The organism is Mesorhizobium sp. M6A.T.Ce.TU.016.01.1.1 (assembly GCF_003997065.1).
GTDB classification, from domain to species: Bacteria; Pseudomonadota; Alphaproteobacteria; order Rhizobiales; family Rhizobiaceae; genus Mesorhizobium; species Mesorhizobium mediterraneum.
On sequence record NZ_RZTJ01000017.1, the window covers coordinates 55400 to 111883 of the forward strand.

Sequence of the window (56484 nt, forward strand, 5' to 3'; positions counted from 1 at the left end):
CCCGAAAAGCGTCCGTCGGTGATGAGAGCCACCTTGCCGCCCATGCCCTGGCCATAGAGAGCCGCCGTCGTCGATAGCATTTCCCGCATGCCCGGACCGCCGCGCGGCCCCTCGTAGCGGATGACGAGAACCTCGCCCTCGCTGTAGCTGCGATCCGTAACCGCCTGGAAACATTCCTCTTCCGAATCGAAGCAGCGCGCCGGACCAGAGAATTTCAGCTCCGACATGCCCGCGACCTTCACGATCGCGCCTTCGGGGGCAAGGTTTCCCTTCAAGCCCACGACACCACCCGTTTGGGTGATTGGTCGGTTGGCGGGACGGACCACATCCTGGCTATCATTCCAGGCTACATGCTCCATATTTTCGGCTAAAGTGCGGCCGGTCACCGTCAGGCAGTCGCCATGCAGATAGCCGTGGTCGAGCAACGTCTTCATCAAGAGCGGAATACCGCCGGCCTCGAACATGTCCTTGGCTACATATTTGCCACCCGGCTTCAGGTCGGCGATGTAGGGCGTCTTCTCGAAGATCCTGGCCACGTCGAAGAGGTCGAACTTAATCCCCGCCTCATGCGCGATCGCCGGCAAATGCAGCGCTGCGTTGGTCGAGCCGCCGGTGGCCGAAACCACAGTTGCCGCATTCTCCAGCGCCTTCAGCGTGACGATGTCGCGCGGACGGATATTCTTTGCGATCAGCTCCATGATCTTTTCGCCGGAGGCGAAATTGAAGCGGTCGCGCATCTCGTAGGGCGCCGGCGCCCCGCAGGAATAGGGCAGCGCCAGGCCGATGGCCTCGGCGACGGTGGCCATGGTGTTGGCGGTGAACTGGGCACCGCAAGAGCCGGCCGACGGACAAGCGGCCTGTTCGATTTCGAGGAGTTCGGCATCACCGATCGTGCCGACCGAGTGCTGGCCGACGGCCTCGAACACGTCCTGGATAGTGATTTGCCGGCCCTTGTAGGAACCGGGCAGGATCGAGCCGCCATAGATGAAGATCGACGGCACGTTGAGCCGCACCATGGCCATCATCATGCCGGGCAGCGATTTGTCACAACCGGCAAGGCCGACCAGCGCATCGTAGCAATGGCCGCGCATAGTGAGTTCGACGGAATCGGCGATGACCTCGCGCGATACCAGCGACGATTTCATGCCCTGATGGCCCATGGCGATGCCATCGGTGACGGTGATGGTGCAGAATTCGCGCGGCGTGCCGTTAGCCGCGGCGACGCCCTTCTTGACCACTTGCGCCTGGCGCATCAGCGAGATGTTGCAGGGTGCCGCCTCATTCCAGCAGCTCGCGACGCCGACCAGCGGCTGCGCGATCTCGGCCGCCGACAATCCCATCGCATAGAGATAGGAGCGGTGCGGCGCACGCGCCGGACCGACGGTCACATGGCGGCTGGGCAGCTTGGCCTTGGAGATGACTCTGTCGTCCATACTCGTCCTTGCCGCGGGCGATGCGGCCCTGCCCCATTGCCGAGCCTGTTGGCACGTGTCCCGAGACAAATCCGAGGTGCGCCGGGTTTATGGCGGGAAATGGGCAATGTCCCCGGGCGCCCTTGCGGCGCGAGGGTTGCCCAGAAACTGTTGCCAAAACGTCACAATAGCAGGAGGCATAGGGACGCGGCGTATTTGCGACGCCGCTTCGATGTCGGGAAGGCCACTCAAACAAAAAAGCCGGGCATTTGCCCGGCTCTTTTGCTATTGAAAACTTATACTTAGAACTTGATCTTAACCGAAGCTGAGCCTGCAAGGAGCAGATCGTCCCCGTAGGTGTAGGTAATGGCATTTGCCGTGTCGCCAACACCGGTGAAAGTCGACGACCCACCGGTAAGAACACCGATCGAGCCACCAAGTCTGACCTCGATCTTGTCGTTCGGCGAGTAAGAAATGCCGCTGGCCACGGACCAGGTGTCCGACTGATAGCCGGAAGTCGTCGAGGTTCCACGATCCCAGGTCAGCGAAACCGCGCCAGACAATTGGTCGGTGAACTTGTGAGCTATGCCGCCCGTGACCGTCCAACCGTCGCGATACAGCAGGTCGAAGGAAACATCGGAGTCTGGCGAGCCAGGTATGCCGCCGGTTACAGGGCTGCGAACACCTTTGATCGGAATGATGCCAAGCCTGCTCCATTCTTGCCAGCGGATAGAGCCAAAGGCCAGCCAGCCAGGAGCTATGCCGCTCTGCAGCTTGAGTTCCACAGCTTGGGGTATCTCGGCCGAGGCGGAGACAGGAAAGACCCCGGTAGAGCCCGGAATCAGATCGGCTGGAAAGGCGCCCCTAAAACCGGTTGAGTCGACGGTGCCCGACAGTCCATCATATTTGTAGCTCGAAGAGTATATCAGGCTTGCGCGCAAGGCGATTTCGGGAATTTCATAGGCGGTGCCCACGCGCCAACCCCATGCCTCATCGGAAAGCTTGAATTTTCCGAGGCCGGTATTGCCGAAGGCCAGCAGTGTCTGGCGGGACAGAAACGCATCGACCTCCTGGTAGGAGACGCCGCCGATGAACCGGATGGCGCCCTTGCCGAGATTTACCTTGTAGGAGCAGGTAAGGCCGAAATCATTTGTTTTGACGTAGTATTTGACCGCCGTTGGCGAATAGGCGTTGTTCATTCCGAAGTCTGCCTCCGCACCGTACGGTTCCGTATACGTCGCAAGACAATCCACTGGTTCGAAGATGTTGGCCTTGAAGCCGACGCGCGGCACCGCGTAGTCGCCACCAACGTCTATTTCCGACGTCGACATTCCCGAGCCATCCAGGCGCTGCACATTCTTCAGTGTGCGCTGCGGCGAAACATAGGTGATGCCGGCATCGAACGAATACGGTGCGGCATCAAATAACTGGTCGATATTGACACCGCCGCGGTCGAAGCCGCCGGCATTCGCAACGCCCGAAATCAATAGCGAAAAGCACCCCGCCCCCAGCAGCGCTTTCAGACGCAAATTGTTCATGAAAACTCCTCCCCGAACATTAGTGGGGTCAAGCTAGAACCAATTCAGGTTAACGGCGCAACAACGAATTCTCGATGCGTACACGTACGCCTGCGACGACCGCATTTTAGACAAAGTGACAGCTTCACCGCAGAGCCGGAAAACGGCCTATTGGGTTGCAAATCGACGAAAAAATTGAGAAAAATCGCATGAAACGACGCAAAAACAGCCCGTTTTGCAAAAATAAGCCCCATTGTTACATTACGGCAACAATAGGGCCAAAACATTCCGTTTACGTCAGGATTTACGCTGCGGAATGCCTATTTTCGTGGCAGGAAGCCCATCCGAAAAGCGGGTTCGGAGACTCGGGAATCCAGAGCATCGGACCCAAAAACGGAACGCCGGTTTTGGAACGATTCGATGCCCGACAGTCCGATGCTCAAACACCAAAGATAGGTTAACCGGCCTCGCGCACCCGCGTCAGCGCCACCGAAAGCTTTTCTTGCGCCTCGCGATACTCGGCGAGTTTTTCGCGCTCGGCTTCCACGACATCTTCCGGCGCGTTGGCGACGAATTTCTCGTTGGACAGCTTCTTGTGCAGGCGGGCGATCTCCTCGGTCACCTTGACCAGTTCCTTCTGCAGCCGCGCCGCCTCGGCGGTAAGGTCGATCAGGCTGCCGAGCGGCAGGCAGATGGTCGCCTCGTTGAGCACGATCTGGGCGGAGCCCCTGGGCGCCGTATCGACCAGCGAGATGTCGCCGACCCGCGCCAGCCGCTTGATGGCCGATGCCTGGCGCTCAAGCCTTTCGCGGGTCGTGGCATTGGCGCCGATCACCATCAGCGGCGCGATCGCGGCCGGCGGCACGTTCATCTCCGAGCGCACGGAGCGGATACCTGAGACGAGATCGACCAGCCAGTTGATGTCGGCGGCCGCTGCCTCATCCTCGAAGTCGGGCGACGGCCACGCCGCGTGGCAAAGCAGAGACGGCCGTTCCTTGCCTTCGCCTGCCGTCTCAGCCCAAAGTTCTTCGGTCATGAACGGCATCATCGGATGCAGCAGCTTGTAGATCTCGTCGAGCACGAAGGCCACGCACGCCCGGCTCTCGGCCTTGGCAGCCTCGTCAGTGCCCATGAACACCGGCTTCAGCAGTTCCAGATACCAGTCGCAGAACAGGTTCCAGACGAAGCGATAGGCCGCACCCGCCGCCTCGTTGAAGCGGTATGAGGTGATGCCATCGGTGATTTCGCGCGCGGCGCGCGTCAGTTCGGTCAGGATCCAGCGGTTGACCGCCAGCTTGGCGTCGTTCAGCCAGAAATCGTCGTTCCTTGCGACGTCATTCATCTCGGCAAAACGCGTCGCGTTCCACAGCTTGGTGCCGAAGTTGCGGTAGCCGGCGATGCGAGCCGGATCGAGCTTCACGTCGCGTCCTTGCGCCGCCATCACCGTCAGCGTGAAGCGCAGGGCGTCAGCGCCGTATTCGTCGATGAGATCGAGCGGGTCGATGACGTTGCCTTTCGACTTCGACATCTTCTGCCCGTTCTTGTCGCGCACTAGCGCGTGCATATAGACGGTATGGAACGGCTCCTCGTCCATGAAATGCAGGCCCATCATCATCATGCGAGCGACCCAGAAGAAGATCAGGTCGAAACCGGTCACCAGCACGTCGGTCTGATAGTAGGTCTTCAGTTCCGGCGTCTTTTCCGGCCAGCCAAGCGTCGAGAACGGCCACAGCGCCGAAGAGAACCATGTGTCGAGCACGTCCTCGTCGCGGGTCAGTATCTCGCCCGGCTTGAAGTTCTCGAGCTTGTCCTCGACCCAGGCCTTCCATGGCCCTTCCAGCGCCAGATAATATTCGACGGCGGCTGCGAGCGCCTCCTCTTCGGTCTTCTCGACGAAGACACGCCCGTCCGGCCCGTACCAGGCCGGGATCTGGTGCCCCCACCAGAGTTGGCGCGAGATGCACCAGGGTTCAATGTTTTCCATCCACTGGAAGTAAGTCTTCTCCCAACTGCCGGGTATGATCTTGGTGCGGCCTTCGCGCACGGACGCGATCGCCGGCTTGGCGAGTTCGGCCGCATTGACGTACCACTGGTCGGTCAGGAACGGTTCGATCGGCACGCCGCCGCGATCGCCATGCGGCACGGCATGGCGGTGCGGCTCGACCTTTTCGAGGAAACCGCCCGCCTCCATCAACTCGACGACCCTTTTGCGCGCGGCGAAACGATCGAGGCCGTTGAGCTCATCCCAGACGGACTCGCGCTCGGGGGTAACTTCAAGCCCGGCGAGAAAATCTTCATTGTCCGTGAGGGTCACCGCCGCCTCGACGGTGAGGATGTTGATCGCCGGCAGCCTGTGGCGCTTGCCGACCTCGAAGTCGTTGAAATCATGCGCCGGCGTGATCTTGACCGCGCCGCTGCCCTTTTCCGGATCGGAATATTCGTCCGCCACCACCGGGATCTTGCGGCCGACGATCGGCAGGACGAGGTTTTTGCCAACCAGGTGCCGAAAACGCTCGTCGTCCGGATGCACCGCGACCGCCGTATCGCCCAGCATCGTCTCGGGGCGCGTCGTCGCCACGGTGATGAAGGTTTTTGGATTTTCCGGATCGAAGATCTCGCCTTCGACCGGATAGCGGAAGTGCCAGAGGTTGCCGTTGACCTCCTGCTGCTCGACCTCCAGGTCGGAAATGGCCGTGAGCAGCTTCGGGTCCCAGTTCACAAGCCGCTTGTCCTTGTAGATCAGCCCTTCCTTGTAGAGCGTGACGAACACTTCGAGCACCGCCTTGGATAGGCCCTCGTCCATGGTGAAGCGCTCTCTGCTCCAGTCGGCCGACGCCCCCAGCCGCTTCAGCTGGTTGAGGATCGCGCCGCCGGATTCGGCCTTCCACTCCCATACTTTCTCGATGAACTCATCGCGCGTCAGGTCGCGGCGGTGGATCTGCTTTTCCATAAGCCGGCGCTCGACCACCATCTGCGTGGCGATGCCGGCATGGTCCATGCCGGGCTGCCACAGCACGTTCTTGCCGCGCATGCGCTCGAAGCGCACCAGAATGTCCTGCAGCGTGTTGTTGAGCGCGTGGCCCATATGCAGCGAGCCGGTGACGTTCGGCGGCGGGATGACGATGGTGAAGGCTTCGGCCCCCTCCTCGGCGCCTGCGCCGGCACGAAACGCGTCGGCCTCTTCCCAGATTTTAGCGATCTTCGGCTCGACGGTTTTGGCGTCGTAGGTTTTTTCGAGCATGGAAAGGCGTCCGAGCTGTCGGGATTGTTGGGTTTGGTGTAAATCGGAAGGCAGTTGGCAAGTCAACCGGCCGCAGATGGCATGGCCAATAGATAGGGGCCTCATAGTTCGAGGCAATTCGCATAAGCGATCCTCCATGCAGCCAAGCCTCTTGACCGGCGATCGCGAACCGCAATACCTTGCCAACGCTGCTGTAGGGCGCATCGGCTACCCGCCGGAGGGGCATTGCCCGCCTACGACACCTTAACCCTCACCGCGCCCAAGCCGAATTTCGAACATGTCGAATTTCGAAAACTTCAGGAAACAGGCCAAGCTCCACCTGCGCTGGCATCGCGAGCGGTACTATCCCGTCGCGGCTGCGATCGGGTCGATACTGCCGCGTTTCCGCCATCTGACCGATCGCCAGATCCTGGATCACAGCTTCAAGCTTGCTGACGCCCAGGAACTGGTTGCCAAGAAGGCTGGTTTCGAAAGCTGGCAGGCGCTGAAGAAAGGCCTTCAAACCATGACCGACAGCACGACATCCGATGCCGAAAAACCCTTCCTTGCCTTGGCCGAGCCGCAGCTTTTTGTCTGCGACATCGCTGCCGCCCGTGCGTTCTATGAACAGAAGCTCGGCTTCACGACGCGCTTCACCTATGGCGAACCGCCCTTCTATGCCCACGTCTTTCGCGACGGCGCGCGGTTGAATCTGCGCCATGTCGACAAGCCTCTGTTCGACAACGGCTTAAGAGCAAGAGACGACTTGCTGTCGGCAACCATCGCGGTCGACGCCATCAAGCCGCTGTTCCTGGAGTACCAGGCGGCCGGGGTCAGCTTTCATCAGACGTTGCGGACCGAACCGTGGGGCGCCCGCACCTTCATCGTGGCAGATCCCGACGGAAACCTGATCGCCTTTGCCACATCGGTTGAGAGCGGTTGAGTTCCCAGGCCAACGAGACCGCCGCCGCGGTGGTGGTCTCATCCGCTGTCGGAACTGTTACTGCGCGCCGCGCGCCACGCGTTCGATTTCCTCGCGCACCAGCCGCTCGACCAGCGTCGGCAGATTGTTGTCCAGCCAGTCTTGCAGCATGGGCCTGAGCATCTCTTCGGCCATCTCGTCGAAGGTTTTCTTGCTGCGGCTGGCGAACGCATCGGAAAGCTCGCCGAAGGCGGCGGCGACCTGCCGGCCCGTATGTTCGGAAAGGATCGCCGGACGAGCCGACGATGCCTCGTTTGTCGCCGGGCGCGCCAATCCGCTTTGCGGCGGAGCCGGCTCGAAAGCAGGTTCGGCCGCGTCCTCGAAAACCTCGGCCTTCGGTTCGGCATCCGGCGCCAGTCGCACTTCAGCCCTGTCCGGCTTGGCCGCGGTCATCGCTTCGCCGACTGCGGCGATCTCACGCCGCCAGTCGGCAACGATGCTGTCGGTCGTTTCCGCAACCGTTGCCGTCGCATCCGGCTTGGCGGTCGGGGCCGGCTCGCCAGCGACCCCGGCAAGCGTCACGGGAGCTTTGAGCGGAGCCGGATCGGAACGCACCGGCGGCTCCATGCGCGCGACGACGGGCTCGGCGGCCGATGGAGGCCTCTGCACCTCAGCCAGCGTGGCCGGCCTTCTGGCGTCAAATCCCGGACGCAATTCGGCGCGAAACGCATCCACCTCCGGCGGCGTCCCGCCTGCCCCCGACGGCGCCCTGCCTGCCTCCGGCGGCGCCCCGGCCACCGGTGCTGGCACAGTCACCGACGCCAAATCCTGCAGCAGGTCGTCCGCTTCGTCCGGCTGCTTGCGACCGGTATCATTGTCCTCGATGATCCTCCTGATGGAAGCCAGTATCTCTTCCATGGAAGGTTCGCGTTGCACGCTGCTTGCCGTCGCCATCGTCACATCCGCCGCCCTTGTGACTCGTTGCAGATTTCCAGTCCGGCCACGCCGGATCGAATCATGGCAACAGCGTAACCGACGGATCGCCTTACGAGAATCCCCAATCTGAGGGTGTGTTGGATTTCAACAGATTAGAGCCCGCGCATTCCTTGGGAACGCGCGGGCTCTAATGCCGGAAATTGGGCGGAATTTGGAACTGGTGGAGCGATTAGCGGCCGTCTGGCGTGCGCAGGCCGATCCACTTGTCCTTGACCGCATTGTAATGTTCTTCAGGTCTGTATTTCGTCACCTGAAGGGCGAGGCGATCGACCGAAAGGCGACCGACCGCCGACAGGATGGCATAGCTCGCCACCACCAAATCGCGTTCGGAACTGGCCTGGTTGATCTTGGCGGTGATGAGAGTGGCCTGCGCGTTGAGAACGTCGAGCGTGGTGCGCTGGCCGACATTGCGCTCCTCGATGACGCCGCTCAAGGCAAGCTGCGCGGCGGCGATCACCTGCCTGTTGGCTACGACGGTTTGCTGAGCGGCGGTATATTGCGTCCACGCCGAGGTCACGGCTTGCCGCACGGTGTCGCGGCTTACATCGACCTCGATCCGCGCCTGGCTGAGTGATTCCTTATTCTGGCGCACCGTCGCCGAGTTCCGTCCACCGGAATAGATCGGCACGGTCAGCGTGGCGCCGATGCTGGCCGAATTGGTTGTGCCATCCCGTCCCTGCCCGGGATCGAAGCGCGGCACGGTGTTTTGATAGGCGCTGGAAACGCCGGCGGAGGCCGAGAGCTGCGGCAGCAGCGCGCCTTCGGCCGATTTCACCGAAAATGCCGCCGCGTCAACCAGATGCTGGGTGGCGAGGATGGCGGGGTGCTCAATGGATGCAATCGCGATTGCCGCGTCGAGGTTCGACGGCAACAGCTTCGACAGCGGCGAAGCGGCCCTGAGCCTGCCTGGCTCATCGCCGACGATCTGGCGATAGGTCGCAGCGCTTGCCAGCGCCTGGGCGCGGGCGGCGGCCAGTTCCGCCACGGCGGACGAGCGCTCGGCATCGGCCTGCGCGACGTCGGTGCGGGTGCCTTCGCCGACTTCGAAGCGCGAGCGCGCCGCGCGCGCCTGCTCGGTCAGGAATTGCAGGTTCTGCTCCGTCAGCACCGCCACTTGCCGATCGCGAATCACGTCCATGTAGGCGCTTGCCGCGTTGAACAAGATATTCTCTTCGGTGTTGCGCAGGCTCTCGACCGAGGCGCGGACTCGCGATTCAGCGGCGGCGACATTGTTCTTGGTCTGAAAGCCGTCGAACAGGGTCTGGTCGATCTGGACGCCAAAGTTACCCGTGGTCAAACGCGTGCTTTGGTTCACGCCGGGTACATTGCCGCGGGCATTGAAATGGCTGCTGGAGTAGTCGATGCTCGCGGAGCCGGTGATGGTCGGGCGCCACCCCGACTTGGCGATGGCGACGCCCTCGTCGGTGACGCGGACGCCGGCACGAGCCGAATTGAGCGAGGAATTGTTCTGGTAGGCCTTTGAAAGTGCACCAAGGATGGTTTCCGCCGAGGCGGCCACCGGAGAAAGCGCGGTCGCGGAAACAAGGACGGCGGCAAAAAGACTCTTGCGTAAAGACGGCACGTTATTCCCTCATTCGTTTTGCATGGGAACCGCACCGCGCCGGCTTCTCTCATTCGAGCAGCCGGCGCGGTGTGTTTCAGGTTCCCTGCTGTCAGCCCCCAAGAGTACCCCAGTCATGCGGATCAGCAACGATTGTTCAAGCGCAAGCGAACATGACAACGCCTCTGCTGCAAGCCAAAATCATTCAGAACTCAAACGCACGGATACGTTCAAACCCAGGTAGTGGCTTAATTGCCGCATTAAATGCCCCTCTTCCGGTTACAACCCCCCCTGTTTTAAGAAACAAACGGGCCACACCCGAATTCCCCTGCCCTTCGACGGCGACGAGACGGCCGCCCTCAGCAAGCTGGTCGAGCAGAGACGCCGGCACTTTCTCCACGCTGCCGCCGATGAAAATAACATCGTAGGGCGCCTCCGCGGCATGGCCTTCCGGCAGCGATCCCTTGACCACGCTGACGTTGTCGCAGCCCAGCGCCGAAAGCGTCGACATGGCGGTCTCGGCCAATGCCGGATCGCTTTCCAGCGCGACGACCGACTTTGCCAGCCGCGACAGGATCGCCGCCGCATAGCCGGTGCCGCAGCCGACATCGAGAGCCGAATCGCCAGGGTCGATTTCGGCCAATTGCATCAGCTTGGCCAGCGGCGAAGGCTCCATGAGATAGCGTGGGCCATCCGCTCCATTGGCAATGCGGATGTCCTCGTCGATATAGGCTAGATCGCGCTGAACGGGGGCGACAAAGGCCTCGCGCGGCACGACCAGCATTGCGTCGAGCAGCGGCGCGCTGGTCACGTCGGTGGTGCGGATCTGGCCATCGACCATTTTCACCCGGCGTTCGGCAAAATCAGCGCTCATGTTCCAACCAATCTGCCCAAACCAATCCGCTTGCCGCGCCGGGACCGCGGCTCATTTCGACCGGAACTCGAGCCCCCTGGCGCTGGTGCGCGGGAGCTTGGGCAATTGGAGGCCTCGCCCGGAATCGAACCGGGGTGCAAGGATTTGCAGTCCTCTGCGTAACCACTCCGCCACGAGGCCTCATTGCTCCCGGCGTTCCACCCGGTTCCAATAGGTTGCGGCGAAAATGCCGTCAAGCGGCCATGGTGCATTCCGGACGGTTTCCTCTGGGCCATGATGCCACGTGTCGAATCGTCGATACGCATGCTGCAATTAATACATTAGTTAACCGTTAAGTACGGAATATGGCAAAGAGAAGCCTGGGGCCTGGACCCTACGTCGGGTAAGCAGAAGGCTCCGCCATTCTGAAGGAGAATTGCGAGGGCCGGGAAAGCGCTCCGGGCATTAGCCGGGGCTGAGTCGGGCTGGAAAGACGCCCCCCTCACAGAGGCTTGCCACGTCGTCAGTTCGGCCGCCGCCGCCGCTCCCACCACACGACGAGCCGGCGCCGATGGCGGCGCACCAAGGCAAACTCGTAGGAGAGCACCAGCAATCCGATCGGAATCATCCAGAAGCCCAGGATCGGCAGGAAGCCGAGAATGCCGCCGAAGATCAGCACGACGCCGATCGCAATCCTGAGGCCGCGCGAGCGCGGCATGGTGAATTGACGGCCGAAGACCGATATTTTCCGTGCCGGTGGATGGTTGTGGCTTGCTGCGCTCATGTCTGGTTGGTGGTCCGTTCGGGCAAAGTAAAAGCACCAGCTGACGAATGCCGCAACCACCTTTTCGGTTCCGCGCAGCCCGTCAGACGGCTCATATGAGGACGCGCGCACATGATTGCGAGAAGTCGTCGCGCGAAAAAGCGCCGAAAAATACGAAATGCTTCTTTGCAAAGCCGAAACGGGTTTGCTATAGGCTGCGCCACTCACATGAGAGCGTCTGTTCCCCGGTAGCTCAGTGGTAGAGCAACCGGCTGTTAACCGGTTGGTCGCTGGTTCGAATCCGGCCCGGGGAGCCAATTTCCACGCATACCCATTGAAGCTATCAGGAAATGGCAGCCTCCCCGCCGAAGCGGGGTGCGGTGATGCGGTCAGTCGGCATAAAAAGCCCGCGCCGTCGCCGGCACGGGCTCTGTCAACATCTCAGCTCGCCGAATCAGTAGGGCGAATTGCACTGCTGTCGAGGTCCGTAGTTGGGCTGGAACGTATTGTCGGACGCGCGGTAACTGCGGTACCGGTCGTAACACCACTCGACATGGGCGTCGCCACGATTAACACGGTTCTGGTTGTTGTTGATGATCGCACTGCCGATCACCGCGCCGGTGGCGAATGCAGCCAGCGGGAACCAGTAGTCGCCATGACGGCGATGGCCGCGACGGTACTCACGATAACCGCGATGGCCGTTCCAGTGGGAGCCATCGTGGCGCGAAAATTTGCGGTTTTTGCGGTTGTGGCGCTTCCCCCACGGATTATGGTCAACCGTCTGCACATCAGTCGAAACGGACGGCGCTTGCGGCAGGAATACCTGAGCTGCGTCAGCAGGCACTGCTATGGTGGTCGCGAACGATACCGATAACGCGGCCGCCAGCAAACCCGACATGATCTTGTTCATGATCTCTCCTTAAACGAAAGTTGAGGCTCAGTTCCCTAAAGCGAATATTACAGGCCACCTTACTATTTCGCCGCCGTTTATCAAAGACAAAACCGTGAAACCGGGCTAGTCTTGATAAAGTGGCGAAGTATGGTCAACCGCGATTTAATCCAGTTTAATATAGCCGTCGTAAAACACGAGTCTCGTCCGGCATTACAGCCGAGTGGCCAGATCGTTAGCAGCCGGTATGTCTGAGACCGGCCACGACTCACCGGACAGTCACCGCAAATATGGCGGCGTAGCCTGCCACGAGCGAGCGGATCCTATAGCTTTGGAAAGAAAAATCTCATGACCAAAGTCATGATCGCATATTGGAGCAGCACGGGCGTTCTGCGCCTGTTGTACGCAGCCGGACCCTGATGTATCTCGCCCAGCTCGGGACAGGATCGGAAGCATCGAGGTGCGCCTGCTATGGCTAGACCCGGCGAACTTCCGCGATCACGCCATAATCAATCCGGCGAATTTTGCTACTCTTTCTTCGTGGCGAACCCCAACGCCGCTTGGCCGGCGCCAACCTAGGCAACGCCACCTTCCCCCGCCCCCTGCGGCGCCGGCCATCTTTCACTAGGTTCTTCGTCGTCACGCCGTCACGACGGTTCAAGCGCATAGACACGTCCTCGAGGAGCGCGCTGGCAAGCTCGGGCGCCGTAACGGCCCTGGCAACAGCAGAAAGCCCGCGCCCTCCGGGAGAGGACGCGGGCTGATCGGGGCCACCGATCTCGCAGCATTTGTATGAGGGGACAATACGATGCTGCTGGCGTTTAAACTTTCGTCGCAGGACAGTGTTCCATCCTCAAAGGAAAAAACCGCAGGCTCATGTTCGGAGGTTGGCGCTATGGAAATTCCTCCCGACGAAGGAACGCGTACACCGCTTCCGCCCGGTCAATTCGCCTGGAACAAAATTTCTTGGAGGTGGTTTCCCCCCTGAAGGGACAGACTTTTCGATGGAGATTATCTCATGAAAAAAGTTCTGATCACCAGTATGCTGGCCATCGGCGTTGGCTGTGGAGCAGCACTCGCTCAGGAACAGCAGCCGGCCGAAAGCCAATCGGGCGCCGGCACCAGTTGCGCACCCGGCTCGGCCGATTGCCCTAGTGGTTCGACGACGGGTAAACAGACCCAGGACGAGACCGGTACCGCCACCGAGGAGCAGGCTCAAGGCAAGGCGAAGATCCAGAGCGATGAGCAGGCTCAGGGCAAGGCCGGCGCAACCACCGACCAGCAGGCGCAAGACAAGATGAAGGTCAAGCCTGAGGATCAGGCTGAAGGCAAGGCCGGCACGACCACCGAGCAACAGGCGCAGGACAAGGCCAAGGTCCAGACCGAGCAGCAGTCCCAGGGCGAGACCGGTACCACCACCGAGCAGCAAACCCAAGGCAAGGCCTCCACTCAGCAGGATGAGACTTCGACCGGCTCGATCGAGAATGTGACCGTTGAACAGAAAACGGAGATTACCCAGGTCCTGAAGGAGGAGAAGGTCGAACCGGTTTCCGACGTCGATTTTGACATCTCCGTGGGCATCGAGGTCCCGCGGCAGAAGGTCAGACTGCATCGTCTGCCACCGCGAATTGTCAAGATCGTCCCGGCTTACGAATCCTACGAGTATTTCGTGTTGGCTGATGGCCGAATCGTCATCGTCGACCCGGATACGCTCAAGATCGTCCTTATTCTGACCTAACGCCTTTGTCGGGCGTGAAGGGGCTCGCCGCACCCGCGGCGGACCCCTCACCATTCATCGTTTGAAGGTGGAGGGCCACTCATCGGACGGCGACAGCCATTTACGTCGCCAATACACCCCGCTGTTCAAGCTGGCGGGCATTTTGCGTGTCGAGGACCCTTCCGGCCGAACCCTCATCGATCATCCCTCGACGGTGCCTTCATCAACCCCGGGCAGGACTTCAGTCTACCGGCTGGCAGACCATGGGCTGGCACAGGCAGTGCTTTGGTCCGGGGCTGCTATCGCAAAAGCCCCCAATAGGGGAGTTTCAGGAACCGGGCTCCGGCAGGCGTCGTTGCGATGCCGACCCCCCTGACAGGAGGCTGCAATGGACCACAGCATTCAGCAGGCACGTTGGCTGCTTTTCCCGGTATTTGGCTTGGTGTTCGGGGTTGCGGCCGTTGGGCTTATTATCGGCTGATGGGACCCGATCGATGAAGGCAACACGCTTGCGCAGCAATGAGTCCCTTCCTGCGCTAGCGAGACCCACCGGTTTCTCCCCTGAGACCGGTGGGCCTTGACATCGCCTTGTGATGGCGGAAGCGTGACAAGTCGGTGCAGCGCACAGAGGATTGGCTCGGAAACAATAGGCATAATGCAGCGCAGACCGTAACGGTTAGAGGATATTTCTAACGTGACATTGGCAAATTTATTGATGACGCCTGTCGTGCGGCGACGAAGGCTTCGCGTCGCCATCTGCCTCACTGCATCGACCTTGGTTCTCGTCATGAGCCCCTACCGTGTGGGACAAGACCGCCTATCCCTGACGCTCAGCCCGCAGGTCGCCTGGGCACAGAATGGTGGCAACGGGAATTCCGGAAACGCTGGAAATTCTGGAAACGCCGGAAACTCCGGGAATGCTGGAAATTCTGGGAACGCTGGAAATTCTGGGAACGCTGGAAATTCTGGAACCCCCGGGAATTCAAACTCCAACGGCGCGGGCAAGGGCAAATCAAAATCACCGAAAGACAATCCCCCCGAAGATGCGGTCACCGCGGTAAACCCCGGCAACAAGCCAAAACTATATATCAATGCGGCCACTGGAGACCGGATCGAAGTGCACGGGCCAAGTGTGGGTGTGGTGCATTCCAACGGGCTCAGCGAGCGCATCGACGGTCGCCATTATGAAATGCGGGATGCCATGGGCCGCACCATCATTCGGCGGCAGGCAACGAACTCCGATCGGGCAAGACTGCTCGCCATGATCGAGTGATGACCAGTTCACGGGCCGCAAGGCCCCATTTGCTTCAGGCAGAATGGGGAACAGGCGAATGCTGACGCTCGGTGGCGTCGCGCAACGTCATCGCAGCTTCGGTCCGGTTGCTCACGTTGAGCTTGGAAAGAATGCGCGTCATGTGGTGCTTTATGGTTTTCTCGTGCAGGTTCAGCTGAAGACCGATCCGTTTGTTGCTCAATCCCGCGGCAACGAGCGTCAGGATCTCTCTTTCGCGACTGGTGAGTTCGGCCAGCACGTCGGCTTTCGCCGTCGTGGTTGATCGGGTAGACAAGTCGACCAGCACACGCGCCGACAATTGCGGGCAAACATATCTTTCGCCTAGCGCCACCGTGCGCAGTATGGCGGCCAGGGTTCTCGACCCGACACCCTTCAGGACATAGCCTCGTGCCCCGCTCTGCAAGGCGGTCACGACGTCCTGGTTCTCCTCCGAAACCGTCAGCATCACAATTTTCAGATCCGGGTGTCGCTGCAGAGCCGGCTCGATCGCACTCAGGCCCCCTCCAGGCACCGAGATGTCCATCAGGAGAATATCGAGCTGCTGGTCTTCCGATATCCGCAGGGCGTCATCTCTGCTGCTGCCTTGCGCAATAATCTCGAAGCCGCCGATCTGCTCGAGAGTGCGCACGACGCCTTCCCTGAACAGCGGGTGGTCATCGATGACGGCGAGTTTTATGGCTGCTGGCATCACGCCTGTCCCATTTCAACTGTGTTGAGAACCATTTTCACCATCGTGCCATTTTGTGAAGATGTTACGGCAAACTGGCCACCGAGGCTTTCTACCCGCTCACGCAACCCGACGAGCCCCAGCCCTTCAGGGTGGACGATCTTCGGGTCAAAACCGGGGCCGGTATCGGAAACCTCGATAAAAACGCGCTCCCCGTCGAAATGTTTCGCGACCGATTGACCGGCACCCCCGGCGTGGCGGAAGCCGTTGTTCAGCGCCTCCTGGATGAAGCGAAAGATGCAGATCTTGGCCGATGGCGACAAGGGTGTGTGCCCTCCGGTCATGGACAGCATCACTTTGACGCCGGTTCGCTCTTCGTGCGCTCGCACGGCAAGCTCGAGGATTTCCGTCAACTCGGCATTCTCGACATGCGGCAGCACAAGGCCCTTGCTGACATTCCTGATCTCTCGCATCGCGTCGTCCAAATTGGCTTTGACGGCCCGCAATTCCCGTGCACGCGTCGCAGCCGGCGTGGCAGGATCGGCAAGCACCGGACTGTCGATCCCCAGCGCAGCGAGGGCAACCAGTTGCGCCGGCCCATCGTGCAGGTCCGCGCCGATCCGCCTGAGATAACGTTCGTTAAGCGCCGTGGCGCGCTGCGAAGCACGCTGCACCCGCAATCTCAACATCCGGTTTTGAGCAAGCAGATCGGAAAGTTCGGCAATGCGCTGCTTCAATGACCGGCTCTGGGAACGAATCGTGCGGCTGCCGCGAAAGACGATCGCCGAAAGCCCGAGGAAAAAAATTGCGGTGACGGCAGCGACATCGAGCCAGGTTCGGACGAGTGCCTGCCGGAGGTTCGTTTCAAAATCGGTGGCGATCTCATAAAATTCCAAAACAGCCACGACTTCGCCCGACCACGGCTGAAGTACCGGATTATAGATTTCAAGAAGATGCAAGCCGCTGTCCCGCTCAGCCTGGCTATCCAGGTCATCGAGTTTGTCGAATTCAGCGACCATGTCGCCTGCGAATGCGGCCCGGAGATTGTCGCTGGGTGGAAAGCGCTTCCCGACCAAATCTTTGTTGGTCGAATAGAGGATGGTTCCGTCGCGGCGCCAGAGCTTGAAGGATTGGAGCCTTTTGCCGAGCGCGCCTTGCCCCAGCGTTTCATCCAGCGCATGAGCAACGCTCTCCTCCAGCACTTCGCTCCTGCGCATGTCGGGGAGCAGCGGCGCGATAACGCTGTCGACGTAGAGAGCTGTCGCAGAAGCCGAGTTCCGGGTGACCGCGGCTTCTATCTGGCTTGTCACGGAAATTCCCACCACGATCATCGCCGACAGCGAGAATAGTCCGCCCGCGAGCAGAAACTGAGTGGCAAGCGACAGTGCGTTCCATCGATCGATCAGTCTTGTCGCTCTGTGTGGCGCCATATCCCCAACGGCCCAGTCGGCGGCGCGTCGCGCCAGCGGCACGATTCGAGAGAACCGGCCAATCTGTTGTCGAACGACGCTAAGCGACGCCATCTTTGATCTGCAACTGATCAATCCCTAGGGAACTTAGGGCTTTACAGACTGGACGGAAACCACACCCGGCGGTTTTTTCGCATAAGCTCCACTGCCCTCGTTGAGCGAGGCAGCAAAGCCATGAAGCGCCAGTTCCGATGCTTTCGATCTCCCCGGCACAGATGGTGCAACGCCTGATCGCCAATCGCGGCGGAAGGTGCGGCGTATTTTTCACTTCTGGTCGCGCAATGCTCTCACCGCTTGAGTGAGCGTCATCCGATCGTTACCGTTCTTTTTGATCAGCCTACTGACTTGGCTCGGCGAAACGCCATTTTCTCGCGCGAAATGTTCCACCTCGTAGTACTCGTCGACCGACAGGCGCCTGCGGTCGAGGAAGTCTTGGTTGCTTTTCTCGTCGGCCATTTCCTTTCTCCTGGCGAGTTTGACACGGGTGAGAAATGTCGGTCGGAAGCGGGCTGCCGAATGAGGGTGGCGGCCACCCCTCTCCATGAACTCGTCCCGTAAATTTGCGCCGAACGAGTCCGGGCAATCGCGGTTCCGGACCGCTCGACATCCGGCCCCATTGCGCGCAGCAGATCAGACTTAAGTCCAACGGCAGGGCCTCACGGATCGGACCGAAGCCCAGCCAAGGAACGTTTGCAGCGGTCTCATGTTTGAGCGAGTCTAGCGCGAAGAATGATGCCAAGAGAGCTCACATAAGGAGGCAACCATGAAAATGCGTCTTTCCACTGCAGCCGCCGGATTTCTGCTATTGGCAGGTGTCGGCACCGCTGCCGCTCAGGACGTGATCATCGCGCCTGAGCAGGAGACCGTCATTAGGGAATATGTGGAAAAGCAGCCGCTCGCATCGGTGGAGCTCCCCGGGGTGGAACTCAATATCGGCTCAACGCTACCCGATACGGTCGAGCTTCATGAAGTTCCCGACGTCGAATACCGGTACGTTGTCGTGGACAATCGGACCGTTGTCGTTGATCCAGGCACACGCAAGATCGTCAAAATCATTCAGTGACCTGAACGAGAGGGAGGAGACGCCCGCCGCTTCTAAACGAGCGGCGGGCGACTATGTTATGGGCAGCGTCAAATGAGAACAATCAGCAGACTCTTCGATTCCCGCGACCAGGCAGCGCGTGCCGTTGCCGCGCTTCAGGCGGCAGGAGTTTCTCACGAACAGATCAGCGTCATCGGACCCTACGACGACGAAATCGGCGCTGTCCTGCGCGGTCCGGGCGGTGCCGCCCTAGGCGCGGCAGCTGGTCTGTTAATCGGCCTGTGGACTTTTGGAACCACCGGCATTGATCCTGTCGGAGCGGCGGCTGGCCTGACTCTCGTCGGAGGAGCCTGCGGCGGCTTTGCTGGTGGGCTTCTCCAGACACTCGCCAAAAAACCGGGTGAGCCCAACCTTGTTCAAGGAGTTATTCTGGTGATGGCGCATGTCGACGAAAACCAGGCCGATACGGCGCAGGCGGCGCTCGGAAGTCCCGTTCCCCTAGAGCAACTCGAGGCCACGGCCGGGTGAAATGCGCCGGGTTGGCGCGCTGACGACGAAGCGCGTTCAGATCGGCAGTTCTCGCTGGACCATCAATTCCCCTCTGACGGTTCACGAGACGGCAAGCGTTTGCTCAACCAGATTGACGTAATAGCGCATCACAGTCGGCACGATTTCGTCGTTGAAGACATAGCGATCGCCGTGCAGGCCCTCGCCGGGGCCGACATCGCCGGCGCCGATCCACACGTAGCAGCCGCCGGCCTCGCGGATCATGAAGGCGAAATCCTCGCAGCCCAGGCTCGGGCTGAACTCGGTCGAGACGTTATCCCTCCCGACGGTTGCGGCGGCCGCCTTGACAGCGCGAGCTGTCGCGTGGGCGGTGTTGATGAGCGGCGGATAGCCCTTCCTGTAATCGAGCGTGGTCTTGAGCGAATGGGCTGCGGCAATGCCCCGGGCGATCTCGCCGATCAGCTTCTCGCAGTGATCGGAATGGCCCGGCTCGAAAAACCGACAAGTGCCTTGCAGCCAGACCTTGCCCGGCACGATGTTGCCGACATTGCCGCCGTGGATCTGGGTGAGACTGACGACAAGCGCGGTTTGCGGATCGACCGAGCGGCTGACGATGCGTTGAACGGCCTGGACAAACGCACCCGCCGCCAGGATCGGATCGTCGCCGAGCTGTGGCATGGCGGCATGCGCGCCAAGACCCTCGAAGGTCAGCTCGAAATTGTCGACCGCCGCCATCTGCGGTCCGACGCGAGCGGCGATCGTGCCGAGCCTGACCCCCGGCCAGTTGTGGACGGCATACATCGCCTCGACCGGGAAGCGCTTGAACACGCCGTCTTCGATCATGCGCATGCTGCCGCCTTCGTTTTCCTCGGCTGGCTGAAAGATGAAATAGACGGTGCCATCGAAGGCACGGGATTGGCTGAGCAGTCTGGCGGCGCCGAGCAGCATGGCGGTGTGGCCGTCATGGCCGCAGGCGTGCATCACGCCCTCATTCCTGGAGGCATAGGGCAAGCCGGTCCTCTCCACGACCGGAAGCGCGTCCAGCTCGGCGCGAAGACCGATGGCGCGTGTGCCCGTGCCGCTGCGCAGGATGCCGACAACACCGGTGCCGCCGATCCCCTCATGAACCTCGTCGAAGCCGAAGGAGCGCAGTTTCTCGGTGACGAAGCGTGCGGTTTCGTGCTCGTTGAATCCGAGTTCGGGATTGGAATGGATGTGGTGGCGCCAGGCTACGACCTCTGGCGTCAGGGCGGCGATGGGGTCATTATGGAGCACGATGCTCTCCTTCTACGCCGGCAACGGGGGCGGTTTGATCGGAATCACGATTAGAAGGTCGCACAAGAGGCGTCTTGAACCAGATTGACCGCAGTAGGGACGAAAGACGTGCACGCGAACGAAACCAGTAAATACTGGCGTCATCCCTGCTTCCCTGGCCTTGGCCTGTTCAAGGCGCGCTTCACGCAGCATCGTTACGAGTTGCACACGCACCCCACCTATGTGATCGCGCTGATTACTTCTGGCTGCGAACGCATTCGCATCGGACGCCACAGCGTTGTCGCTCCGGCAGGCACTATTGCCGTCGTCAATCCCGAGGAGTGGCATGACGGGGAACAAGGTGCTGATGAAGGCTGGGCCTACCGGACCTTTTATCCCTCGGTGCCGCTGATGACGGCGGTCGCGCGCGAGCTGGGAGGCGACGGCGCTCCGGTTTTCTCGCACGCGATCATCGAGGACGGCGGTCTCGCAACAGCGTTGGCGGCGGCGCATGAAGGCTCGACGTCCCAGGACGCGACGCAGGCCGAAGCGTCGCTGCTCGTCGCCTTGAGGCATCTCATCGTTCGGCATGGCGATTGGGGCGGGCTGGCAGAGGAGGTCGAAAGCTCGGGATCGTGGCAGAGGTTCTCGCTCTACGAGAATCTTGTCGAAAGCGAACTTGGCTCGCAACTCAACCTGCAGCGGCTTGCCGACGCCGCGCGCGTGACCCGGTTCCAGGTCATCCGGGATTTCAAGAAGGCGATTGGCCTGACGCCCGCAGCCTATATCCGCGACCGGAGACGGCGTCGCGCCAGTTCCTTGATCGAACAGGGGCTCGGCCTCGCCGATGCCGCCATTGCGGCAGGTTTCGCCGACCAGAGCCATCTTTCCCGCACGTTCCGGGCTGCGCATGGCATGACGCCTGGCATGTTCAGGAGAGGCGCCTAAGCCTCGCGAAAGGAGACGCTTGCGCGCGGATATTTGCTGCGCGATGGTGAAGCTGGGCTTGGGAGGAATCATGCGAAAAATCCTGGTATCGACGACGCTGCTGCTCGCGGCCTCGCTATTTGCGAATGCCGCTCAAGCGCTGGACAGCAGCGGGACGCCGGTTGTCGTGTCTCCACTTGCCTCACGCACGGAAACCGCCTCCGGCCAGCCGATAGTGCTGCCGCAGAAAAACGTGCAGGTCCTGGTTTCGTCCTTTGAGATCGCGCCGGGCGCGACCTTGCCGGTCCACAAGCACCCGTTTCCCCGCTATGCCTATGTCCAGGGTGGAACGCTTCAGGTCACCAATGTCGAGACCGGCAAGAGCAACACATACAAGTCAGGCGATTTCATCATCGAAATGATCGGGCAGTGGCATCAGGCCACCAATGTCGGCGCCGATCCGGTGAAGCTGCTGGTCATAGATCAGGTCGAAGAAGGCACCAAGAACACGGTGTTGCGCCAGTAGCTGGCATTTCTGAACACAGCGTCCGTGGCGGACCCTTACAGCCCGCCACAGAGGTCAGAACGTGAACCCTTCCGGTAAATTGTGAGTCCAATATCCTTCCTCGACGAGTTCGCTGATGCGCCAACCCTCGGTCGTGCGCACGACGCGGTCGCGATACCAGAGCCCTTGGAAGAAGACCTGCCTTTTGCCTTCGCCGAGGTCGACGACCATTGGGCATGAACAATGCACGCGCGCGCTGGCCTCGTCCCCTCGGACTTCAAGAAGAATTGTCGAAATGGCATGCTGCGAGATCAATATCTTCGACAGGGCGCCTTTCATGAAAGCAATATGCTCTTCCACACCGCTCCTGATTCCGCCCGTCACAGTGTCGTCAAGCACGGCATCGGGTGTGAATACGTTCCGATAGGCTTCCCAGTCGCGATCGTCCACGGCGTAGCAATAACGAATAAGCAGCTGTTCGATCTCAAGCCGATCCGAAATCTCCTGCAGTGAAAGGGTCATGTCTTGCCTCCGCAGTTCGCGGCACTGATACCGCATGCGCCAAGCCTACCCCGACATGTCGATCAATATTCCCATTGATGACGCTCCGAGCAACCTCGAATCGGCTGCTCAATTCTCCTCCGCGTTCACCCGATCCGCGGCGGCGGCCAGAACGGCGCGGTTCCCCTCTTCGTACAAGCGGCGGATGGAGATGGCGCTGACGCGCCAGCCTTCTGGTGTCCGCACCAGTCGGTGGAGATAGCTGGCGCCGACCGTCCAGAACCGGGTGTCGATCCAGTGGGTCGCGCGAACATGGCTGCGCGCAACGGCATCGTTGCCCGCGCCTTCGACAACGATGTTGGTGATGAGGTGCTGGGTAGCGTCGAAGCCCGGCAGCAGGTCTTGCCACTGGGCAATCAGCGCGTCGCGGTCGCTGGTCGCGACCTCGCCACCGAAAAGGCTCGTATAGTCGGTCGTGACGCGGGCCGCGAAATACGATTTGACCTGGTTCCATTCGCGCAAATCGGCATAGAGCCCGATCCCCGCCACTGCCTCGGCGATGGCGGTCCTGTCTTCGAGCGTCAGCGCAGCCGTGGACTGCGAGGTGTTCAAGGCCGACGCAGAGGTGGCAGCAAGGATCGCGGCGAAAACTGTCGAGGCCAGGACGACGTGCCGGCGGGTGACGGCGCTCATTGCCCCGCCTCCCCTGCACTACCCAGCGTGGCGCGGAAATGCGCGGCGACGGCGTCACTCGCCGCTTTCACCGGCCCGGCACGGTCGTAGAAGTCGAACTGGGTGACGTTGTCGAGCCACAGCTCCTGCTTCGGCCCGGTCAGCCGCGCGTAAAATTTGTGCGCGCCCTGCGGGATGGCAGCCGCCTCGCTATGCATCATCACAAAGGGCTGATGCAGGCGCGGAGCAGCCTGGATCGCATCGAATTTCAGCCAGCCGCGCCAGAAGGCCGGATCGGCCTCGTTGCGCCAGGCCGGGATCATGCCGCGATCGGGCTCGGTGTAGTAAGGCACCTTGAACATGATCGCGCGATCGTCGGTCAGGCTGGCGGCGGGCAGGAAGGCCTGTTTGCCGGTGCGGTGATACGCCGCCTCGGCTTCATCGCCCGCGGCTTCAAGCTTGGCGACGCCGTCCTTGCCGCCATAGGTCTGTTCGACCACATCGGCGTCGTGCAGCCAGGGTGCGACGAGAGCGACCGACTTGATCGCCGTATTTTTAGCGGCGGCAGTGACCATGTAGCCGGAGCTGGCGCAAATGCCGAGCCCGCCGATGCGGTCCTTGTCGGTCTCGGGCCGGGTCGCGAGATAGGCGACCGCCGCCTCGATATCGGCGATCTTGGCGCTGGGATCCTCGTATTGGCGACGTGCGCCGCCGCTTTCGCCCCAACCGCGAAAATCGAAGGTCAAGGCGACGAAGCCGCGGTCGGCCATCTCGCGGGCGTAGCGGGCCGACATCTGTTCCTTCACCGTCATCCAGGCGCCGGTCACGACCAGCGCGGGCCGAGCTTCCATCGCGTCCAGATCCTCGGGCAGATAGAGGTCGCCGACGATCTGCTCGCCATGCGAGGCGAAAGTGACGCGCTCGACGCGCTGTGCGGCGAAGGCAGTGGAGGCGAGCGCGACGGCGGTTGCCGCGGCTAGTGTCAGGGTTTTCAGCATCGCAAGTCTCCTTTGGTTTGGAGCGAGAAGCGCGGCAAGTTGAGGAAAGCCACCGTCTCAGCGATCATCCGTCAGTCGGCCAGGCAGTGGCTTCAGCGGGTAGTGCGCCCAGTAGAAGGCGTCCGACTGGTACATGTCGGTCAAAAAATTCTGTGCTTCAGTGATCTTGCCATCCTTGATCCGGAACATCAGGGCGTAGAGCTGGTCGATCTCGGGACCTGAGCCGACGTTCGACCAGCCGCGATGAATGTCGACGACGAGGTCGCCCTGTGCCTGGAAGAAGATCGGCTCAGCCCTAAAATTGCCGTCGGCCAGGCCACGGAAGAAGGCGACCACTTCCTCCGGTCCGCGCTTGTCGCCGGCGAGCGGATGATGGCCGGGAATGCGCCACACGATGTCGGGCGCGAGGAAGGGCCGGACCGCCTCCGAATTCCCGGTCGCGTAAGCAGCGTAATAGTCCTTGATGAGCTGGATGTTGCGGTCTTCCTGCGGACCGCCGTTCGCGGGGGCGGCAGACACCGCCAGGAGAGCGCCGGCGGCAAGCGAAGCAAGCCTGGTCATCGGTCCTGTCTCCTTGCTGTTTCGTCGGACCCAACATGACGCTTTTTGTTCACCGGAAAAATCCGTATAGTTCGACAAGGCTATTTGGAATTTCCTCACAATGCGCCTCGACCAGTTCAGCGGGATTGTCGCCTTCGTGAAGGTCGCGGAGGCCAAGAGCTTCACCCGCGCCGCCGCCGAGCTCGGCGTCGCTCCGGCCTCGTTGAGCGAGGCCGTCAAGGGGCTCGAGGAGCGTCTGGGGGTGCGGCTCCTCAACCGCACGACCCGCAGCGTCGGTTTGACCGAAGCCGGCGCCCACTACCTCGACCACGTGCGCCCAGCGGCCGAGGAGATCTGGGCAGCTGGCGCGGCGCTGCGCGAGACCCGCGATCGCCCCGCCGGCACGCTGCGCCTGAGCCTGCCGTGGATCGCCGCGCCGCTGCTGATCGAGCCGCTGATGGGGCCATTCATGGACGCTTACCCGGAAGTGAGGCTTAGCGTGATCTTCGACGACAATTTCGTCGATATCGCCGCTCAGGGCTTCGATGCCGGTCTGCGGATCGGCGAGCTTCTCGAGAAGGATATGATCGGCGCGCGTCTGGGCGGGCCGCTGCAGACGGTCGTTTTGGGGAGCCCGGACTATCTGGCGAGGAACGGCACGCCGACGCGGCTGGCCGACCTCGCCGCCCACCGCTGCATCGCCTTCGCCTTCACCCGCACCCGCGCCATCTCGCCCTGGGAGTTCGTCGTAGATGGACGTCAGGTCGAGTTCACGCCCGACGCACGTCTGATCGTGAACACACTTCCGCTCTGCATTACCGCCGCCGCGCAAGGGCTTGGCCTTGCTTTCGCCGTCGAAGGCCTGGCTGCGCCGCTTCTCGCCTCAGGCGCGCTGGTCAAGGTGCTGGAGCCTTTCTGTCCCACCTACGAACCGCTCCACCTCTATTATCCCAGCCGCCGCCTCGTCCCGCCCAAGCTGCGGGCCTTTATCGACTTCGTGCGCGCGAACGCTCACAATTTGCGGATCTGATGCACCGCCGCGAAAACCGACATGTGTCACGGCGAGCCGCTCCGGCTCATCCCCAGGCGCCGACCATCTGCCTGGTGGCGGCGTTGAGTCGGTTGAAGGCGTTGATCAAGGCAATCTGGACGACCAGGGCGGCGAGTGCCTTTTCGTCATAGTGCCGGGCGGCCTCGTCCCAGATCGCGTCCGGCACCGGATCCGGCCGGTCGCAGAGCCGGGTTGTTGCCTCGGCAAGCGCAAGAGCCGCGCGTTCAGCGTCTGTGAAGTACGGCGTCTCCCGCCAGGCGGACACGGTGAAGACGCGCTCATCCTTTTCGCCGGCCTTCTTCAATTCGCGCGCATGCATGTCGATACAGACGCTGCATCCATTGATCTGACTGGCACGCAAATGGACGAGCTTGCGCGTCACGTATGGCAGGTCAGCCGTCTCCGTCGACTTGTCCAGCGCGAGCAGCGCCTGCAGCGCGCCGGGAATGAGAAGCACAGGGTTTTTCAGTCTTGCTTGCACGGTGGCCTCCTTCAGACGTGTTTTGTGCGAGTGCGTTCTGCCGAGCCGGATGTCGCGCCGTCCATGCAAAACAATAACTGATTGGTTATGAATTGACGCATAACTCACGGGTTATGAATGTGTCAAGTGAGGAACTGGCGGCAATGCAAACGGCAACGACCTGTCGCGCGTTGAGCCAATAGTTCCGGCTTTCACGGCAAGGAGCCCGATGCTAGGGCTGCACGTCTTGAATCAGCAACGGATGCCCCCGTGACCGACACCGAACGCCCTCGCCTGCCGCTGATCGAAATCTGCGTCGAAGGCATAGATGGCCTGCTCGCCGCCCAGGCCGCCGGCGCCGACCGGGTCGAGCTGTGCGCCAGCCTCGTCGAAGGCGGCATCACGCCGAGTTTTGGCACCGTGCGCGCCGCGCTTGAGCTGGCGACGATCCCATTCCACGTCATCGTGCGGCCGCGCGGCGGCGATTTTCTCTACAGCGAGGCCGAATACAATTCGATGCTCGCCGATGTGCTCGCGCTGCGCGAGCTTGGCGTGGCCGGTGTCGTCGTCGGCTGCCTGAGCGCCGACGGCACCATCGACGAAAAGCGCATGAGCGAATTGGCACAGGCGGCAGGGTCCTTGAACGTGACCTGCCACCGTGCCTTCGACATGACGCGCGATCCGGCAGAAGCGCTGGAAGCGCTGATCCGCAGCAAGGTCGGCCGCGTGCTGACCAGCGGCCAGCGCGACACCGCATTGGAAGGCATAGCCCTGCTGGCGGACCTCGTCCGGCAGGCGGGGAAGCGCATCATCATTCTCGGCTGCGGCGGGCTCGACCCGGGGAATATCGCCGAGGTGCGGGAAAAAACCGGACTGACGGAAATGCACTTCGCCGCACTCAAGGACGTGCCGAGCGCCATGCGCTACCGCAATCCCCAGGTTGGCATGGGCGGCACCGACCTCGACCGCGAGTACCGCAACACGGTGACCGACGCGGCGCTGGTGGCGACGACGATTGCGGCGGCGAGAGCATGATCCCGGAAGGAAGAAAACACGTGACGCACGCACGCTTGCCGATCGAAAGAGTCTCGCCGCAGGACGAGCCCGCCGTCCTCGCCCTCAACAACGAGCACGCGGCCGAGTTGTCGTGGCTTGAGCCAGAGCGCCTGTCCTTCCTGCTCGGCGAGGCGTTTTATGCGCGTCGCATCGGTGCGCTCGAAGCCTTCATCATGACCTTCGACCAGCAGGCCCGCTACGACAGCCCGAACTTCCTGTGGTTTCGCGAGCGCTATCCGCGCTTCGTCTATGTCGACCGTGTCGTCGTCGCGGGAGAAGCGCGTGGCCGCGGCCATGCCCGCAGGCTCTATGAGGATCTATTCGACCATGTTTCGCGTGCCGGCCAGACCGTCGTCACTTGCGAGGTGAATGCCGAGCCGCCCAATCCGGCTTCGGATGCCTTTCACGCAGCGCTCGGCTTCGTCGAGGTCGGCGACGCGGTGATCCATGGCGGCAAGAAGGCGGTGCGCTACTATACCAGGCAGATCACCGGCTGAGGCGACAGTTCTACCAGTTGCGGTTCAGCCAAGCGCGAGCCGGCTTTTCGACGATGTAATAGCTGCACAAAGCGCACGCGAACGCCCCGGCCAGCATCAGCAGCGGCTCACTGCCCTGCGAATAGACGAACTTGTAGAACGGCTGCTGCCACAGATAGAGCGAATACGACCACAGCCCCAGCGTCGCCATCGGCCAGCAGGACAAAAATCCGGTCAGGTAACGAGCGCTGAAGTCGACCGAATTGACGGCGAGCGCCAACAGCGGCACCGCGACCAGATAGTGGATCGGCGTCGGCACCGCATCCATGAACAGAAGGACCGCCCCGACGGACGCCGCAACCGCGACATGCGGCCCCTTGAACAAGGCCGGCAGTCTGTCGTCGGCCTTGAGCAGGCATATCACCGCCGACAGCAGGATCGAGGCGATGTGCACGTCGGTCCGCCAATAGGTGGTCTCGTAGTCCATTCCGAAGACCCAGTATGAAATCGCGCCATTCGCCATGGCCAGCACCGACAGCGCACTGAGCAGCACGACGACGCGGGCACGCCCCGAAACAACAAAGCTGATCAGCGCCAGGATGACATAGGCATGTTCCTCGACGCACAGCGACCAGATATGGTCGAGCGCGCCGGCGCGGCTGACGAGAATCCCGGCATAATTGTAGGTGAATGTCAGCGCCGTCAGCGCCGCCTTCCATTTGAAGGCGACAAAGGTGCCGGACAAGGCAACCATCGAAGCGACGACGAAAACCAGCAGCGCCGGATAAATGCGGGAGAACCGGCGCTTGAAGAACGCCTTGAGCGGATAGCGTTCGACAAAGAGAATCTCGGCCATCAGCCGGCCGCTGAGCACGAAGAAGAACTCGACGCCCATGACACCGAGGTTGATTCCGGGAACGGGAAAGAAGTGGCCGATCAGCACCAGTGCGATCGACAGGCCGCGCCAGCCGTCGAGATAGGCCAGCCTTGTTCTCGACGATGTGTCGGCGCTGGACCGGGACACGACAAGCTGCGTCGCGGAGATATCCGTCATGCCGGTCCCTTCGCATTTGAACGATGCGAAAGGGCTGCAAGCTATGACTGTGCGCTCCGAGCCCCGGCTCGCATTCCTCCAGGCATATTGCAGTGCAATAGAATGTTGTGCAAGTGCGAGATAGCAACACTCTCGCATGTCCGGCCATCAGACCCGAGGGCGACGAAAAAGGGACCGTGAAGGCCCCTTTCCCAATCCCGGACTGGCAACGGGCATATTCAGGCGTTGGCGGCAGCCACCGCGCGCTTGGCCATCACCGCGATCAGATTGGCGCGATAATCGGCCGAGGCGTGGATGTCGCTCATCAAATTCTTCGCCGAAATCTTCATACCGTCGAGCGCGGCTGCCGTGAAACTTTTGGTCAGCGCCGCCTCGATTTCCTTCGAACGGAAGACGCCGTCATCGCCAGCCCCGGTGACCGCGACCCTGACGCCGTCCTTGCCCTTGGCCACGAACACCCCGACGATCGCGTAGCGCGAGGCCGGATTGCGGAACTTTTCATAGGCCGCCTTGGCCGGCGCGGTGAAGGTCACGGCGGTGATGATCTCGCCATCTTTCAGTGCCGTCTCGAACAAGCCCGTGAAGAACTTGCCGGCGGCGATCTCGCGCTTATTGGTGACGATGGTGGCGTCGAGCGCAAGAAGTGCTGCCGGATAGTCGGCAGCCGGATCGTTGTTGGCGATCGAGCCACCAATCGTGCCCTTGTAGCGCACCGCCGGGTCGCCAATCCGGGACGCCATATGGGCGAGCGCCGGACAGGCCTTCTTCAGCTTCTCGTCGCTGGCGACATCGTGATGCGTGGTGCCGGCGCCGATAGTGACGGTCTTGCCCGACACCTTGACGCCTTGCAGTTCCTTGATCCGCGACAGGTCGACCAGGTCGGAAGGCGCGGCAAGCCGTGTCTTCATCGCGGGGATCAGCGTCATACCGCCCGACAAGAGCTTTGCATCGCCGCTTTTGAGCAGCTTGGCGGCATCGGCGACGGAGGCAGCGCGGTGATAGTTGACTGAGTACATTGGGAGTCTCCCGTGAAATAGTGGGTAGTTAGTAGTGAGTAGTGAGTAGTGAGTAGTGAGTAGTAATGCCGGTCGATTTTGCCTCAATCGTAACTATTCACTACTGACTATTCACTACTCACTCCTCACTCCTGTTTCAGTGTTTCGTCGCCCGGATCGCTGCCCAGACCGTGGACGGCGATGCCGGCATGGCGATATCGGTGATGCCGATGGCGTCGGTGATGGCGTTGATCACCGCCGGCGGTGAGCCGATGGCGCCGGCCTCGCCGCAGCCCTTTATACCGAGCGGATTGCCCGGGCACGGCGTGTTCGAGGTCGAGACCTTGAACGACGGCAGATCGTCGGCGCGCGGCATGGTGTAATCCATGTAGCTCGCCGTCAAAAGCTGCCCGCTGGCGTCGTAGCGGGTGCCTTCCAGCAAGGCCTGGCCGATGCCTTGGGCGACGCCGCCATGCACCTGGCCTTCGACGATCATCGGGTTGATGATGTTGCCGAAATCGTCGGCGGCGACGAACTGGACGATCTCGGTGACGCCGGTTTCCGGATCGATCTCCACCTCGCAGACATAGCAGCCGGCCGGGAAGGTGAAGTTCGATGGATCGTAGAACGACGTTTCCTTCAGCCCCGGTTCCATGCCGCCGGGCAGGTTGTGGGCCGTGTAGGCGGCAAGCGCCATCTGGAACCACGGCACGCTCTTATCGGTGCCGGTGACCTTCAACGCGCCGTTTTCGATGACGATGTCGCCCTCGTCGGCCTCGAGCAGATGCGCGGCGATCTTCTTGGCCTTGGCCTCGACCTTGTCGAGCGCCTTGGCGACAGCCGACATGCCGACAGCACCCGAGCGCGAACCGTAGGTTCCCATGCCCATCTGCACCTTGTCGGTATCGCCATGGACGATCGAGACGCTGTCTATGGGCACGCCGAAGCGCTGGTTGACAAGTTGCGCGAAGGTCGTCTCATGGCCCTGGCCATGGCTGTGCGAGCCGGTCAGCACCTCGATGGTGCCGGCGGCATTGACGCGCACCTCGGCACTTTCCCAAAGGCCGACACCCGCTCCAAGACTGCCGACCGCCGCCGACGGCGCCAGGCCGCAGGCCTCGATATAATTGCTCAAGCCGATGCCACGCAGCTTGCCTCTCTTGGCGGCGGCGGCCTTGCGCGCGGCAAAGCCGGCATAGTCGGATGCCGCCATCGCAGCGTCGAGCGAAGCTGCATAATCACCGGCGTCATAGTTCATGATGACCGGCGTCTGGTGCGGGAACGAGGTGATGAAGTTCTTTCGGCGAAGCTCCGCCGGCGACACGCCCAACTCGCGAGCGGCGGTCTCCATCGTGCGTTCGAGCAGATAGGTGGCCTCCGGCCGCCCTGCCCCGCGATAGGCGTCGACCGGCGCGGTGTTGGTGTAGACGGCGCGCACATTGGCGTGGATCGCCGGGATATCGTACTGGCCCGACAACAGCGTCGCATAGAGATAGGTCGGCACACAGGACGAGAACAGCGACATGTAGGCGCCGAGATTGGCGATGGTGTCGACTTTCAGCCCGGTGATCCTGTTGTCCTTGTCGAAGGCCATTTCCACTGTCGAGACATGGTCACGGCCGTGGGCATCGGTGAGAAAGCTCTCGGTGCGGTCCGCGACCCATTTGACCGGCACGCCGGTCTTCTTCGAGGCCCACAGGCAGATGATTTCTTCCGGATAGATGTAGATCTTCGAGCCGAAGCCGCCGCCGACATCCGGCGCGATGACGCGCAGCTTGTTTTCCGGCGCGACGTTGTAGAAGGCGCTCATCACCAGGCGCGCGAGATGCGGGTTCTGAGAGGTCGTCCAGCACGTATAGTGGTCCTCGGCTTTGTCGTAGTAGCCTAGTGCAGCGCGCGGCTCCATGGCGTTGGGCACCAGCCGGTTGTTGACGATCTTCATCCGGGTGACGTGGGCACCGGCCTTGATCGCCGCGTTAGTCGCGGTGCTGTCGCCGAGCTCCCAGTCGAAAATCAGGTTGCCGTCGGCTTCCGGATGGATCTGTGGTGCGCTCCTTTCGAGCGCCTTCGGAGCATCGACGACTGCCTTCAGTTCCTTGTAGGTAATGTCGACCGCTTCGGCCGCGTCGCGCGCCTGGCCCTTGGTTTCGGCGACCACGACCACCACCGCGTCGCCGACGTAGCGGACCCTGTCGAAGGCCAGCGGCGACCATGCCCCCATCTTCATCGGCGAGCCGTCCTTGGAATGGATCATCCAGCCGCAGATGAGATTGCCGATGCCGTCGGCCTTGAGCTCCTTGCCGGTCAGCACACCGATGACGCCCGGCATGCCTTTCGCCTTTTTGACATCGATCTTCTTGATCTGCGCATGCGCGTGAGGGCTGCGCACGAAGGCCGCATGCTTCATGCCGGGAACCACCATGTCGTCGACATAGCGCCCGGCGCCGGTAATGAACCGCCTGTCTTCCTTGCGCGCTACACGAGCGCCAACACCTTCAATGCCCATCGCAGAAATTCCTCCCGAATTGCTGAACTAGGTGAGTAGGGCAGTAGGGCGGTAAGGCAGTAGGGATTTGAGCCAATTTCCCTACTGCCTTACTGCCCTACTCCCTTACTGCCCTTATGCTGCTTGCTTGGCCTTGCCCTTCGAAGACATCGTCTCCGATGCGGCGAGGATCGCCTTCACGATGTTGTGGTAGCCGGTGCAGCGGCAGATGTTGCCTTCGAGCTCGGCGCGCACCGTGGCCTCGTCGAGGCCTTCGGGGTGACGGTTGATCATGTCGGTCGCCGCCATGATCATGCCCGGCGTGCAGAAACCGCACTGCAGGCCATGGTGCTCCTTGAACGCCGCCTGCACCGGATGCAGGTCGGCGCCGTCCGCCAATCCTTCAATCGTCAAGATGTTCGACCCGGAGGCTTGCACCGCAAGCATCGTGCAGGATTTTACCGCCTTGCCATCGACATGGATCACACAGGCGCCGCATTGCGAGGTGTCGCAGCCGACATGCGTCCCGGTCAGGCCGAGATTCTCCCTCAAGAAATGAACCAGAAGCGTACGGTCTTCGGCAGCGCCGCTTACCCGCTTTCCGTTGACCGTCAACGATACGTCCGACATGAAACCTCCCTGGGTGCTACCTTGGTCGTTCTGGCGTCGGTGTTGCCCGAGCCCTCCATCTGTCGCTATTCTTATACCGCATAAAGCACGGGGAAAAAGTGCCGCGGAACGCCGAGATTGCGAGAATGCAGTTCGTCCGAAAATCCGCCTATTGTACTTTCGGTCACGCAAAGACAGGAAATGGCGCAACGAAGCGAAACACGATCGCTGTGCGATGCCGCCTTCGGCCATCAGCGGCCTGGGGCTGGCCAAGCCGATTCAGCCGATGCCGTGTTTTCTGAGAACCTCCCGCTCGTCGCCCGACACCCACCCAAATACTTTGGGCTCTCCGTCCAGTTTCTGGACGAGGTAGTGGACGTCGAAGTCTATTGTGACGTCCGGTCGGTCTTTTCGGGCATAGATCGACGTCCAGGCGACGTGGGCAACGCAATGATGCTCGTCTATCGGCGAGATGCGAACATCCCGTACTCGCATTTCCTTCGTGCCGATCGCCCGATAATGAGCATAGCCTTGCTCCATAGCCTGCTTGAGCTGGTCGTCGTTGTTCCCGACCATGACGCCGACAGGCGACGCCGCGATGAAGGCGGAGGCATAGACCGATGCGACTTCGTCCATGTCGGCATCGCCTGCGAGGGATTTCCGGAAAAGCTGCTCATACCTTTCGAACAGCTTCCTGACCTGGGCGTCCATGGATCACGCTCCCTTCCAGTGTAGTTCTGGCCAGTGTGGTTCTGGATTTGAAGTTTCTGAACACTGACGCCGTCAAAAATAGCAGAAAATTCAAATCCGTCATGTTGGCTCATTGCCAAAGTGGCGCTTGAAGACAACAATGCCCTCGACGCCGGCGCGCCAGACGCGCACAAAAAGCGCGTCGGAGGAATGGAGGAGGAAGCCGCTGGCCAGTTCACGGACGCGCTATGCATGCGGCCTATCGGTGCTCACTACCGACGAACCCGACGCGGATGCGTTCGCCCGGGCGGTGGCGGTGGAAGCCGCAGCCGTCGATGCCGGCTTCGCCCTGCTGTTTTTCTCGCAGAGCCTCGTCGAGGCAGTCGCCCTTTCGGAAGCGCTGAAAGCCCAAGCGCCGGCGCTCCTCTATGCCGGCTGCTCGACGGCCGGCGAGATTACGCCCAAAGGCCTGGAGGACGGCCAGGTCCTGGCCATGCTGCTTCCCTCTGCAACGTTTTCGGCAGCCAGCACCATGGTCGAAAATCTGTCCTCATCGGGCATGGACGGGATCACCGGCGAAGTCGAGGCGCTGAGGCGTTCGTTACGCGGGCGCGTCGGGCACGAGCGAGCTGACACCACTTTCGCGCTCTGCTTCATCGACGGGCTGTCCTATGCCGAAGAAGCCGTGACCTCCGCCATCCATTGGGGACTCGACGACATTCCGCTGATCGGCGGGTCGGCGGGCGATGATCTGAAATTCGAGACGACGCGGCTGATCTCGAACGGCAAGGTTGCCTCCGACAGCGCCATCATCGTGCTGATCACCACGGAAATTCCTTTCCACGTGTTCAAGACCGACAATTTCGTCCCCACCGACGAGAAGCTGGTGGTGACCGCATCCGATCCCGATCACCGCACCGTGCGCGAATTCAACGCCACCAATGCCGCCGAGGAATATGCCGCCTCGGTCGGCGTCATCCCGCAGATGCTGACGCCGCTGAGTTTTGCCTCGCACCCGGTGGTGTTGAAAGTGGGCGGCGAATTTTACTGCCGCTCGATCCAGAAGATGCACGCGGACGGCTCGCTGTCGTTCTTCTGCGCCATCGACGATGGCGTCGTCCTTTCCATCGCCCAGCCCAAGAACATGGTCGAATCGACGCGGGCCGCCCTTAGGGATGTCGAGGAAAGGCTTGGCGGCATCGACATGATCCTCGGTTTCGACTGCGTGCTGCGCAGGCTCGACGCGCGCAACCGCCAGGTCTTTCGAGAGATTTCGGAACTCTACAAGGTCAACAACGTCATCGGCTTCGGCACCTATGGCGAACAGTACCGGTCGATGCATCTGAACCAGACTTTCACCGGCATCGCTTTCGGAGAGCGGCAGGCGGCGGAGTAGGAGGTTCTTATGCCGCTCAGGAACATCAACGACCTGGAGAAGCTGAAGAAGATCAACGCAGCCCTCGTCAGCCGCGTCGAGCGCTCTATGGAACAGCAGGGCAACGCGTTCTCGCTGTTCCAGACCGCGATTTCGCTCGAGAATCGAGTGCGTACGCGCACCGAGGAATTGCACTCGACACTGCGTAGATTGGAACAGTCCAATATCGATCTCAGCGCGGCCAAGGAAAACGCCGAGCTGGCGAACCTGTCCAAGACCAGGTTCCTGGCCGCCGCCAGCCACGACGTGTTGCAACCGCTGAACGCCGCGCATCTCTCCGTCTCGGCGCTGGCCGAAGTGCAGACCAGCGACGAAGGCAAAAAACTGGTCCGGCAGGTCGAGCGGTCGCTGGAGACGATGGAGGATCTGCTCCGCACCCTGCTCGACATTTCCAAGCTCGACGCCGGTGTCGTGCAGCCCGATATCGGCGACGTCAGCCTGGAGATGCTGTTTTCGTCGCTGCGCTCGGATTTCCTGCCGGTCGCCGAAATGAAGGGCCTGACGCTGAAATTCCGGCCGGTCAACGCCGTCGTGCGTTCGGACCGCACCTTGCTGCGGCGCATCCTGCAGAACATCCTTTCCAACGCGCTGCGCTACACCCGCTCCGGCGGCGTGCTGGTCGGCACCAGGCATCGCGGCGACACGATCCGCATCGATGTCGCCGACACCGGCTGCGGTATTCCCGACGACCAGCGCGAGGCCGTGTTCGAGGAATTCCACCGCGGCACGATCCCGACCGATGCCGGGCTTGCCGGCGGCGGGCTGGGATTGGGCCTGGCCATCGTGCGCCGCATCGCCGCCGCACTCGGCCATCCCGTGACGTTTTCGTCGAAGGTTGGACACGGCACGATTTTCCATATCGACGTTCCGGTCGGGATCGGCGCCAGCGTCGATGCCATTGCGAGCACCGCCGACATGGAGCGGCCGCGCGGCTACGGTCTGTTCGGCACAAAAGTGCTGCTGGTCGAGAACGACATCGAGGTGCTGCAGGCGATGACGTCGCTGCTCGAGCGCTGGCAATGCCTGGTGCGCCCCGCCACCTCGACCGGTGATGCGCTCGACATGCTTGGCGATACGGACTGGGTGCCGGACATCGTCATAGCCGACCAGCATCTCGACGGCGGCGATCTCGGCACCACGACCATCGCCGAGGTCCGCGATTACCTCGGTCGCGCCGTGCCGGCGCTGATCGTCACCGCCGACGGTTCGGAAAAAATTGCCAAAGCCGCCCGCGCGGCCGGCATCGAGCTGATGCGCAAGCCGCTGAAACCGGCACAACTGCGCGCGCTGCTGGCGCATTTGCTGGCTTGATCCCCCCAAAGACACGGGTAGAAGATCGCGAGCGCCAGGAAAAATGGCGCACTGTCACCGTAATACGAAAGTTCCCATGTATGAGGTTTTCAGAGTCTCAGCCGCGCCATGTGCTCTGCCTCTTGGGGCCGCAAGGAAGATTTTTTGAGCTTTGTCGCTTAATTCAGTCGGCAATCGACGACTTCGCCCCCGGATTTGAGATTGACACAAAGTTTTCGCAGGACGCGCCGGATGATCGCATGTCAGTGTCCTTTGGTGTGTCTTGGGATCGTGTGCATGAGGGTGCACGGACCGAAGAGGAAGAAGAGGCGGTACTTGAACATGGCTGCGTGATTTATGTGCTTGGTCCCCATACGGACGCAGAAAATGCCGTTGAGACGTCCGCGAATGCCCTTCGTCTGATCGTCTATGCACTGGATAACGGCGCTACCGCCGCGAAGGGAGAGAGTGCTGGCATTGCGCACGGGGCCGCCCGGTGGAAGCAGCTTGGTCGAGATGCCGACCACCATATGGAAGGCCTAGCTTTGGCTCGCCTCTGCCGCCTTGCCTTCAGCAAGCGGCCGTTAAGTGATGGAGAGTTCCTCTGCAGCGTCGGCTTCCATCTTATCGGGCTGCCAGAGGTTTTCGTGCCAAGGAGCCTCTCGGATGATGAACTGGTGCTCAGCTCTATAATTGACAGCATTGCCGAGGAGATATTCACTGAAGGCGTCGAGATGGTTTTAGCCCGCCACGGTGCGATGTTGCTACCAGTCGACGAGTATGACGAAGACGACTTCAAATATAATCCCTACGGTGCCCTCTACTTGAGCCCTGGCATCAAATTGGATTCCCAAATCAATTGAGGCATGAAGGAGAATAACTCTGATGCACACCGACGTGGTGTCATGAGTGACCGAGGGCTATCTGCTCTCAAAACCCCGCCTGCCCGCGAAACAGCTCGGCACTGTCGAGCTTCGAAACCTCGATGACGGCTTGCGTCCGGCTGTAGACGTTGAGCTTGCGCAGGATCTCGGAAACATGTGCCTTGACCGTGGTCTCGCCGACCTGCAGCTCGTAGGCGATCTGCTTGTTGAGCAAGCCCTGGCGCAGCATCTGCAGCACCCGCAATTGCTGCGGCGTCAGCTTGGCAAGCCGCTGCACCATTTCGGCGCGGTCGGCGCTGTTGGCGTCCGGCGGCTGGCCTTCGTAGGTTTCGGGCACGTAGATCGCACCTTCCATCACCGAGCGGATGGCGGCGGCCAGATCGCTCTTGCGCGCCGATTTCGGGATGAAACCGGCCGCGCCGTAGGATAGCGCCTCGGAAATGATCTTGGGCTCCTCATGCCCCGAAACGATGACCACCGGCAGGCGCGGATAGCGGGTCCGAAGCTGCAGCAGCCCGTCGAAGCCATGCACATCCGGCATGCTGAGGTCGAGCAGCGCGAGATCGAAGGGCTTGGCATCGGCCAGAAGCTCAAATGCCTCGGTGATCGAACGCGCCTCGACAGTGTCGACGTCCGGATAGGCCATTTGCACAGCGCTGTGCAGCGCCTCGCGAAACAGCGGGTGGTCGTCGATGATCAGAAACCGGGCGCGATCGTTGACTGCGGTCATGGCATTCGTTTCGGTTCAGGCAGGATAGAATAGCCCAGTGACCATGGCCAGATTATTGGCAAATAGTACATCGCCATCTCTAGCCGAAAGGCGGAGATGGCAATTTCCGGACCACCATGCCTTGCCCGGCCGCCCAAATCGGCCGAATGTGCGGGAATGAGCGACCTCGTCCTTCATAACTACTACCGCTCCTCCACCTCTTACCGGGTGCGGATCGCGCTGGAGATGAAGGGCCTGACCTACCAATACGTGCCGCATCATCTTCGGCACGGCGAGCATCTCGAGCCCGCCTATCTCTCGGTCAATCCGCAGGGGCTGGTGCCGGCATTGATCCTGGGCGACGGCACGCTGCTGACGCAATCACTGGCAATCATCGAATTTCTGAACGAGACTTGGCCCGAACCGCCGCTTTTGCCCCAGGACGCCCTTGGCCGGGCCCGCGTCAGGATGCTGGCGCAGATGATCGCCTGCGACATCCATCCGGTGAACAATCTGCGTGTGCTGACATCATTGCGCACTCTGTTCGGCGCCGGCGACGAGGACGTCGCCAACTGGTTTCGGCACTGGGTGAACGAAGGCTTCCAGCCACTTGAAAAAATTCTGGCTTCCTCGTCCGAAACCGGGACATTCTGCCACGACGACACGCCGGGGCTGGCCGACATCTGCCTGGTTGCTCAGGTCACCAGCAACGCCCGTTTCGGCGTCGACATGACGCCCTATCCGACGATCACACGCATCCACGCCGCCTGCATGGCGCTGCCGGCCTTCCAAAAGGCGGCACCCGAGAACCAGATCGATGCCGAATAGAGCGAGTTGGATAAAAGCATGAGGAATTGCCGATGAAAGCCGTTGTCTTCGAAAAGTTCGGTGAAACGCCGACGATCCAGACTGTTCCCGATCCGGAGCCGGCGTCGGAGGGTGTCGTCATCAAGGTCGAGGCGACCGGTCTTTGCCGCAGCGACTGGCACGGCTGGATGGGCCACGACGACGGCATCAGCCTGCCGCACGTGCCGGGCCACGAGCTTGCCGGCGTCGTGGTGGCGGCCGGTAGCCAAGTGACCCGCTGGAAGGCCGGCGAGCGCGTCACCGTACCGTTCGCCGTCGGCTGCGGCCGCTGTTTCGAGTGCAGCTCCGGCAATCATCAGGTCTGCGAACACCAGTCCCAGCCCGGGTTCACCGCCTGGGGCTCGTTCGCCGAATATGTCGCCATCGACCATGCCGACACCAATCTGGTCCGCTTGCCGGACGAGATGGAATTCGCCACCGCCGCCAGCCTCGGCTGCCGCTTCGTCACCTCGTTCCGCGCCATTGTCGACCAGGGCCGGGTGACGCCCGGCGAATGGGTGGCCGTGCATGGCTGCGGCGGCGTCGGCCTGTCGGCGATCATGATCGCCAGCGCCATGGGCGCCAACGTGATCGCCATCGACCTGACCGACGAGAAGCTGGACTTCGCCAGCAAGATCGGCGCCGTTGCGACCATCAACGCCGCCAAGACGCCGAATGTGGTCAAGGCGGTCAAGCAGATCACCAATGGCGGCGCGCATATGTCTATGGACGCGCTCGGCCATTCGACGACCTCGTTCAACTCGATCGCGAACCTGCGCCGGCGCGGCCGCCATGTGCAGGTCGGCCTGATGCTCGGCGATCACGCCAGGCCACAGATCCCGATGGACAAGGTGATCGCCTTCGAACTCGAAATCCGCGGCAGCCACGGCATGCAGGCCTACCGCTACCAGGCGATGATGGAGATGATCCGCAACGGCAAACTCAAGCCTGAACTGCTGGTCGGCAAGCGGATCAGCCTCGACGAGGCGCCCGCGGCCTTGATGGCGATGGGCACCTTCGAAGGCATCGGCATTGGCGTAGTGGCCAGGTTCTAGCCAAGTCGGCTCTCCCTTCTGCCCTTGTTGTGGGAGAAGGTGGATCGGCGCGCAGCGCCGAGACGGATGAGGGGTGTTGGAAGAAACGCGGCGTGAAATATCGAAAGAATTTTAGGCGTTTACGTCTTCAATGGAGTGACCCGGCCAGCACCCCTCATCCGACCGAGCTTCGCTCGGCCACCTTCTCCCACAAGGGGAGAAGGAAGAAGGGCTGACGCCTATCTCGCATATTTCTTCGCGCCGACCACGCAAAGCACGACGGCGGCAGTGACCGCTATCATGGCAGGACTGACCTGCTCGTGCAGCAGCATTGCCGCCAGCCCGAGGCCGAAGAAAGGCTGGAGGAGTTGCAGTTGCCCGACCGCTGCGATGCCGCCTTGCGCCAGTCCGCGATACCAGAACACAAAACCGATCAGCATGCTGAACAGCGAGACATAGGCCAAGCCAATCCAGGCGGCCTTGCCAACGGTTTCGAGCGACGGTGGCATGGTGATGAGCGTCAGAGCCAGCATGACCGGCAGCGACAACACCAGCGCCCATGAGATCACCTGCCAGCCGCCAAGTTTACGCGACAGCGTGGCTCCTTCCGCATAACCCAGTCCGCACAGGATGATTGCGCCCAGCATCAGCATGTCGCCAAGCGGCGAGGCCGAGACGCCTTGCGTCGCCGCAAAACCGGCAACAAGGGCGCTGCCAAGGCACGAAAACAGCCAAAAAGCCGGTTTGGGGCGATCGCCGCCGCGGATGACGCCGAAGATCGCGGTCGCCAGCGGCAACAGGCCGACGAAGATGATGGAATGGGCCGAGGTGATGTGCTTGAGGGCCAACGCGGTCAGCAAGGGAAAGCCGACCACGACGCCGAGTGCCACGATGGCCAGCGACAACAGATCCTGCCGCTCCGGACGCTTCTGGCGAAAAATGAGCAGAAGCGCGAGGCCGAGTATGCCCGCCGTGGCAGCACGGGCGACGGTTAGGAAGGTCGGATCGAAATCCATCACCGCAACACGCGTTGCCGGAAGCGATCCGCTGAAAATCAGCACCCCTACGAATCCGTTTATCCAGCCACCCGCCGCCTTGTCCATCGCACGCTCCTGATGTTCTCGCCTCTATCGGGCCGGACATATGGCGTCACCAGAGACAATGCGGTACAATTTGACAAAACTGTCATGGTAGACTGAGCAGTACGGATGGATGAGCAGACGACGGCAAGTGAGGGCAGCGGGACGCTTGTCGAAAGCGTCATGGCGACGATCAGGCAGAGGATCGCCGCGCGCAGCCTGACACCGGGAACACGATTGCCTTCGATCCGGGCTTTCGCGAAAACCATGCAGGTTTCCAAATCCACCGTGGTCGAAGCCTATGAGCGTCTTGCGGCGGAAGGCATCATCCGCTCGCGTCCAGGTTCGGGTTTCTATGCCGCCGGACCGCTGGCTCCCTTGTCGCTGGCCGAGATCGGCCCCAGGCTTGACCGTGCCGTCGATCCGCTCTGGGTTTCGCGCCAGTCGCTGGAAGCCGGCGACGGTGTGCTCAAACCCGGCTGCGGCTGGCTGCCTGCATCGTGGATGCCGGAGGCTGGATTGCGCCGGGCATTGCGGACATTGGCACGAGGTGATGATGTCACGCTGACGGATTACGGCACGCCTCTCGGGCTGCCGCCGCTGCGTCATCTGCTCGCACGGCGCATGGCAGGGCACGGCATCGAGGCGTCTCCCGACCAGATCATGCTGACGGAATCGGGCACCCAGGCGATCGACCTGCTGTGCCGGTTCCTGCTCGAGCCGGGCGACACGGTGCTGGTGGACGACCCCTGCTATTTCAACTTCCATGCCCTGTTGCGCGCTCACCGGGCCAAGGTGGTCGGCGTTCCCTATACGCCGTCGGGACCGGATATCGAGCTGTTCGCGCAGGCGCTGACGGAGCACCAGCCGCGTCTCTACATCACCAATTCCGCGCTTCACAATCCGACGGGTGCAATTCTGTCGCCGGTCGTCGCCCATCGATTGCTCAAGCTCGCCGACCAATCGGATCTGACGATCATCGAAGACGATATCTTTGCCGACTTCGAACACACGCCCGCGCCCAGACTGGCGGCGTTCGACGGGCTTGGTCGCGTCGTCCATATCGGCAGCTTCTCAAAAACGCTTTCGGCGTCGGTGCGCTGCGGCTTCATCGCGGCTCCACGCGACTGGATGGATGGGTTGACCGACCTCAAGATCGCCACGTCCTTTGGCAGCGGCAGGCTTGCCTCCGAACTGGTGCTAACGCTGCTGAAGGACGGTCTCTATCGCAAGCACGTGGATTTGTTGCGCACGCGGCTTTCACGCGCCATGGCTGAGACAAGCACGCGGCTGAAGGCGATCGGCATCACGCCGTGGATCGACCAGCCGGCCGGCATGTTCTTGTGGTGCAGCCTACCGGAAGGCGTGGATGCAGCTGAAATGGCCCGCCGCGCCTTGTCGGCCAATATCGTGCTGGCGCCCGGCAATGCGTTCAGCCTGTCTCAAACTGCCAGCCGTTTCCTGCGCTTCAACGTCGCGCAGTCGGCAGACGAGAGAATTTTCAGGACACTCGAGGAGGCGATGTCGCGTTGATTTTCGCTATCACGGAAATGCAGGCCTTGGCGCTTCGCCTCAGGCCCTGCCCCGCTTGCGCCGCTCGTAAAGCATGACGAGCGTTTCGGCCGTCAGCGCCGGCTTCTGCTCACCTTCGATCTCGACGATGTTGGCGGCCTTCATCAGATACTGGCCGGGGCCCTTGTCCTCCACGGACAAAAGCGTGATGCGCAGTCTGATGCGCGCGCCGGCCCTGACCGGCGCCAGGAACCGCACCTTGTCGAAGCCATAGTTGAAGGCGGCTTGCGTGTTTTCGGGCACGATGCCCATGTCCAGCGCCAGCGCGCCGATGATCGACAGCGTCAGATAGCCGTGCGCGATGGTGGTGCGGAACGGGCTTTGCCGCTTCGCCCGCTCTGGATCGACATGGATCCATTGGCGGTCGCCCGTGCATTCGGCGAACTGGTCGATGCGGCTCTGGTCGACCGTCGTCCAGTCCGACACACCGAGCTCCTGCCCGGTCATCATCCTGAGCTGCTCGTAGGTCGGCGGCGTCCTCGGCCGTGTTTGCGTCATTCCTGCTTTCCCGATCGCTTGTCCTGCCTCCCGACCACGAACCGGCCGCCTCTGTCAATTCGCTCCGCGCGTTCCGCTGCGGTATCCTCGGTCGGATCGCTCGATGCCTGTGTCCAGCGCCGCAAAACAGGCTATCCGGGCCAAGAGAAACTTTGTGCCTCGCCGAGGCCGAGAATCAACAATACGACTTTCAGGAGCCGGATAGGCGGGAGAAAAGTCCGTCTGCTTTGGCTTGGGAATAGCCTACTTCTTGTCGTAGCCGGTGCGGATTTCCTCCATCGCCTCCTTGATGCGGTCGCGCAGGATCTCGACCGATTCGGTGCCGGATTTCCTTGCCAGTTCGGCCACTTCGCCGGCATTCTTCAATGCGGTCTCGAAGGATTTCCTGGCGAACGCCGCTTGCTTGGCCATCAACTCCCGAGGATCGCCCGGCGCTCTGTAGCTCTGCGCCATGTCGGCGATTTCGTGCAGCGTGTCCTGCAGCATCTCGCGTTGTCGGGAGAATAGCGACGACGCGCCGGCGGCACTTGCCCTGGCTGATTTTTCCAGTGCCTCGAGGTTCTTGCGATGATGGTTGAGGATCGCCTCGACGTCTACGTTCGGCAGCTTCAGGTCGCGGCCGAACCCGCCGAACATGTCCATGAAAGAGCCGGGATCCGGTTGCTTTGCCATGGTGGTTTCTCCCCTCTTGTTGCGAATGCAGCGCCTGAGGAGAAGAATAGGGCACTGGCGCTTCGCGGTCCATTCGAAGGCGCAACACATCGCGGTTCAGCCGACGAGGAACAGCCGTTCCACCGTATAAAGCGCGACGCCGGCAAGGCCGCCGATGACCATGCCGTTGAAGCGGATATATTGCAGGTCCCTGCCGATGTTCATCTCGATCAGCCTGGTGAGTTGGGCAAGGTCCCAGCGCTTGACCTGATCGGCGATGAATTTCGAGACGCCGCTCTTCTGGCTTTCGACGAAGGAAGACAGCGCCACGACGAACCCCTGGTTCATGTCGGCTCTGATCTGCGCGTCGCCGGCAAGATGGCGGCCGACTTCGACGAACATATTGGCGAGATGGGCGCGAATCATCGAATTCGACGCCTTGGCGTCCTGCTCGATGAACAGGCTGAGGCTTTCCCACATGTCGCCGGCCAGCGCCTTCAGTTCCGGCCTGGCGAGGAAATCGCGCTTCAGTTTCTCGGCGCGCTTGGCGTATTGCTTGGATGTCCTTAGCCGCTCGACGAAGGTCAGGACAAAACGGTCGAATTCGGCGCGCATCGGGTGTTCGGGATCGGCCCTCACCTCGTCGAGCAGCGAACCGGCGGAGGCGACGATCTTCTTCAGCAGATAGGCGTCGGCGCGAAACAGGTTGAACAGCGACGGCAGTTCCTCGCGGATCTTCTCGCGCATGCTCGCCAGCGCCTGCTCGTCGCTCAAAAAGCGGCCGACGACCTTGGTGAATTCGTCGAACAGCCTTTGGTGGCGGCGGTCGTCGGTCAGGGCCGACAGCAACTCGGCGGCGAGCGGCGCCAGCGGCACCTTTTCGATCTGCTCCAGCATGCGGCTGGTGACGAAGCCGCGCAGGCCCGATTGCTTGACGGCCGCCAGCGTCTGCGGCACCAGCCGGCCGACGAAATGCGATAGATCGGCGGCGCGGTTGGGGTCGGCCAGCCAGTCGGCGACGAGCGCGGAAAAGTCGACCTCGGCAAGCTTTTCGCGCACCGGCTCCGGCGCCAGGAAATTGACCTCTATGAAGCGGCCGAGATTGTCGGCGATGCGGTTCTGGTTCTCCGGAATGATGGCGGTGTGCGGGATCGGCAGGCCGAGCGGCCTTCTGAACAGCGCCACCACCGCATACCAGTCGGCCAGCCCGCCGATCGTCGCCGCCTCCGCGAAAGCGGCGACGAACCCCAGCCACGCATGACGGCCCTCGAACGATTTGGCCACGACAAAGACGAGGACGCAGAGTGCGAGCGCTGCGGCGGCGACGAACTTGGTGCGCCGAAGCGCCGAAAGCTTGGCGTCCGCGTCGGCATCGAACCGGGCGGATGCCAAAGTCGGTGCTGATTGTGACATGGATGAACTGCTCCTGGTCGATCTCGCGGACTTAATTTAGTAATCCGCCCGCCCGAATGCGCGCCAGATCAATCGGGGTCATGTTTTGCAGACCTGCACACAAACTTGACAAAAAAATTCACCTATTACGCGATGCTTGTCTGGAATTATTCCAAGGTATAGGCCATATTAGGCCTGAGCTAATGCTTCGTGAGGACAAAATGCGGCTGACACGCCAGACCAACTACGCCATGCGCATCCTGATGTATTGCGCCGCGAATACCGATCGGCTGAGCCGCATCCCAGAGATCGCGGCCGCCTACTCGGTGTCCGAGCTTTTTCTCTTCAAGATCCTGCAGCCCTTGGTCGAGCATGGTCTGGTCGAAACGGTGCGCGGCAGGAACGGCGGCGTCAGGCTCGGCCGCGCAGCCGAATCCATCACCCTGTTCGACGTCGTGCGCGTGACCGAAGAGAGCTTCGCCATGGCCGAATGCTTCGAGAACGATGCCGCCGAATGTCCGCTGGTCGACAGTTGCGCGCTGAATTCGGCGCTGCGCGAGGCGCTCAACGCCTTCTTCGCCGTGCTTGAGCGCTACACGATCGCCGACATGGTGGCGGCGCGTCCGAATGTGCGACACCTGCTCGGCATCGACATGCTGGTGCAAAGGGCGCCGGCCGCCTGATCCTGGTCGCATCGCGGTTTGGCTAGGTCTGTTGAGATTCAGGTCAGGCCGAGCCGAAAATGGTGGGTTCCGAGAACCGGAACGGAGCGTACGTTTGGGTACGTGAGTACCGGAAGTGCAGGAAATCGCCATTTGCAGGCCGGCATCACCTGAATATCAACAGACCGACTGCGGCAATACGAACGGCATGTCTCCGGCCGGCAGCACGCCTACCCTCAGCCGGCAATCGAACACTTTTTCGATCAGATCGTCGCTCAGCACGTCCTGCGGTGAGCCGGTGGCGGCTAGCCTGCCGCGATGCATGACGAAAATCCGGTCGGCATACATGGCCGTCAGATTGAGGTCGTGCAGGATGGCGACCACGCCGCCGCCCCGTCTGGCGAAGTCGCGGGCGATGTTCATGATGATCAATTGGTGCTTGATATCGAGGCTGGAAACCGGCTCGTCGAGGAAGAGATAGCGCGGTTTGCCGTCGAGGACCGGCGCCCAGACCTGGCAGAGCACGCGGGCCAACTGCACGCGCTGCTGCTCGCCGCCCGAAAGCTCCTGGTAGAAACGGCCGGCAAAGCCGTCGAGGTCGACCCGCGCCAGCGCCCGTTCGGGCAGGCGCTCGTCCTCACCGGGAAGCGCGCCCGAGCGCCCGCCGAGCAGGCCGAGCCTGACGATCTCGCGCACAGTGAAGGGAAAGGACAACGTCGTCGCCTGCGGCAGGACGGCGCGCATCGTCGCGGCCTCGACCGGTTTCATCACCGACAGGTCGCGGCCGTTGATGGTGACCTCTCCCGAATAGGCAAGATCGCCGGACAGCGCCCTCAGGAAGGTCGTCTTGCCCGAACCATTGGGGCCGACGATGGCCGCGATTTCGCCGGGCCGCATGTCGAAATCGACATTGGCGACGATACGCTTGCCGCCGATCGCCACCGAGACATCCCGCGCTTCGATCATAAAAACCCCTCGCACAGACCGTTTCGAAATTCGCTCTGGCGAGTCATATGGTGGTGGTTTCGAGAACCGGAGCGCAGCGGACATTAGAGCGCCGCGCGTCCATTGGACGCGCAAAGGACGCTCTAACATTTTGGTTGGCGCATGATCCTTTCCGGAAACCGATTTCGGTTTCCGGGGTCATGCGCTGGGTCCGTGAGCACCGGAAGCGCAGAAAACGCCATCAGATGGCCGCCAGAGTAGAGTTTCCAAATGGTCTCTCACAGGTCGATGACCCCGCGCTTGCGCAGCAGGATCCAGAGGAAGAACGGAGCGCCCGCGATCGCGGTGACGATGCCGATCGGCAGCTCGGCCGGCGCCACGATGGTGCGCGCGACAGCATCGGCCAGAAGCAGCAGGCAAGCGCCAAGCAGGGCCGACGCCGGCAGCAGATAACGATTGTCCGGGCCGATAGCCAAGCGCAGCAGATGCGGCACGACGATGCCGACAAAGCCGATGCCGCCGCTGACCGCGACCGATGCCCCGACCGCCGCCGAAACGCCGATGATTGCAGTGTATTTCAGCCGCTGCACCGGGATGCCGAGATGGCCGGCGGTGGCTTCGCCCAGCGCCAGCGCGTTGAGGCCGCGCGCCAGGAACGGCATCGCCGCCAACGCCAGCACGATGATCGGCCCGACGGAACCGATTTTTTGCCAGGTCGCGCCGGCAAGCGAGCCGAGTTGCCAAAAGGTCAGGTCGCGCAACTGCCGGTCGTCGGCCATGAAGATCAGGATGCCGGTCAGCGCCATGGCAAGGGCAGCCAGCGCGATGCCGGCAAGCAGCATGGTGGCAACTGAGGTTTGGCCGTGCCGGGTGGCGACCTGATAGAGCACCAATGTCGTCGCCAGCCCGCCGCAGAACGCCGCCAGCGGCAGAGCGAGTGTGCCCAGCACCGACGTTATCGGCGCCAGCACTGTGGCGCCAAGCACGATGACGGCCACCGCGCCGAGGCTCGACCCAGCCGAAACCCCGATGAGACCGGGATCTGCCAGCGGGTTGCGGAACAGCCCTTGCATGACCGCGCCGGAGACGGCAAGCGCGGCGCCGATCAGCACACCGAGGATGACCCGCGGCAGGCGGATGTCGTAGACGATCAGGCGGTCGCGGGCGCTCAGCGCCTCATTGCCGGGTGCTGCGCCCAACAGCCAGTCGCCGACGACGCTGACGGCGGAGGCATCGGATGCGCCTGATGTCAGCGACAGCAGGACGGCAACGGCAAGTCCCAGGCATAAAAGCAGAATGACGATGCGCGCCCGCCCCGAACGGTCGCCGTCGGATGCTGTCGCCATGGTGCCCGCACCAGCGATCGATTGATCCACCATTGGAAGCCCGCTCAGTCCGCGGCCTGATCGCCATAAAGCGAGGCGGCAAGGTCGTGGATGACGTCGGCCGTGCGCGGCCCGAAGCCCAGCAGATAGCCGCCATCCATGCGGATCACCTTGCGCGCCGCACCCGCCGGCGTCGACAAGATGGCCGGGTTCGCGAACAATTCGTCATCGGATGCGGCGGGACCGGCATTGTTCATTATCAGGATCACGTCCGGCTTGGCGGTGATAACAGCCTCGTCGGACAATTGCTTGTAGCCGGAATAGCCGTCAACCGCGTTGACACCGCCCGAAAGCTTGATGATGCCGTCGGCGGCAGTCTCGCTGCCGGATGCGAGTATCTTGCCACCCTGCATCGACAGCACGAACAGGACGCGCTTGCGTTCCTTGATCGAAGCGGTCTGCTTTTCGGCGGCCTTCAGCTTGGCATCGATCTCGGCTGCCAGCGCATCGGCCTTGGCGTCCACGCCAAGCGCCTTGCCGACGATATGGATCTTTTCGAGAATGCCTTCATGGTCGTAGCGCTCGGGCACCTCGATGAACGGGATGCTCGTTTTCTTCAGCACGTCGACGGCTTGCTTCGGCCCGCTGCCGTGCAGCGCCAGGATGCCTGACGGGTTGACCGATAGGACACCTTCCGGCGACAGCTGGCGCATGTAACCGACGTCAGGCAGCTTGAGCGCCGCCTCGGGATAACGGCTGGTCGAATCGCGGGCGACCAGCCGATCCTGCTCGCCGAGCGCAAAGACGATCTCGGTGATCGAACCGCCGATAGCCGCTATCTTCGACGGGTCGGCGAAGACCTCCGTGCCCTCGGCGGCACGGGCAGGCAGCAATGCGGCAAAGGCCAGGGCAAGGCCGATCGCGACCCCGAGTGTCGTTCTGAAAACACGCGCCCGTTTAAGCAAAGGAGCCATTGTCGTTGTCCTCAGGCTGCGGTCGGGCTTGGGATGCGCGGCAGGTTCTCTGCCAGGAACCGCCAGTCCTCGCGCTCGCTTTCGCCTTCATGGCGCTTACCGAAGAACTGGATGATCATCTTGCCGTCGGCGCCATAGGCTTCGAGAGACGTGACGTGGCCATCCTTGGTCGGTTTGCGCACGGCCCAGACCTCATGAATGTGGTCGGTCCGCAGATGCAGGTGGAAGGTCTCGTCCAGCACGTTGATCCACGGTCCCATCGGCTTGATCGACATGATCGGGCCCGAATGGATCTGGATGCAGCCGCGATTGCCGACAAAGCACATGATCGGCATCTCGCCCGCGGCGGCATGATGGAACATCGCGCTGACGGCATCGTTGTCGAGCAGCCAGGCGTAATCCTGGCCGACCATGCGCATCGCCTGGCGGCGATCGAGCTTCAGCGTCTTCAGCATGCCGAAGAACTGATGCACATCGGTCAACCGGCTCCAGCGGTCGCGCAGATCGTCGACATCAGCGGAAGCGTCGGAAGTCTCGGCCTCGTTTTCAAGCCCGGCTTCTGAAATCGCAACGGTCGACTCCTGGTTTGGCGATTCGAGCTCGGCCACTAGCTTCTGATAGGCATAGAGGTTGGACGCGGGCCGCAGATGCACCTTGTGCACCGCCTCGCCCGCCGCATCGAAGAACTGCAGGCTGCGCCTGATATCGCCGCCGTCGCGCTTTTCGACGGCAAAGCCGTGCGTCCAGACTTTCGGGAAGATGCGCAGATCGATGTTCTCGCCAAGCACCATGGCATTGTGGTTGCCGGTGACGACTTTGTCGTAGACGCCGATCTTCTCGTGAACAGCGCTTTCGTTACGCGTCAGCGCCATGACCTCGCCGACGGCCTCGAGGCCGGTCAGAAGATCGTTGACGCGCGGCTCGACGCGGACGACGCCGTCGCCGCAATGCGCGGCGACCAGCTCGGCCTCCGAAATGCCGAGTTGGGCGGCGAGATCGCGCTCGCGCGTCTTCGGATTGTCTGCCCGCGCCCGCCGGATCTCGTGCGGAGCGGGTTTTACGCGCTGGTCCATCTCTTAGAGACCTACTCTTGCCTACTTGTTGAGGATGAGCTTGCCCTGACGGGTGATCTTCAGCCGGTAGAGCGCTCCGTGATGCTCGATGCCGATCTCGTGCTCGCCTTGGAACAGCGTGTTGCTGGACAGGGTTCTCACGGTCAACGGAACCCGGTCGAAACGAGCCGAATTGTCGTCGGAACGGCGGACGCGATAGCGAAAGTCACTGGGATTGTGCGTGTTCATCTGGTTCGATCCCTTTCCTGTGCCGGGCGTCTGGCTAGGCGTTGCGTAGATGCCGATTCATTTCTTGACTTGAATAATCATGTTTATTAGTCAGTGCAATACCGGACTAAGTGAGTCAAGATTTAAGACGCCGGACACGACGAAAAATGCCAGCAAGCTTCAAGCCAGCCAGCAGCGAACCAGGTATTTTGGAGTTGGGGCATGGGGTTGGCGAATTGGGGACGGCTGGGTCTGGCGAATAGCAGCCCAGGTCCGGCGCATCAAGGTCCGGCGCATCGATCGATGGCAAAGGGCCGGTCTATGGCAACGGGAATCGCCGCACTGCTGGCGGGTGCTGCGGCGATTGCTCTGCTCACGCCGTCAGCCAACGCTCAACAGGCCGCCCAACCGGCAACAGACCAGCAGCAGCCCGAACAAGCGCAGACGCCTGAAGAGGCTGCGCTGGCCCCGGCAGGCGCAACGCTGCTCGACCAGATCCTGGTCATCAGCCGCACCGGCGAGACGGCGATCGATTCCCTGGCTTCGGTCAGTCATGTCGATCAGGAGCAATTGGAACGCCGCATGGCGACGACGCCAAACGAAATGCTGTTTGGTGTGCCTGGTGTAGCGGTCCAGGCGGATGCAAGGCGCGTCAGTTCCAGCATCAATATCCGTGGTTTACAGGATTTCGGCCGCGTCGCGGTGATCGTCGACGGTGCGCGGCAGAATTTCCAGCGCTCCGATCATGGCACGCAATCGACCTTCTACATCGACCCGGAGCTCATCAAATCCGTCGATGTGATCCGCGGCCCCGTCGCCAACACCTACGGCTCGGGCGCCATTGGTGGCGTCGTCTTGTTCGAAACCAAGGACGCGGACGACTATCTTCGCGGCGGCGAGACATGGGCGGCGTCTGCGACCGGACGCTACGAGAGCAATGGCGAAGGCTGGACGACCAGCGCCGCCGGTGCTTACCGTTTCAATGAAAACTGGGATGTCCTCGGCAACATCGTCTATCGCGACTATGACGACTACAAGGATGGCGGCGGCGATACGGTGAACGGCACCGGCTTCGATGTCTTGAGCGGCCTGCTCAAGACGACCATCCGCCCCACTGAAAACAGCGAACTGAAGCTGGGCTGGAATGGCACGAGCGACGGGTGGAACGAGGTCAGCGGCGGCACGGCGGTGAATGATGTCGACCTGAAAGCGAACACCTTCTCGGGCCGCTACAACATCACCGACGAAGACAAGAGCTGGCTCGATCTCCACATCAACGCCTCCTACAACAAGACCGACATGGAAATGACAAGCCTTGTCCCGCAAAACCGGTTTGATCCAGTCACCGGTCTTCCCATCGTCTTGCCGGCGGGTTCGATGTCGACCTTCGATATCGGCACTTCGGGCATCGACATCTGGAACACCTCGCGGTTCGAGACCGCCGGCATTGCGCACGAGCTGACCTACGGTGGCGACTGGGTTGGCGACGACGTCGAGACGGGTGGTGCCGCAGGCGGCGCCAGTTTCTATACCCCTTCGGGAAAGCGAAACGTTTCCGGCGCTTACGTCCAGGACAAGCTCACATGGGACTGGCTCGAAGTCATCGCCGGGCTGCGTTACGACAGCTACAAGCTCGAAAGCGATGTCGGCGAAACCTCCGGCGACCGGCTGTCGCCGCGCATCACCGTCGGCGTCTCGCCATTCGAAACCGCCAGTCTTTCGGGACTGCAATTTTACGGCACCTATGCGGAGGGATATCGCTCCCCGTCGCTGTCGGAAACCCTCATCAGTGGCAATCATCCGGCAGGCGTCAGCTTTCCGTTTCTCCCCAATCCCGATCTGAAGCCTGAAACCGGCAAGACCGTCGAATTCGGCGTCAACTACAAGCAGGACGACATCCTCGAAGCCGGCGACGCGTTTCGTTTCAAGGCGGCCTACTTCAACAACGACGTCGACGACTACATCGACGGTGTAACGCTATCGGCATTCGACCCAACCAGCGGCTGCCCATTCGGCCCCGGCATCCCGATCTGCTTCCAGTACCAGAACTTCGCAAAAGCCAAGATCCGCGGCTTTGAAATGGAAGCTGTCTATGACGCCAGCTGGGGTTTCGCCGGGCTGTCGGCCTCGATCATCGATGGCCACACCATCTCCTATGAAGGCGAGCGGGCAGACCTCGTCACCGTCCCGTCGTCCCAGGTCACCGCCCAACTCGGCTTCCGCTTTCTGGAGGACAAGCTGACCGTCGGCGGCGAGGTGCAGTACAATGGCAAGCCAAAGGGCAACGCAGTGGCCAAGGACTACACGCTGGTCAATGCCTTCGCCGGCTATCAGGCGACCGACAATTTCAAAGTCGACTTCCGCGCCGACAATTTGTTCGACGTGAAATACACCAATCCGTTGAATGCATCGGCCACGAGTGTAATTTACGAGCCCGGCGTCACGCTGAAGCTGGCGGCGACAATGCGATTTGGAGGCTGACGACAATGGCAAGCTTGACGGCATCGCTTCGCCTGCTGACCTCGGTGCTGGCAATGCCGCTTGTGATGGGTCCGGCGTGGGCGCAAGAGTCCGCGCCGGCCCCTGGTCTCACGCTTGAACTCAACGGCGCACAACCCTCCGAAAAGGGCTGCCGTTTGACGTTCGTGGTCAACAACACTCTCGGCGCCGATCTCTCGAAAGCGGCGTTCGAGATCGCGCTGTTCAACGAGGCCGGCGTCGTCGACCGGCTGACCGTGCTCGATTTCAAGGACCTGCCGGCGGGCAAGACCAAGGTGACGCGTTTCGATCTTGCCGGCGCCGACTGCGCCAAGGTCAGCCGCGTGCTGATCAACAGCGCGACCGAATGCGCCGGAACCGGCATCGAGCCGGATGCTTGCATGCGCAGGCTGAAGACCGAGACCAAGACCGGCATCGTCTTCGGGGTCTGAGAAGACAGTGGGGCTGGAGCCCGCACTCGGACAGAACATCGTGGCATGGCCGCTGGCCGGACCGTTGCCGCCGAGGGCAAATGATCTTGATTTGACAAGCGGGCCGCTGCAGTTTCCGTTCCGCGACATGCAGGAAATCAGTCCCCTCCCTAACGTCGGCGGCGAGCTGGCCATAGCACCGGCCGAGCCCCAGGCGACGCCATTTGCCCGGAACCGCAAGTGGGTGCTGGCGATTGTCACTTCCTGCCTTCTCCACGCCGCGGTGGCGGCGGTTTTCCTGTTATCGCCGGCCGGGACATTTGACTTCCAGGATGCCACTCAGTCGGAAGGCAGCGATCAGTCGGGCGCCAACGTGGTTGGCAGCGCACTGGATCGGGAAGCGCAGGCAATGAAGGTCACATTGGTGCCGAACCCGCAGCCGACCAAACCAGCGGCGGCAAAGAAACCGGTGCCGCCAACAATGCCTCCTCAGCCCGCCAAAGAAGCGACGAAGCCGCCCCTTGAACCTTCCCCGGAAGCTGTCAAACAGTCGGCGGCCCTGCCAGACATATTGGCGTCCGGGGTCTCCGATGACCAGAGCGCGGCCCCAAAGAGCCCAGTACAACCAACTGTTCAGACAGAAAGCACCAAAGCGCCTGCTGTGTTTGCCGGGCAGCCGCCGATCCCCAGCGCCAGACCAAGCCCACCAATGCCTCCTTCAAGGACAAGCGAAGCAGATGAGAAGCGCGGCACGGCAGATGGCCGGGACCGCTCTGCTCGGGCGGCGAGTAAGGGCAAGAGACAAAATGAAGCAGGTATTGCGGCGGAATCCAGCTACCGCAGCGACGTCATAAGAAAGCTCAGCCGTGTCAATCGCAGCGTCCCGCCGTCGGTGCAAGCAACCGCCCGCAACAATGCAATTGTCACATTCGTCATTGGCAGCCGTGGCGGCATCAATGAGCTGCGCATCCTAGAGAGTTCTGGTTCGGAAGATTTCGATCAGGTCGTGCTCGGTATCGTGAGGAAGGCAGCCCCCTTTCCTCCCATCCCGACAAAGGTCGGCAACAATCTGGTGTTTACAGGTGCGATCGGTCCGTTTTGAGAATCTTCACCTCGTCGTTTCCATCTACGGTCACAGTTCACCAATCCCGAAAGGACAGCCAAATGTACATCGCCATGAACCGCTTCAAAGTCCAGAACGGCTCTGAGGACGCCTTCGAGGACGTCTGGAAGAACCGTGATTCGAGCCTTTCGGAGATGAAAGGTTTCAAGGAATTTCATCTGCTGCGCGGTCCGGTCAACGAGGCCGAAGGCTATACGCTGTTCGCCTCGCACACGGTATGGGCGAGCCATGAGGATTTCGTCGCCTGGACCAAATCCGAGAATTTCCGCGCGGCGCACCGCAATACCGGCACCACCAAGGTGCACTATCTCGGCCATCCGCAGTTCGAAGGCTTTTCGGTCGTCGAGGGCGCGTGACATGGCCTTGCCCGCAGCCGACCCGGCGCGCAGCATTCCCGTGCTGCCCTCGCCCGACATCAAGGCGACGCGCGATTTCTACCGCGACCAGCTCGGTTTCGGCATCGTCGGGCCCGAGATGGACGACTATCTCATCATGCGCCGCAACGAGATGGAGATTCACTTCTGGAAGAGCGACGACCGCAAGCTGCCGGAAGTGTCGTCCTGCTACATCAGAGGCGGCGAGGTGCCGGCGCTGCATGCCGAATTTTCGGCGCGCGGCGTCGAGAAACTCAGCCCTTTCACCGTTCGCCCGTGGAACATGAAGGAATTCTATGTCTGGGACCCGCATGGCAATCTGCTGAGGTTCGGCTGCGCGCCCGAAGAAGTGTGAAGCTTCCGGGCCTGCCGGTTCTCAGGCCTTGCCGAACAATCGTCGCAGCGCCCAAACCAGGCGCTTGGCGAAGCGCTTGCGCAGCCGTCGCAAACGGCTTCGGCGACCAAGAAATGGCATGACACGCGGATCGTCGCCGAGGCTGCCAAACCGCTTGGCGTGCTGCGACAGGAATCCGGGCACAAAACCCCGGCCATTGGCGGCGGCGAGCTGCTCTGCATTGGCCACGACATAGTCGACGATATCATTCGCCATGACCATCTCATGCGCTCGGTATGCCGGCGATTGCTGCACATGGCCGCCGGCATAGGCGATGTTGGTGGATGCGTTGGCCCCGTGCAGGCGGTAGAGGCCAAGACATTCCGACAGGAGCAGGCTGCCGGCCGCCAGATGCGAACATGTCGCCGCGAGATAGTCGGTTCCTATCCTGGCCTTGAACGGGAACGCCAGAACCGGTTCCAGCGCGGCGCGCCGAAAGACCATCGACGATGTCGGCGCCCACATCCAGCCATAGGCGCTGGGTTTGAAATACGTGATCGGATGGTCCGAAGCATAGGCGATCTCCGGCGTCATCGCGCCGAGCTGTTTGCCGGGCGGGATGGCGATGCCGGGCCCGTCTAGGCTGGAACGCGGCTTTCGCAATTCAATGTAGGTGCCAGCCAGCAAGCTGCGGTCGCGGTCGACCAGAAAGACATCGGAACTGGACAGCGACGCCGGGCGCGTCGCATTCAAATGGGCGGCAAGGTGCGCCACGAGAAAATTCGGCAACCAGACATCGTCGGCATCGAGAAACGCCATGAACGGCGCGTCGCTTGCGGCAAAACCATCGCGGAACGATTCAAGCTGGCCGCCATTTTGCGACCGCGCCAACAGGCTGAAGCGCGGGTCATCGATCGCTTCGAGTAGCCGGCGGATGTCATCGGCCGAGCCGTCGGTCGAAGCGTCGTCGACGATGACGCAGTGCCATTTCTGATAGGTCTGCGCCAGGACCGAGCGGATCGCATCCTCGATATAGTCGCGATAATTGTGACAGGTGATGACCACGCCGACACGCGGAAGCTCAAACCGTGGTGGCTGCATCTGTTCGGCCTCGCCCCTGTCGAGTTGCCCACTTGTTAGTCGACGTGGCTTCTTGTCAACACGAGGCACTTTCGCGGCAAGCGGGCCTTGGGGGAATCTTACGCCGCGGCCAGCAGGCTGGCATTGCCGCCCGCAGCCGTGGTGTCGACGCAGACGGCGCGTTCATGCGCATAGGCCGCCGGGTTGAACACTTCGCTGACCAGCGGCACGATCGGGCCGGCGCGGTCGGCGATCACCTTGCGCACGATACGCGCGGCCTCGGGCGTGCCGGAAAAGGCGACGACGTCGACCCGCAGCGAGCGTGCCTCGACCGGGTCCGGACGGCCGTCGATGGCCGCAAGCGGCAGGCCCTTGCCGGTAAGTGATGAAAGTGCCGCCGGCGCACCCGGCGCGACGGCCAGCACCGCATTGCCGGCCGCCAGCGCCTGGATCGCCTGGGCAAGCAGCGTGTCGGCGTCCGGTCCCAGGCAGAGCACGCGGCCGCGCGGCGACAGCGACAGCGTGTTGGCCTCGCCCGTCGGTCCGGGCAGATCGACCTGGCCGAAATCGATGCCCGCGGCGGCACCGATGGCGGCAGCGCCCTTGCCGCGCAGATGCTTCCTCAGCACCGCCACCCGGTCCGCCCGCGTCGACCAGCCGCCGAGCGCCGGGTCGGGCAGATTGTCGGCAAGTTCGGTCGCGGTCACCTTGCGGCCATCAAGAACAGGCGTGCCCGCCTCCGGCCCCTTGCGGAACCGCCTGAGATAATGCGGCCCACCGGCCTTCGGTCCGGTGCCGGAAAGCCCTTCACCGCCGAACGGCTGCGAGCCGACCACGGCGCCGATCTGGTTGCGGTTGACGTAGATGTTGCCGGCATGGATGCCGTCGACGAAATGCTGGGCACGGCCTTCGATGCGGGTATGCAGGCCGAAGGTCAGGCCATAACCCTTGCGGTTGATCGCGGCGATCACCGCATCGATGTCGTC

General features: G+C 61.8%; 56 protein-coding genes and 2 tRNA genes (2 of these 58 only partly in view). 23 read left to right on the forward strand and 35 right to left on the reverse strand.

All coding sequences use genetic code 11. The features are described from left to right. The 3 genes from ilvD to EOC94_RS25170 all read right to left on the reverse strand — a co-directional run. Window positions 1-1433: the 5' portion of a dihydroxy-acid dehydratase gene (gene ilvD / locus EOC94_RS25160; RefSeq protein ID WP_127294138.1), read on the reverse strand. Its footprint begins 292 nt before the window's first position; the window shows 1433 of its 1725 coding nt (coding positions 1-1433); it begins with the start codon at window positions 1431-1433; its stop codon lies beyond the left edge, outside the window. A 281-nt stretch (window positions 1434-1714) separates the two neighbouring features. After that, a complete protein-coding gene (locus EOC94_RS25165) occupies window positions 1715-2950 on the reverse strand; it encodes an outer membrane protein transport protein (RefSeq protein WP_126106209.1) in 1236 nt (411 codons plus the stop codon). 436 nt (window positions 2951-3386) lie between these two features. Further along, window positions 3387-6170 carry a valine--tRNA ligase gene (locus tag EOC94_RS25170; protein ID WP_127294140.1) on the reverse strand — a complete coding sequence of 928 codons (2784 nt, stop codon included), beginning with the start codon at window positions 6168-6170 and terminating at the stop codon, window positions 3387-3389. Window positions 6171-6447: 277 nt separating this feature from the next. Between EOC94_RS25170 and EOC94_RS25175 the strand changes: the two genes are divergently transcribed. Further along, the gene (locus EOC94_RS25175) at window positions 6448-7092 is read left to right on the forward strand and encodes a VOC family protein (RefSeq protein ID WP_127294142.1); all 645 of its coding nucleotides are present in this window, start codon (window positions 6448-6450) and stop codon (window positions 7090-7092) included. A 57-nt stretch (window positions 7093-7149) separates the two neighbouring features. Here the strand turns inward: EOC94_RS25175 and EOC94_RS25180 are convergent, their stop codons facing one another. From EOC94_RS25180 to EOC94_RS25200, 5 genes are all read right to left on the reverse strand, one after another. Next, window positions 7150-8025: a PopZ family protein gene (locus tag EOC94_RS25180; protein ID WP_095485484.1), complete on the reverse strand. Its 876-nt coding sequence runs from the start codon at window positions 8023-8025 to the stop codon at window positions 7150-7152. A gap of 211 nt (window positions 8026-8236) precedes the next feature. After that, window positions 8237-9649, reverse strand: a complete 1413-nt coding sequence (locus EOC94_RS25185) for a TolC family outer membrane protein (RefSeq protein ID WP_127294144.1) — start codon at window positions 9647-9649, stop codon at window positions 8237-8239. Window positions 9650-9833: 184 nt separating this feature from the next. Then, window positions 9834-10502, reverse strand: a complete 669-nt coding sequence (locus EOC94_RS25190) for a protein-L-isoaspartate O-methyltransferase (protein ID WP_127204446.1) — start codon at window positions 10500-10502, stop codon at window positions 9834-9836. Between the two features lie 106 nt (window positions 10503-10608). After that, window positions 10609-10682, reverse strand: a tRNA-Cys gene (locus tag EOC94_RS25195). A 322-nt stretch (window positions 10683-11004) separates the two neighbouring features. Beyond that, window positions 11005-11265: a hypothetical protein gene (locus EOC94_RS25200; protein ID WP_029353198.1), complete on the reverse strand. Its 261-nt coding sequence runs from the start codon at window positions 11263-11265 to the stop codon at window positions 11005-11007. A gap of 221 nt (window positions 11266-11486) precedes the next feature. Here EOC94_RS25200 and EOC94_RS25205 point away from each other — a divergent pair. Beyond that, window positions 11487-11561, forward strand: a tRNA-Asn gene (locus tag EOC94_RS25205). Between the two features lie 137 nt (window positions 11562-11698). Here the strand turns inward: EOC94_RS25205 and EOC94_RS25210 are convergent. Continuing rightward, the gene (locus EOC94_RS25210; RefSeq protein WP_126106203.1) at window positions 11699-12154 is read right to left on the reverse strand and encodes a BA14K family protein; all 456 of its coding nucleotides are present in this window, start codon (window positions 12152-12154) and stop codon (window positions 11699-11701) included. A 997-nt stretch (window positions 12155-13151) separates the two neighbouring features. Between EOC94_RS25210 and EOC94_RS25215 the strand changes: the two genes are divergently transcribed. Together EOC94_RS25215 and EOC94_RS25220 are read left to right on the forward strand one after the other, a co-directional pair. Further along, a complete protein-coding gene (locus EOC94_RS25215) occupies window positions 13152-13871 on the forward strand; it encodes a DUF1236 domain-containing protein (RefSeq protein ID WP_127294146.1) in 720 nt (239 codons plus the stop codon). 673 nt (window positions 13872-14544) lie between these two features. Further along, the gene (locus EOC94_RS25220; protein WP_127294148.1) at window positions 14545-15123 is read left to right on the forward strand and encodes a hypothetical protein; all 579 of its coding nucleotides are present in this window, start codon (window positions 14545-14547) and stop codon (window positions 15121-15123) included. Between the two features lie 34 nt (window positions 15124-15157). Here EOC94_RS25220 and EOC94_RS25225 read toward each other — a convergent pair whose 3' ends face one another. The 3 genes from EOC94_RS25225 to EOC94_RS25235 all read right to left on the reverse strand — a co-directional run bounded on the left by EOC94_RS25225 (window position 15158) and on the right by EOC94_RS25235 (window position 17736). Then, window positions 15158-15832, reverse strand: coding sequence for a response regulator transcription factor (locus EOC94_RS25225; protein ID WP_095485519.1), 675 nt, complete (start codon window positions 15830-15832; stop codon window positions 15158-15160). Then, window positions 15832-17241 (reverse strand): sensor histidine kinase, encoded by a 1410-nt coding sequence (locus EOC94_RS25230; protein WP_127294228.1) that lies wholly within the window; start codon window positions 17239-17241, stop codon window positions 15832-15834. Before EOC94_RS25230 ends, EOC94_RS25225 begins: the two co-directional genes overlap by 1 nt. Window positions 17242-17544: 303 nt before the next feature. Next, entirely contained in the window at window positions 17545-17736 is a 192-nt protein-coding gene (locus EOC94_RS25235; RefSeq protein ID WP_095485520.1) for a DUF3606 domain-containing protein, read from the reverse strand. A gap of 307 nt (window positions 17737-18043) precedes the next feature. Here EOC94_RS25235 and EOC94_RS25240 point away from each other — a divergent pair, with 307 nt between their 5' ends. Next, a complete protein-coding gene (locus EOC94_RS25240; RefSeq protein ID WP_095485521.1) occupies window positions 18044-18343 on the forward strand; it encodes a DUF1236 domain-containing protein in 300 nt (99 codons plus the stop codon). 72 nt (window positions 18344-18415) lie between these two features. Continuing rightward, a complete protein-coding gene (locus tag EOC94_RS25245; protein ID WP_127294150.1) occupies window positions 18416-18850 on the forward strand; it encodes a hypothetical protein in 435 nt (144 codons plus the stop codon). Window positions 18851-18931: 81 nt separating this feature from the next. Here the strand turns inward: EOC94_RS25245 and EOC94_RS25250 are convergent, their stop codons facing one another. Further along, window positions 18932-20104, reverse strand: coding sequence for an amidohydrolase (locus tag EOC94_RS25250; RefSeq protein WP_127294152.1), 1173 nt, complete (start codon window positions 20102-20104; stop codon window positions 18932-18934). A 108-nt stretch (window positions 20105-20212) separates the two neighbouring features. On the opposite strand from EOC94_RS25250, the gene EOC94_RS25255 reads away from it, so the two are divergent. Next, the gene (locus EOC94_RS25255) at window positions 20213-21031 is read left to right on the forward strand and encodes an AraC family ligand binding domain-containing protein (RefSeq protein ID WP_127294154.1); all 819 of its coding nucleotides are present in this window, start codon (window positions 20213-20215) and stop codon (window positions 21029-21031) included. A gap of 70 nt (window positions 21032-21101) precedes the next feature. Further along, window positions 21102-21536, forward strand: coding sequence for a cupin domain-containing protein (locus EOC94_RS25260; protein ID WP_127204452.1), 435 nt, complete (start codon window positions 21102-21104; stop codon window positions 21534-21536). 54 nt (window positions 21537-21590) lie between these two features. Here the strand turns inward: EOC94_RS25260 and EOC94_RS25265 are convergent, their stop codons facing one another. The 4 genes from EOC94_RS25265 to EOC94_RS25280 all read right to left on the reverse strand — a co-directional run bounded on the left by EOC94_RS25265 (window position 21591) and on the right by EOC94_RS25280 (window position 24247). After that, window positions 21591-22037, reverse strand: a complete 447-nt coding sequence (locus EOC94_RS25265; protein WP_185928324.1) for a nuclear transport factor 2 family protein — start codon at window positions 22035-22037, stop codon at window positions 21591-21593. A gap of 108 nt (window positions 22038-22145) precedes the next feature. Further along, on the reverse strand, window positions 22146-22709 hold the full coding sequence (locus EOC94_RS25270; protein WP_127294158.1) for a nuclear transport factor 2 family protein: 564 nt from the start codon (window positions 22707-22709) through the stop codon (window positions 22146-22148). Beyond that, entirely contained in the window at window positions 22706-23686 is a 981-nt protein-coding gene (locus EOC94_RS25275) for a CocE/NonD family hydrolase (RefSeq protein WP_127204455.1), read from the reverse strand. The genes EOC94_RS25270 and EOC94_RS25275 overlap by 4 nt, the downstream gene beginning before the upstream one ends. 57 nt (window positions 23687-23743) lie before the next feature. After that, on the reverse strand, window positions 23744-24247 hold the full coding sequence (locus tag EOC94_RS25280) for a nuclear transport factor 2 family protein (protein WP_127294160.1): 504 nt from the start codon (window positions 24245-24247) through the stop codon (window positions 23744-23746). A 100-nt stretch (window positions 24248-24347) separates the two neighbouring features. Between EOC94_RS25280 and EOC94_RS25285 the strand changes: the two genes are divergently transcribed. Then, complete coding sequence (locus tag EOC94_RS25285) at window positions 24348-25256, forward strand: LysR family transcriptional regulator (RefSeq protein WP_127294162.1); 909 nt, start codon at window positions 24348-24350, stop codon at window positions 25254-25256. A gap of 46 nt (window positions 25257-25302) precedes the next feature. Here EOC94_RS25285 and EOC94_RS25290 read toward each other — a convergent pair whose 3' ends face one another. Continuing rightward, complete coding sequence (locus EOC94_RS25290) at window positions 25303-25758, reverse strand: carboxymuconolactone decarboxylase family protein (RefSeq protein ID WP_095485602.1); 456 nt, start codon at window positions 25756-25758, stop codon at window positions 25303-25305. Window positions 25759-26007: 249 nt separating this feature from the next. Between EOC94_RS25290 and EOC94_RS25295 the strand changes: the two genes are divergently transcribed. Together EOC94_RS25295 and EOC94_RS25300 are read left to right on the forward strand one after the other, a co-directional pair. Continuing rightward, a complete protein-coding gene (locus EOC94_RS25295; protein ID WP_127294164.1) occupies window positions 26008-26772 on the forward strand; it encodes a copper homeostasis protein CutC in 765 nt (254 codons plus the stop codon). Between the two features lie 20 nt (window positions 26773-26792). Then, on the forward strand, window positions 26793-27290 hold the full coding sequence (locus EOC94_RS25300; RefSeq protein WP_245465645.1) for a GNAT family N-acetyltransferase: 498 nt from the start codon (window positions 26793-26795) through the stop codon (window positions 27288-27290). Between the two features lie 10 nt (window positions 27291-27300). On the opposite strand, the gene EOC94_RS25305 is transcribed toward EOC94_RS25300, so the two are convergent. From EOC94_RS25305 to EOC94_RS25325, 5 genes are all read right to left on the reverse strand, one after another. Beyond that, entirely contained in the window at window positions 27301-28323 is a 1023-nt protein-coding gene (locus EOC94_RS25305; protein ID WP_127294168.1) for an acyltransferase, read from the reverse strand. Window positions 28324-28541: 218 nt separating this feature from the next. Further along, complete coding sequence (locus tag EOC94_RS25310; RefSeq protein WP_127294170.1) at window positions 28542-29339, reverse strand: xanthine dehydrogenase family protein subunit M; 798 nt, start codon at window positions 29337-29339, stop codon at window positions 28542-28544. Between the two features lie 136 nt (window positions 29340-29475). Next, window positions 29476-31824, reverse strand: coding sequence for a xanthine dehydrogenase family protein molybdopterin-binding subunit (locus EOC94_RS25315; protein ID WP_127294172.1), 2349 nt, complete (start codon window positions 31822-31824; stop codon window positions 29476-29478). A gap of 114 nt (window positions 31825-31938) precedes the next feature. After that, a complete protein-coding gene (locus EOC94_RS25320; RefSeq protein WP_127294174.1) occupies window positions 31939-32433 on the reverse strand; it encodes a (2Fe-2S)-binding protein in 495 nt (164 codons plus the stop codon). Between the two features lie 258 nt (window positions 32434-32691). Next, on the reverse strand, window positions 32692-33123 hold the full coding sequence (locus EOC94_RS25325) for a nuclear transport factor 2 family protein (protein WP_127294176.1): 432 nt from the start codon (window positions 33121-33123) through the stop codon (window positions 32692-32694). A 244-nt stretch (window positions 33124-33367) separates the two neighbouring features. Here EOC94_RS25325 and EOC94_RS25330 point away from each other — a divergent pair, with 244 nt between their 5' ends. From EOC94_RS25330 to EOC94_RS25340, 3 genes are all read left to right on the forward strand, one after another. Beyond that, the gene (locus EOC94_RS25330; RefSeq protein WP_245329864.1) at window positions 33368-34498 is read left to right on the forward strand and encodes an FIST signal transduction protein; all 1131 of its coding nucleotides are present in this window, start codon (window positions 33368-33370) and stop codon (window positions 34496-34498) included. Between the two features lie 9 nt (window positions 34499-34507). Then, complete coding sequence (locus EOC94_RS25335) at window positions 34508-35848, forward strand: hybrid sensor histidine kinase/response regulator (protein ID WP_127294178.1); 1341 nt, start codon at window positions 34508-34510, stop codon at window positions 35846-35848. Between the two features lie 239 nt (window positions 35849-36087). Next, the gene (locus EOC94_RS25340; protein WP_127294180.1) at window positions 36088-36690 is read left to right on the forward strand and encodes a hypothetical protein; all 603 of its coding nucleotides are present in this window, start codon (window positions 36088-36090) and stop codon (window positions 36688-36690) included. A 67-nt stretch (window positions 36691-36757) separates the two neighbouring features. On the opposite strand, the gene EOC94_RS25345 is transcribed toward EOC94_RS25340, so the two are convergent. Then, window positions 36758-37441, reverse strand: a complete 684-nt coding sequence (locus EOC94_RS25345; RefSeq protein ID WP_095485538.1) for a response regulator transcription factor — start codon at window positions 37439-37441, stop codon at window positions 36758-36760. Window positions 37442-37597: 156 nt separating this feature from the next. On the opposite strand from EOC94_RS25345, the gene maiA reads away from it, so the two are divergent. After that, window positions 37598-38248 (forward strand): maleylacetoacetate isomerase, encoded by a 651-nt coding sequence (gene maiA / locus EOC94_RS25350; protein WP_127294182.1) that lies wholly within the window; start codon window positions 37598-37600, stop codon window positions 38246-38248. A gap of 32 nt (window positions 38249-38280) precedes the next feature. Next, on the forward strand, window positions 38281-39321 hold the full coding sequence (locus EOC94_RS25355; protein WP_127294184.1) for a zinc-dependent alcohol dehydrogenase family protein: 1041 nt from the start codon (window positions 38281-38283) through the stop codon (window positions 39319-39321). A gap of 218 nt (window positions 39322-39539) precedes the next feature. Here EOC94_RS25355 and EOC94_RS25360 read toward each other — a convergent pair whose 3' ends face one another. Beyond that, on the reverse strand, window positions 39540-40403 hold the full coding sequence (locus EOC94_RS25360; protein ID WP_127294186.1) for a DMT family transporter: 864 nt from the start codon (window positions 40401-40403) through the stop codon (window positions 39540-39542). A 105-nt stretch (window positions 40404-40508) separates the two neighbouring features. Here EOC94_RS25360 and EOC94_RS25365 point away from each other — a divergent pair, with 105 nt between their 5' ends. Continuing rightward, window positions 40509-41912, forward strand: coding sequence for a PLP-dependent aminotransferase family protein (locus EOC94_RS25365; RefSeq protein ID WP_127294188.1), 1404 nt, complete (start codon window positions 40509-40511; stop codon window positions 41910-41912). Between the two features lie 39 nt (window positions 41913-41951). Here the strand turns inward: EOC94_RS25365 and EOC94_RS25370 are convergent, their stop codons facing one another. The 3 genes from EOC94_RS25370 to EOC94_RS25380 all read right to left on the reverse strand — a co-directional run bounded on the left by EOC94_RS25370 (window position 41952) and on the right by EOC94_RS25380 (window position 44513). Beyond that, the gene (locus EOC94_RS25370) at window positions 41952-42449 is read right to left on the reverse strand and encodes a MaoC family dehydratase (protein WP_095486635.1); all 498 of its coding nucleotides are present in this window, start codon (window positions 42447-42449) and stop codon (window positions 41952-41954) included. A 243-nt stretch (window positions 42450-42692) separates the two neighbouring features. Beyond that, window positions 42693-43121 (reverse strand): phasin family protein, encoded by a 429-nt coding sequence (locus EOC94_RS25375; protein ID WP_127294190.1) that lies wholly within the window; start codon window positions 43119-43121, stop codon window positions 42693-42695. A gap of 96 nt (window positions 43122-43217) precedes the next feature. Continuing rightward, entirely contained in the window at window positions 43218-44513 is a 1296-nt protein-coding gene (locus tag EOC94_RS25380; RefSeq protein WP_127294192.1) for a DUF445 domain-containing protein, read from the reverse strand. Window positions 44514-44713: 200 nt separating this feature from the next. Here EOC94_RS25380 and rirA point away from each other — a divergent pair, with 200 nt between their 5' ends. After that, complete coding sequence (gene rirA, locus EOC94_RS25385; protein WP_126106178.1) at window positions 44714-45175, forward strand: iron-responsive transcriptional regulator RirA; 462 nt, start codon at window positions 44714-44716, stop codon at window positions 45173-45175. A 156-nt stretch (window positions 45176-45331) separates the two neighbouring features. Here the strand turns inward: rirA and EOC94_RS25390 are convergent, their stop codons facing one another. The 5 genes from EOC94_RS25390 to hemP form a co-directional block, all read right to left on the reverse strand. After that, on the reverse strand, window positions 45332-46120 hold the full coding sequence (locus tag EOC94_RS25390) for a heme ABC transporter ATP-binding protein (RefSeq protein WP_127294194.1): 789 nt from the start codon (window positions 46118-46120) through the stop codon (window positions 45332-45334). 257 nt (window positions 46121-46377) lie between these two features. Further along, on the reverse strand, window positions 46378-47478 hold the full coding sequence (locus tag EOC94_RS25395) for an iron ABC transporter permease (protein WP_127294196.1): 1101 nt from the start codon (window positions 47476-47478) through the stop codon (window positions 46378-46380). A gap of 11 nt (window positions 47479-47489) precedes the next feature. Next, window positions 47490-48398 (reverse strand): hemin ABC transporter substrate-binding protein, encoded by a 909-nt coding sequence (locus EOC94_RS25400; protein WP_127294198.1) that lies wholly within the window; start codon window positions 48396-48398, stop codon window positions 47490-47492. A gap of 11 nt (window positions 48399-48409) precedes the next feature. After that, window positions 48410-49471, reverse strand: a complete 1062-nt coding sequence (locus EOC94_RS25405) for a hemin-degrading factor (protein ID WP_127294200.1) — start codon at window positions 49469-49471, stop codon at window positions 48410-48412. A 21-nt stretch (window positions 49472-49492) separates the two neighbouring features. Beyond that, complete coding sequence (gene hemP / locus EOC94_RS25410) at window positions 49493-49699, reverse strand: hemin uptake protein HemP (protein WP_095486642.1); 207 nt, start codon at window positions 49697-49699, stop codon at window positions 49493-49495. A gap of 300 nt (window positions 49700-49999) precedes the next feature. On the opposite strand from hemP, the gene EOC94_RS25415 reads away from it, so the two are divergent. The 5 genes from EOC94_RS25415 to EOC94_RS25435 all read left to right on the forward strand — a co-directional run bounded on the left by EOC94_RS25415 (window position 50000) and on the right by EOC94_RS25435 (window position 54439). Beyond that, complete coding sequence (locus EOC94_RS25415) at window positions 50000-52159, forward strand: TonB-dependent hemoglobin/transferrin/lactoferrin family receptor (protein ID WP_245465646.1); 2160 nt, start codon at window positions 50000-50002, stop codon at window positions 52157-52159. Window positions 52160-52164: 5 nt separating this feature from the next. Beyond that, window positions 52165-52608: a hypothetical protein gene (locus EOC94_RS25420; protein WP_127294204.1), complete on the forward strand. Its 444-nt coding sequence runs from the start codon at window positions 52165-52167 to the stop codon at window positions 52606-52608. Between the two features lie 40 nt (window positions 52609-52648). Continuing rightward, window positions 52649-53689: a TonB family protein gene (locus EOC94_RS25425; protein WP_348627337.1), complete on the forward strand. Its 1041-nt coding sequence runs from the start codon at window positions 52649-52651 to the stop codon at window positions 53687-53689. Window positions 53690-53751: 62 nt separating this feature from the next. Then, window positions 53752-54066 (forward strand): antibiotic biosynthesis monooxygenase, encoded by a 315-nt coding sequence (locus tag EOC94_RS25430; RefSeq protein WP_126106172.1) that lies wholly within the window; start codon window positions 53752-53754, stop codon window positions 54064-54066. Between the two features lies 1 nt (window position 54067). Then, complete coding sequence (locus tag EOC94_RS25435) at window positions 54068-54439, forward strand: VOC family protein (protein ID WP_126106171.1); 372 nt, start codon at window positions 54068-54070, stop codon at window positions 54437-54439. Between the two features lie 21 nt (window positions 54440-54460). Here EOC94_RS25435 and EOC94_RS25440 read toward each other — a convergent pair whose 3' ends face one another. Next, the gene (locus EOC94_RS25440) at window positions 54461-55519 is read right to left on the reverse strand and encodes a glycosyltransferase (RefSeq protein WP_127294206.1); all 1059 of its coding nucleotides are present in this window, start codon (window positions 55517-55519) and stop codon (window positions 54461-54463) included. A 98-nt stretch (window positions 55520-55617) separates the two neighbouring features. After that, a protein-coding gene (gene putA / locus EOC94_RS25445) for a bifunctional proline dehydrogenase/L-glutamate gamma-semialdehyde dehydrogenase PutA (protein WP_127294208.1) crosses the window boundary here: on the reverse strand, window positions 55618-56484 show its end. Its footprint extends 2745 nt past the window's final position; only the last 867 of its 3612 coding nucleotides appear in the window; the start codon falls outside the window, past its right edge; its stop codon occupies window positions 55618-55620.

Coding starts and splice junctions, on each gene's coding strand:
- EOC94_RS25210 (WP_126106203.1), bottom strand. CDS start 12,154: ATGAACAAGATCATGTCGGGTTTGCTGGCGGCCGCGTTATCGGTATCG.
- rirA (WP_126106178.1), top strand. CDS start 44,714: ATGCGGCTGACACGCCAGACCAACTACGCCATGCGCATCCTGATGTAT.
- EOC94_RS25315 (WP_127294172.1), bottom strand. CDS start 31,824: ATGGGCATTGAAGGTGTTGGCGCTCGTGTAGCGCGCAAGGAAGACAGG.
- EOC94_RS25305 (WP_127294168.1), bottom strand. CDS start 28,323: ATGACGGATATCTCCGCGACGCAGCTTGTCGTGTCCCGGTCCAGCGCC.
- EOC94_RS25440 (WP_127294206.1), bottom strand. CDS start 55,519: ATGCAGCCACCACGGTTTGAGCTTCCGCGTGTCGGCGTGGTCATCACC.
- EOC94_RS25325 (WP_127294176.1), bottom strand. CDS start 33,123: ATGGACGCCCAGGTCAGGAAGCTGTTCGAAAGGTATGAGCAGCTTTTC.
- EOC94_RS25320 (WP_127294174.1), bottom strand. CDS start 32,433: ATGTCGGACGTATCGTTGACGGTCAACGGAAAGCGGGTAAGCGGCGCT.
- EOC94_RS25370 (WP_095486635.1), bottom strand. CDS start 42,449: ATGACGCAAACACGGCCGAGGACGCCGCCGACCTACGAGCAGCTCAGG.
- EOC94_RS25340 (WP_127294180.1), top strand. CDS start 36,088: ATGTCAGTGTCCTTTGGTGTGTCTTGGGATCGTGTGCATGAGGGTGCA.
- EOC94_RS25165 (WP_126106209.1), bottom strand. CDS start 2,950: ATGAACAATTTGCGTCTGAAAGCGCTGCTGGGGGCGGGGTGCTTTTCG.
- EOC94_RS25200 (WP_029353198.1), bottom strand. CDS start 11,265: ATGAGCGCAGCAAGCCACAACCATCCACCGGCACGGAAAATATCGGTC.
- EOC94_RS25275 (WP_127204455.1), bottom strand. CDS start 23,686: ATGCTGAAAACCCTGACACTAGCCGCGGCAACCGCCGTCGCGCTCGCC.
- maiA (WP_127294182.1), top strand. CDS start 37,598: ATGAGCGACCTCGTCCTTCATAACTACTACCGCTCCTCCACCTCTTAC.
- EOC94_RS25335 (WP_127294178.1), top strand. CDS start 34,508: ATGCCGCTCAGGAACATCAACGACCTGGAGAAGCTGAAGAAGATCAAC.
- EOC94_RS25355 (WP_127294184.1), top strand. CDS start 38,281: ATGAAAGCCGTTGTCTTCGAAAAGTTCGGTGAAACGCCGACGATCCAG.
- EOC94_RS25280 (WP_127294160.1), bottom strand. CDS start 24,247: ATGACCAGGCTTGCTTCGCTTGCCGCCGGCGCTCTCCTGGCGGTGTCT.
- EOC94_RS25260 (WP_127204452.1), top strand. CDS start 21,102: ATGCGAAAAATCCTGGTATCGACGACGCTGCTGCTCGCGGCCTCGCTA.
- EOC94_RS25435 (WP_126106171.1), top strand. CDS start 54,068: ATGGCCTTGCCCGCAGCCGACCCGGCGCGCAGCATTCCCGTGCTGCCC.
- EOC94_RS25225 (WP_095485519.1), bottom strand. CDS start 15,832: ATGCCAGCAGCCATAAAACTCGCCGTCATCGATGACCACCCGCTGTTC.
- EOC94_RS25420 (WP_127294204.1), top strand. CDS start 52,165: ATGGCAAGCTTGACGGCATCGCTTCGCCTGCTGACCTCGGTGCTGGCA.
- EOC94_RS25190 (WP_127204446.1), bottom strand. CDS start 10,502: ATGAGCGCTGATTTTGCCGAACGCCGGGTGAAAATGGTCGATGGCCAG.
- EOC94_RS25360 (WP_127294186.1), bottom strand. CDS start 40,403: ATGGACAAGGCGGCGGGTGGCTGGATAAACGGATTCGTAGGGGTGCTG.
- EOC94_RS25240 (WP_095485521.1), top strand. CDS start 18,044: ATGAAAATGCGTCTTTCCACTGCAGCCGCCGGATTTCTGCTATTGGCA.
- EOC94_RS25380 (WP_127294192.1), bottom strand. CDS start 44,513: ATGTCACAATCAGCACCGACTTTGGCATCCGCCCGGTTCGATGCCGAC.
- EOC94_RS25430 (WP_126106172.1), top strand. CDS start 53,752: ATGTACATCGCCATGAACCGCTTCAAAGTCCAGAACGGCTCTGAGGAC.
- EOC94_RS25215 (WP_127294146.1), top strand. CDS start 13,152: ATGAAAAAAGTTCTGATCACCAGTATGCTGGCCATCGGCGTTGGCTGT.
- EOC94_RS25345 (WP_095485538.1), bottom strand. CDS start 37,441: ATGACCGCAGTCAACGATCGCGCCCGGTTTCTGATCATCGACGACCAC.
- hemP (WP_095486642.1), bottom strand. CDS start 49,699: ATGAACACGCACAATCCCAGTGACTTTCGCTATCGCGTCCGCCGTTCC.
- EOC94_RS25175 (WP_127294142.1), top strand. CDS start 6,448: ATGTCGAATTTCGAAAACTTCAGGAAACAGGCCAAGCTCCACCTGCGC.
- EOC94_RS25400 (WP_127294198.1), bottom strand. CDS start 48,398: ATGGCTCCTTTGCTTAAACGGGCGCGTGTTTTCAGAACGACACTCGGG.
- EOC94_RS25170 (WP_127294140.1), bottom strand. CDS start 6,170: ATGCTCGAAAAAACCTACGACGCCAAAACCGTCGAGCCGAAGATCGCT.
- EOC94_RS25310 (WP_127294170.1), bottom strand. CDS start 29,339: ATGTACTCAGTCAACTATCACCGCGCTGCCTCCGTCGCCGATGCCGCC.
- EOC94_RS25245 (WP_127294150.1), top strand. CDS start 18,416: ATGAGAACAATCAGCAGACTCTTCGATTCCCGCGACCAGGCAGCGCGT.
- EOC94_RS25180 (WP_095485484.1), bottom strand. CDS start 8,025: ATGGCGACGGCAAGCAGCGTGCAACGCGAACCTTCCATGGAAGAGATA.
- EOC94_RS25230 (WP_127294228.1), bottom strand. CDS start 17,241: ATGGCGCCACACAGAGCGACAAGACTGATCGATCGATGGAACGCACTG.
- EOC94_RS25395 (WP_127294196.1), bottom strand. CDS start 47,478: ATGGTGGATCAATCGATCGCTGGTGCGGGCACCATGGCGACAGCATCC.
- EOC94_RS25415 (WP_245465646.1), top strand. CDS start 50,000: ATGGCAACGGGAATCGCCGCACTGCTGGCGGGTGCTGCGGCGATTGCT.
- EOC94_RS25235 (WP_095485520.1), bottom strand. CDS start 17,736: ATGGCCGACGAGAAAAGCAACCAAGACTTCCTCGACCGCAGGCGCCTG.
- EOC94_RS25405 (WP_127294200.1), bottom strand. CDS start 49,471: ATGGACCAGCGCGTAAAACCCGCTCCGCACGAGATCCGGCGGGCGCGG.
- EOC94_RS25270 (WP_127294158.1), bottom strand. CDS start 22,709: ATGAGCGCCGTCACCCGCCGGCACGTCGTCCTGGCCTCGACAGTTTTC.
- EOC94_RS25375 (WP_127294190.1), bottom strand. CDS start 43,121: ATGGCAAAGCAACCGGATCCCGGCTCTTTCATGGACATGTTCGGCGGG.
- EOC94_RS25265 (WP_185928324.1), bottom strand. CDS start 22,037: ATGACCCTTTCACTGCAGGAGATTTCGGATCGGCTTGAGATCGAACAG.
- EOC94_RS25390 (WP_127294194.1), bottom strand. CDS start 46,120: ATGATCGAAGCGCGGGATGTCTCGGTGGCGATCGGCGGCAAGCGTATC.
- EOC94_RS25285 (WP_127294162.1), top strand. CDS start 24,348: ATGCGCCTCGACCAGTTCAGCGGGATTGTCGCCTTCGTGAAGGTCGCG.
- EOC94_RS25365 (WP_127294188.1), top strand. CDS start 40,509: ATGGATGAGCAGACGACGGCAAGTGAGGGCAGCGGGACGCTTGTCGAA.